Here is a 55,966-nt window from a genome sequence, read left to right on the forward strand (position 1 = left end):
GCCGCGGTCAGCGTGGTCTTGCCATGGTCAACGTGACCGATCGTGCCGACGTTCACGTGCGGCTTGGTCCGCTCAAACTTGCCTTTTGCCATTTTCGACTCCTAACGATTTGATGAGAATGTCCAGGCACGCGCCCGACCGTCTTGCTTGTATGTAGCGACTAATAAATATTGGTGCCCTTGACGTGGATTGAACACGTGGCCTCTCCCTTACCAAGGGAGTGCTCTACCACTGAGCTACAAGGGCAAAGGCCGTTCGCAACACCGCGTCCAGCCGGATAACTTTGGAGCGGGTGAAGGGAATCGAACCCTCGTCATAAGCTTGGAAGGCTTCAGCTCTACCATTGAGCTACACCCGCAAGGCAAATTCACTACCGCCAAAAACTACTCAAATTCTGGTGGAGGGGGCTGGATTCGAACCAGCGTACTCGTAAGAGGGCAGATTTACAGTCTGCTGCCATTAACCACTCGGCCACCCCTCCCGGGGAACCCCAAACTATAGTAAAGAGAGGCTTGAGTGTCAACCGGTTTTTCTGTTTGGCAGCCTTTTTTCGCTCCCGAAGCGCTTTCCTGAACAGAAATACAAGGAAATGTGGCTGGCGGTGACGGCTTTGAAGCGCATCGTCAGGACGTAGACGCTGCTTCCGGTCGATGGCGCTTGTGCAGGTTCTGGTAGAGCTGAATGAGGGGAACCAGACGCGGATTGGCGGCGTCGAGGCGGCGCACCGATTCAATATAGCCGCGCGCCTGCACGGCCATGCCGTCGTCCCAGCCAAGGTTGTCGAGATATTTGAGGGCGGCGAGCGCCGCGTTGAAGATGACCTGCGGGTTGTTCGGCAGTCGCTGTGCCGCGGCGGCCAGCAGGTCGACCGCGCCGCGGTAATCGCCTTGCTTGGCTTTTTCGGCACCATTGGCGACCAGATCGGCGACTTGGCGCCGGCTTTCCCGCGCCACCGATTCGCCGAGATCCTTGCGTCCCGCTTTTTCGAAGACCGCCAGCGCTTTCTCCATCGGCGCACCTTCCGGCGTGTTGTTCATCACGCTGAGCATGAGCTCCGTTGCGCTGCCTTCCAGATTGCTGGCAAGGCATGTTTTGGCCAGTTCCATCTTCAGCGTGTTGGAGATGTTCACCTCTGCGTTCGAGGCAGCGATGGCGGCGCCGACCTCCTCTTCCGCCTTCTGATGGTTTCCCAGGTGGGCGTGAAGAAACGCAGCGGATATCGCGCGGCAGGCCGGGCCCTTGGCGCGGTCGCCGAAGGATCGCTCCAGGTCGCGGATGATGGTCGCGGCCTGCTGCGAATCGCCGCGGCGGACCAGGGCTTGCACCAGGCGCGCATGGTCCTCCGGGTCGCGGAACTCCGAGTAGCGGGCGCGGGCGATCACCCGCTGGAAGGACCGTTCGGCCAAGTCGAGGTCGTCCATGTCGAAGGCCACCTCGGCCAGGCGGCGCAGGCGCTTCACCGCATGCGGCGAAATGCGCACCGCGTTCTCCAGCACGAGCTTGGCTTCCTCCAGCTTGCCGCGCGCCTCCTGAGTCGCCGCCAGCCAGTCATAGGCATCCATGTAGTGGCTGTTTTCCTCGACGAGATTGTTCAGGACTTGCTCGGCCTCCTCGAAGCGCTGCTGCATGAAATACGACTTCGACAAGCCAAGCTTGGCCCAGGGCACCGCCTTGGATTCGCTCAGCCGCAGATAGACCTGCTCGGCGGCGCGGGCTTCGCCGAGATTGATATAGAGTTCGGCGCGCAACCGCATGAAGTCGGTGGCATAGCGCGGATAGCGTTCCTCGTTCTGCATGCAGCGGGCGATCGCGGCATGCGGATTGCCCTTTTCGATCAGTGCGTAGACCGGCATGAACAGTTCGCGCTTTTCCACCGCGCGGAGAATGCGCTCCAGCAAGGCATCGGCGGTGAACGGCTTCAGCAGGTAGACGCTGGGCGCCAGTTCGGCGGCGCTCACCACTTTTTCATAGGAACGCTCCGCCGTCACCATCATGAAGATCGTGGAAAGCGGAATCAGGCGGTTATTGCGCAGGTCCTCCAGCAACTGCTGCCCATCCTGGCCGTCGCCCAGGTCGTACTCGCATAGAACGAGGTCGAACTCACGATTGCGGATGCTGCGGATGGCGGCGCCGGCGCTGACCGCATGTTCGATCCGCGTCACGCCGCACAGCGTCAGCATGTTGTGCAGGCTGGCACGCATGCCGGTGTGCGGCTCGATCAGGAGGGCGGTCAGGCTCGGCAGGGCTTTCATGGACGTGACTTGATGAAGGGCGAAGTCCCTTCCGCCGAAGCTGGCCGGGATGGCACAGAATTGAACGCAGGAAATTCGGCGGCAAGGGCTTCAACATACCAGTACTCGACCGAAAAGCAAACTCCCGCTTTACCGAAAGGGAGCCGGTTCAGCTTCCCGTTGGCCGCGCCCCCGTTCCTATCGGCTTCATGCGCCATGCCGCGACCACGGCGAGCAGGCACAGCGCCGCTACGAATAGAAATGTTTCATTAAAGGCATGCAGACGTTCGCCGCCCGCCGCGCCGGCACCGGCCGCCAAGCCGGTGTGATGCACCGCCAGGCGCCATTCGAGCACGATGCCGACCAGGCTGATGCCGATGGCGCCGCCGAGCTGGCGCAGGAAATTGATGGTGCTGGCGCCTTGGGCGATCAGGGTCTTGTCCAGGCCGCGCATCGAGCCGAGGCTGAGCGAAGGCAGCACGAAGCCGAGGCCGATGCGGCCGACCACCGACCAGATGGTCAGCATCAGGTAGCTGCTGGCCGACGGGCCGCTGGCCAGCATGGCGAAGGACAGCGCCAGCAGGATCAGCCCGGCGGAAACCAGCAGGCTGGGCGCCACCTTGTCCGCCAGCTTGCCGGCCAGGATGATGACCAGCCCCAGCACGATGCCTGCCGGCAGCAGGAGCAGGCCGGCTTCGGATGGCGCGTAGCCGAGCGCCATCTGCATGAACACCGGCAGCAGATAGGTGGAACCGAACAGGCCGGCGCCGTAGATGAAGGCCACCAGCGCGCCCATGGTGAACTGGCGGTAGCGGAACAGGGAAAGGTCGAGCAGGCCATGCTCGGCGCGCAGCTGATAGGCGATGAAGGCAATGAGGCCGGCCAGGCCCACCGCCAGCAGCAGTCCGCCCTGCAGCGGCGCCTGGCGCACTTCCACCAGGCCATTGAGCAGGCCGATGGTGCACAGGCTGGCCAGCACCAGCCCCTTCCAGTCCAGCGCCCGGGCCTCGCCCATCATCGAGGAGGCCAGCGGCAGCACGCGCCGCACCAGCACCAGCACCGCCAGGCAGAACGGGACGACCACGAAGAAGATCGAGCGCCAGCCGAACTGCTCCACCAGGAAGCCGCCGACGCTGGGGCCGATGGCCGGCGCCAGCACCACGCCGAAGCCGAAGATGCCCATCGCCTTGCCCTGCTCGTTCGGCTCGAAGGCGCGCATGATGACGATCGCCGGAATGGGCTGCAGGATGCCGGCGGCCAGACCTTCGGCCACCCGCATCGACAACAGCATCGGATAGTTCAAGCTGAACCCGCCGACCACGCCGCCGATCAGCAACAGCAGGATGGCGCCGGAATAAGTGCGGCGCAGGCCGAAGCGCAGTAGGAACCAGGGCGTGGTCAGCATCGACAGCGTCATCGCCAGCATGAAACCGGCCGACACCCATTGCGCCCGCTCCTGCCCGAGGGTGAAATGCCGGCTCAGGTCCGGCACCGCGACGTTGACGATGGTGGAAGATACGACCGACGCCATGGTACCGACCATCACCGTCAGCAGCACCAGCCACTTGTAGCGGGCGCCGAAGCGCTCCCGCAGCTGTTCAAGGGTCAGGGGCGTGGCGTTGGGCATGTCAGCGTTGTTCTTGTGATGTTGATAATTCTCGGCGAGCCAGGCGCCCGCTCGAGCCCGCTCATTCTAGCGAGCAAATCGACGGCTTACAGCGCCTCGCCGCAGACGCGCATCAAAGATGGACCAGTTCGGCGATCAGGAAGGCCAGCGCCGACCAGAGCAGGGTCGAACCGAAGGGCAGGCACAGAGTTACGCTGCGCAGGCGGAAGCGGACATCGCCCGGCAGGCGGCCGACGCCGAGCCGGCCGAGTTCCGGCAGCAGCGGATAGAAGACGGCGAGGCCGAGGAAGATGGCGGCGACCCAGCGGATCATGGTGGGGCGTTCAGCGCAGCAGGCGGGCGATGAGCACCACCAGCATCGACATCAGCACGGTGGAGGCGAACGGCAGGAACACCTTGCGGCCGAAAAGGGTGAAGCGGACATCGCCCGGCAGGCGGCCGATGCCGAGCTTCTCCAGCCATGGCAGCAGCGAGGAGAACACGACCAGGGCGATGAAGATGGTGAGGACCCAGCGGATCATGGAAGCCTTATCGAAGTGACATGTGGGCAGCCGCTCACAGGCGGTGGCTGCGGTCGCCGCGCGCCAAATGCTGCGGCAGCGCCAGGTTCCGGCCCAGCACCAGCACCTTGAACAATTCGCCCATCTCCGCCGGCGACACCAGCTTTTGCAGCGCGTTGGATTGCGGCAGGAAGCGCAGCGCATCCTCCGGCGGCGTGCGCAGGAGCAGCTCGCCGATGCCGGCGGCGATCAGGAAGGCGGCCTGACTGGTGTAGCACAGCACCTCCAGGCCGGCCTCGGCGCCGACCCGCGCCATGGCGCTGAAGTCGACGTGGGCGGTGATGTCCTGCAGGCCCGGCAGGTAGAACGGGTCGGCGTGCGAATGGTGCCGGTAGTGGCACATCAGCGTACCCTGGCGGCGCTGCGGCAGATAGTATTCATGCGCCGGAAAGCCGTAATCGATGAAGATGGCCGCTGCGCCGGCGTCCAGCATGGCGCCGAGCGAGGCGATGAAACCGCAGGCCACCGGATGCACTTCGGTCAGGTAGCCGGGCGGCAGACCGTCCGCCTCGGGGATCTGCGCCGCCAGCGCCGGTTCGCAGTCGCGGTCGGCGAAGGCGAAGCCATCGTGCGCCGCCACGACGCCGCGCCGAAGCCAGCCGGACTCGCCCTTCACCACCAGTTCCACCGGCATCGCGTCCAGCACCTCGTTGCCCAGGACCACGCCGGAAAACGCGGGCGGCAGCGCGTCCAGCCACGCAACCTGGGGAAAATCCGCCAGGGTGTCGCGCTGGCGTGCACGCAGCTCGCCGGACAGGTCGACGATCTCGTAGCGCTCCACCTCGACGCCGAGCTGGCGCAATTCGGTCAGCACGTCCTTGGCCAGCTTGCCGCTGCCGGCGCCGAATTCCAGGATGCGCGGCGCAGTCTGCCCAAGCAAATCCGCCGCGACCCGGGCCAGGGCCTGGCCGAAAAGCGGCGTAATCTCGGGAGCGGTTGTAAAATCCCCGTCTTTGCCGAGTTTCGCCGAGCCGCCGCTGTAATAGCCGAGGTCCGGCGCATACAGCGCCAGTTCCATGTAGCGCGAGAACGGGATCCAGCCGCCGGCCTGGCGAATGTCGTCGAGGATTGCCTGCCTGAGCCGTTGCGATGCCGACAAGGCGTCGGGCGAGGGTGCGGGAAGAGACGAATGCATCGCGCTATTGTATTGGGTATTGATGCCGGCCGGGCGGCGCCAGACCCGTCCGTCGCGACGCTGTGACGCCCAAGCGCTCCAACCAACCGCAGAACCGTGCCAACCATGACAGCAGATATCCGCAAGACCGCCCTCGTGACCGGCGCCGCCAGGCGTATCGGCCGCAGCATCGCGCTGGCGCTGGCACGCGACGGCTGGGATGTGGTGGTGCACTACCGCGGCTCGGCCGACGAAGCGCAGGCCACAGCGCAGGAAATCCGCAGCCTCGGCCGGCGCGCCGCCGCGGTGGCCTGCGACCTGGCGGACGCCGCGGCCGCGGCACGGCTGCCGGCGCAGGCGGCGCAGGCGATTGGAGCGGCGCGCCTGGATTGCATCGTCAATAACGCTTCGCTGTTCGAGCACGACGATCCGGCGCACTTCTCGCCCGGCCTGCTCGATGCCCACATGCGCGCCAACCTGGCGGCGCCGCTGGTGCTGGCGCAGCAGCTGCATGCCGCCACGCCGGACGGCGCGCAGGCGGTGGTGATCAACCTGCTGGACCAGAAGCTGTACAACCCGAACCCGGATTTCCTGTCTTATACCTTGTCCAAGGCGGCGCTGCAGTCGGCCACGGTGCTGCTGGCGCAGGCGCTGGCGCCGAAGCTGCGGGTGGTGGGCGTGGCGCCGGGCATCACGCTGGTCTCCGGCGACCAGACCGAGGACGGCTTCGTCAAGGCGCACGCGATGACGCCGCTCGGCCGCTCCAGCACGCCGCAGGACGTGGCCGAGACGGTCTGCTTCGCGGCGCGCAATCCGGCGCTGACCGGCACCACCATCCTGGTCGACGGCGGCCAGCATCTGATGCCGCTGCAGCGCGATGTCATGTTCATAGCCAAGTAGCGCCCCGTTTTCCCTTTTCACAGCACGCGCTGTCCATTTAGCAAACTGTCATCCTATGCCTTCTCCCCTCACCCATCCCCGCCTCGCCGATTGCCGCCGCCTGTTCCTGCGCAATTACGAAGTCATGATCAACATCGGCGTGCACGAATTCGAAAAGAAGGGGGAACAGCGCGTGCTGATCAACGTCGACCTCTTCATCCCGCTGGCGGAATCGACGCCGAAGGAAGACCATCTGCAGGAGGTGGTGGATTACGACTTCATGCGCGATACCATCGCCCGCCGCATGGCGCTCGGCCACATCCACCTGCAGGAAACCTTGTGCGACGACGTGGCGCGCGAGATGCTCGCCCATCCGAAGGTGCGGGCGGTGCGGGTCTCGACCGAAAAACCCGATGTCTATCCCGACTGCGACGCGGTCGGGGTGGAAGTGTTCCACATCAAGGGCTGACATGAACAGCAATACCGAATTGCAGGCCGATGCCGCCAGCCTGAAGAAGGCGGAAAAGATCGCTTACGAAAACAACAAGCTGCACAAGCGCCTGTGCCGCCTGGTGGGCCAGGCGATCGGCGACTTCAACATGATCGAGGACGGCGACAAGGTCATGGTGTGCCTGTCCGGCGGCAAGGACAGCTACGCCCTGCTCGACATCCTGCTGACGCTGCGCGAACGGGCGCCGATCCGCTTCGACATCGTCGCCGTCAACCTCGACCAGAAGCAGCCCAACTTCCCGGCCGACGTGCTGCCCGCCTACCTGGAAAAGATCGGCGTGCCGTACCACATCGAAAACCAGGATACCTACAGCATCGTCAAGCGCGTGGTCCCGGAAGGCAAGACCACCTGCGCCCTGTGCTCGCGCCTGCGCCGCGGCATCCTGTACCGGGTGGCGGGCGAGCTCGGCGCGACCAAGATCGCGCTCGGCCATCACCGCGACGACATCCTGGAAACCTTCTTCCTCAACATGTTTTTCGGCGCCAAGCTGAAGGGCATGCCGCCCAAGCTGCAATCGGACGATGGCAAGAACGTGGTGATCCGGCCGCTGGCTTACGTCAAGGAAGCCGACCTGGAACGCTACGCGCAGGTGAAGGGCTTCCCGATCATTCCCTGCGATCTGTGCGGCAGCCAGGAAAACCTGCAGCGCAAGCAGATCAAGGCCATGCTGCGCGAATGGGAGAAGCGCTTCCCGGGCCGGGTGGAGAACCTGTTCTCGGCGCTGTCGACCGTGGTGCCGTCGCATCTGATGGACCGCAGCATGTTCGACTTCGCCACGCTGAAGGCGGGCGGCGAGGCGCTGCCCGACGGCGACATTGCCTTCGACGAGGAGCCGTGCGCGCCGCCGGCCGGCAACGTGATCCGCTTCGAAGCGCTGGACGATTGAGCGATTGAGCCCGGCGATTGAGCCCGGCAACCGAGCCGGGCGGCCGGGCCAGTTAATGCGGCCTCAGTCGCGCGCCGCCAGGTTGTGGCAATCGTCGATCCACTGCTGCAGGCGCCGGGCGGCATGCGCCTTCTGCTCCGGGGTGGCAAGGTTGACAATGGCCGCCAGCATGCCGGCATTGGCCTTGGTGGCGGCATCGGAGAAAGTCTTGTGCCTGGTATCGCCGAAGTAGTTGAAACTGCGGTCGACATAGTCGCGGATCATGCGCATGGCCGCTTCCTTGGCGGGCTTTTCGTCATGGATGCGCCTGAGCATGGCGACCATCTCTTCCTGCCGCCGCACGCGTTCCTCCAGGCCCACCTCGTTATCGAGCGGCCGGGCGTCGGAAAGCGTCCGGATCTGTGACTCCTGTTCGCTGCTGAAACTGCCGAACCAGTACTCAGCCTGCTTCATGACTTTCTTGAACCGGTTGCGTTGACGCTGGTCAACGTCGCCACGGAGATACTCTTTACGATAGTTTTCATTATTGGAAGCAAACTTTCCTTCAAGATGCGCAATCTGCTGCGGCTGAAGTGAAAGCGCCAGCTCCGCAAGGTCCGGCAGGACGTGGTCCACCACGGTAAGCATGCGTTTTCTGAAGGCGTCGTAATACGCCAGCGCATCGGCTTCGGTGGCTGGGCGCTGAACCTGCTGCTGTGCCTTGCCCAGCAGTTGAGCGTAATCAGGGAGCTGGGTTTTTCGATGCCACGCGAAGAAATTGTCGATATGCTTCTTGACCCACGGCTGCTGGCTGGACTCGAAATCCACGTAGCCGTTGAGCCACCAGTAGCTGACCGTTTCGCCATTGCTGTATCCGAGCCGCAGTGCGCTGCAGCCGGCGAGCAGCACGGCCAGCAGCAACAGACCGCTTCTTGCGATCCAGGAGCGAAAAGCCTGCGTGATAGAATCTTGCGTCACTTCAACTAATCCTCTATGAACGTTGTCATTCTTGCCGCCGGCATGGGAAAGCGAATGCAATCGGCGCTGCCCAAGGTGCTTCACCCCCTCGCCGGAAAACCCCTGCTGTCGCATGTGATCGATACTGCCCGGACCCTGTCGCCGAGCAGGCTGTGCGTCATTTACGGCCATGGCGGCGAAGCCGTTCCGCAAGCCATGCAGGCCGCCGATCTCTCCTTCGCCAAGCAGGAACCGCAACTCGGCACCGGCCATGCGGTGATGCAGGCGCTGCCGCACCTCGACGACGATGCCCCTACCCTGGTGCTTTACGGCGACGTGCCGTTGACCAGCGCCGCATCGCTGCGGCAACTGTTGGACAGCGCCGGACAGGATAAGTTGGCCATACTCACCGTGTCCCTGGACGACCCGACCGGCTACGGCCGCATCGTGCGCAGCGGCGGCGGCATCAGCCGCATCGTCGAGCAGAAGGACGCCAGCGAGGAAGAACGCGCCATTCGCGAGGTCAACACCGGCATCATGGTGGCGCCGACGCGCCAGCTGCGGCGCTGGCTGCAGACGCTGTCCAACGACAATGCCCAAGGCGAGTATTACCTGACCGACATCGTCGCCCGCGCCGTGGCCGACGACGTGCCGGTCGTCTCCGCCCAGCCGGCCCATGTGTGGGAAACCCTGGGCGTCAACAGCAAGGTGCAGTTGGCCGAACTGGAGCGCATCCATCAGCGCAATATCGCCAATGCCTTGCTGGAGGCCGGCGTGACCCTGGCCGACCCGGCGCGCATCGACGTGCGCGGCAGCCTCAAGGCCGGCCGCGATGTCAGCATCGACGTCGGCTGCGTGTTCGAGGGCGAGGTCGAGCTGGCCGACGGCGTTGCCATCGGCGCTCACTGCGTGATCCGCAATGCCCGCATCGCCGCCGGCGCGGTGATCCGTCCTTTCTGCCATATCGAGGATGCGGTGGTCGGCCCGCAATCGCAGATCGGCCCCTATGCCCGCCTGCGTCCCGGCACCGAGCTGGGCGAGGATGTCCACATCGGCAACTTCGTCGAGGTCAAGAACAGCCAGGTGGCCGCGCACAGCAAGGCCAACCATCTGGCCTATGTCGGCGACGCCACCGTCGGTTCGCGCGTCAACATCGGCGCCGGCACCATCACCTGCAATTACGACGGCGCCAACAAGTTCCGCACCGTGATCGAGGACGACGTCTTCATCGGCAGCGACACCCAGCTGGTGGCGCCGGTGCGCGTCGGCCGCGGCGCCACGCTCGGCGCCGGCACCACCCTGACCAAGGACGCGCCGGAAGGCAAGCTGACGGTATCGCGTCCGAAGCAGCTCACCATCGAAGGCTGGCAACGGCCCGTCAAACTGAAGAAATAGGAAACCATCATGTGCGGCATCGTCGGCGCAGTAGCGCAACGCAATATCGTTCCCGTCCTGCTCGAAGGCTTGAAGCGCCTGGAGTACCGCGGCTATGACTCCTGCGGCGTGGCGGTCAATGACGGCACCCTGAAGCGCGCGCGCAGCGTCTCGCGCGTGGCCGAACTGGAGGCCCAGGTGCAGCAGTCCGGCCTGCAGGGCGGCGCCGGCATTTCCCATACCCGCTGGGCCACCCACGGCGCGCCGGCCACCAACAACGCCCATCCGCACTTCTCCGCCAATCCGAACGGCGAGCACTGCATCGGCCTGGTACACAACGGCATCATCGAGAACTACGAGGAAATCCGCGCCGACCTCATGGCCAAGGGCTACAAGTTCGAGTCCCAGACCGATACGGAAGCGGTGGCGCACCTGGTGAATTCCCTTTACGACGGCGATCTGTTCCGCACCGTGCAGAAGGCGGTCAAGCACCTGCACGGCGCCTTCGCCATCGCGGTGTTTTCCAAGGACGAGCCGAACCGCATCGTCGGCGCCCGCCTCGGCTGCCCGCTGACGATAGGCCTGGGCCAGGGCGAGAACTTCCTCGCCTCGGACGCCATGGCGCTGGCCGGCACCACCGACCAGATCATCTACCTGGAAGACGGCGACGTGGTGGACGTCACCCGCGAAGGCGTGACCATCACGGACAAGAACGACCAGCCGGTGGAGCGCAAGGTCAACACGGTGAACGCCTATTCCGGCGCCATCGACCTCGGCCCCTACCGCCACTACATGCAGAAGGAAATCTTCGAGCAGCCGCGCGCCATCTCCGACACCCTGGAAGGCGTGCAGGGCTTCGTGCCCGCCCTGTTCGGCGAAGGCGCCAGCGCCGTGCTGGAGCGCGTCAATGCGGTGCAGATCCTGGCCTGCGGCACCAGCTACTATTCCGGCATGACCGCCAAGTACTGGCTGGAGTCGATCGCCGGCCTGCCGACCCATGTCGAGATCGCCAGCGAATACCGCTACCGCAAGCCGGCGGTGAACCCCAACGCGCTGGTGGTGGTGATTTCCCAGTCGGGCGAAACCGCCGACACGCTGGCGGCGCTGAAGTACGCCAAGGAGCTCGGCCACAAGCATTCGCTGGCCATCTGCAACGTGCCGACCTCCGCCATGGTGCGCGAGACCGAGCTGGCCTACCTGACCCGCGCCGGCGCCGAAATCGGCGTGGCTTCCACCAAGGCCTTCACCACGCAGCTGACCGCGCTCTACCTGCTGACCATGACCCTGGCCAAGCTCAACGGCCGCCTGTCGGCCGACGAGGAGCAGAACCAGCTCAAGCAGCTGCGCCACCTGCCGACGGCGCTGCAGAGCGTGCTGGCGCTGGAGCCGCACATCATCGGCTGGTCCGAGACCTTCGCCCGCAAGGAGAATGCGCTGTTCCTGGGACGCGGCCTGCACTACCCGATCGCACTCGAAGGCGCGCTGAAGCTCAAGGAAATTTCGTACATCCACGCCGAAGCCTATCCGGCCGGCGAGCTGAAGCACGGCCCGCTGGCGCTGGTGACGGAGGAAATGCCGGTGGTCACCGTTGCCCCCAACGATGCGCTGCTGGAGAAGCTCAAGTCGAACATGCAGGAAGTGCGCGCCCGCGGCGGCGAACTGTTCGTCTTCGCCGACGGCGACTCGCAGATCGCCTCCAGCCAGGGCGTGCATGTGATCCGCCTGCCGGAGCACTACGGCGAACTGTCGCCCATCCTGCACGTGGTGCCGCTGCAGCTGCTGGCCTACCATACCGCGCTGGCGCGCGGCACCGACGTCGACAAGCCGCGCAACCTGGCGAAGTCGGTCACGGTCGAGTAAGCGAGCCTGACTGTCGCACCCAGCCGCACCCGCCGCCGCAATGCACGCGGCGGCGGTTCGAAGCCGGGCCGGGATCAGCTATCATCAGGTAACTGAACCGGCCCAACGCTTATTTCTACATGTCGCATCTTCCGCGCTCCCTGCTGCCGCTGCTGTTCGCCGGCGCCCTGCTCTTCCTGCTCAACAATTTCCTGCCTTCCCTGGCCTGGGCGGGCCTGCTGGCCACCGTCACCTGGCCGCTGCACCAGCGCCTGGTGAAACGCGGCTTCGGTACGCGCGCCAGCGCCGCCATCCTGGTAGTGGCCCTGATCGCCTGCTTCGCCATCCCCTCGGCCCTGCTGCTCAACACCCTGCGCACCGAGATCGTGACCGTGGTCCAGGTGTTCCAGACCTACAACCAGACCGGCCTGCCGCCGCCCGACTGGCTGGCCCGGCTGCCGGTCATCGCCGACGCGGCGCAGACCTGGTGGCACAAGACGCTGGCGGTGCCGGGCGGCCTGAACGCGCTGCTCAAGTCCACCGTCGGCGACCTGGCGCCGCAGATCACCAGCCGCGCCGGCGCCTTCGGCTCCACCTTCCTCGCCAACCTGCTGTACCTGTTCCTGGCGATGCTGACACTGTTCATCCTCTACCTCGAGGCCGACACCGTGGTGCGCTACGTGGATGGCGCCGGCCTGCGCCTGGCGCCGCAGCAGTATCCGATGCTGCGCCAGATCTTCCCGCTGTCGGTGCGCGGCACGGCGCTCGGCCTGTGCTCGGTGGCAGTGCTGGAAGGCGTGGTGCTGGGCGTGGCCTACAAGATTGCCGGCGCGCCGGCGCCGGCCCTGCTCGGCGTGATCACCGGCTACATGGCGCTGATCCCGGGCGGCGCGCCGCTGTCCTTTACCCTGGTGTCGCTCCTGCTGCTCGGCCAGGGCAATTCCGGCGCCGCCCTCGGCCTGTTTTCCTGGGGCGCCTTCGAACTGTTCCTGGTAGACAAGTTTTTGCGGCCGCAGCTCATCGGCAGCCGCGTCGACCTGCCTTTCCTGGCAGTGCTGTTCGGCCTGCTCGGCGGCGTTTCCACGCTCGGCATCATCGGCCTGTTCGTCGGCCCCTTCCTGATGGCGGTGCTGTTCGCCTGGCTGCGCGACGGCCAGGCGGTGCTGGAACCGGCAGCGCCGTCCGCCGAGGTGGCCAAGCTGGCCGAGGTGCGCCGGGTCGAGTAGGCAGCGTTCGCGCCTGGCATGGCGCGATGCCGCGGGATAGCGCGCCGCCTTGCTCGCCCGCTCGGAAACCCTCTTCCTTCCGTCCTTTCATCAGCCGCCCAGGCTTCCGGATCCGGGCGCCGCACCCGCGGGCGCCAAAAGGTCTTTCCGGCCTGCCATCCGGCAATCTCTCGTCGCCCTTTCGCCGGCATCGCGCCGACCGACTTCCGCCCGATCAAGCCGCCGCCCGCGCCTTGACGTTAACGTTAACGTAAGCTACCGTACGCACGAACCTACCCGCCGCCTCGCTTCAACAGGAAACGCCATGACCGATCTCTCCGTTGCCAAGCAGCTCACCGACTACAAGCCCGTCAACAAGGTGCGATTCGTCACCGCCGCCTCCCTGTTCGACGGTCATGACGCCTCCATCAACATCATGCGGCGCATCCTGATGGCCAATGGCGCCGAGGTGATCCACCTCGGCCACAACCGCTCGGTGGAGGAGATCGTCACCGCCGCCCTGCAGGAGGACGCGCAGGGCATCGCCGTCTCCAGCTACCAGGGCGGGCATGTGGAGTACTTCAAGTACATGGTCGACCTGCTCAGGCAGCGCGGCGGCGCCCACATCAAGGTGTTCGGCGGCGGCGGCGGCGTCATCGTGCCGGCCGAGATCGCCGAGCTGCATGCCTACGGCGTGGCGCGCATCTTCAGCCCGGAGGACGGGCAGCGCATGGGCCTGAACGGCATGATCCTGTCCATGATCCAGGCTTGCGACGCCGACTTGTCGCTGCACGCGCCGCGCGACCTGGCGCCGCTGCGCGAGGGCGACATGCCGACGCGTCAGCGCCCTCTGGCCAGTCTCATCACCGCCCTGGAGAACGGCAGCGCCGATGCCGGCCTGAAGGCGGAGCTGCACAAGCTGGCCGACGGCATCGCCGCGCCGGTGCTCGGCATCACCGGCACCGGCGGCGCCGGCAAGTCCTCGCTGACCGACGAGCTGATCCGCCGCATCCGCCTCGACCAGGACGACGCCCTGCACATCGCCGTCATTTCCATCGACCCGTCGCGGCGCAAGTCGGGCGGCGCCCTGCTCGGCGACCGCATCCGCATGAATGCGATCGCGCCCTGGAACGGCCAGGCGCGGGTGTTCATGCGCTCGCTCGCCACGCGCGAAGCCGGCTCCGAAATCTCGCAGGCATTGCCGGACGTGATTGCCGCGTGCAAGGTGGCCGGCTTCGACCTGGTGATCGTCGAGACCTCCGGCATCGGCCAGGGCGACGCGGCCATCGTGCCGCATGTCGATGTTTCGATGTACGTGATGACGCCCGAGTTCGGCGCCGCCTCGCAGCTGGAAAAGATCGATATGCTCGACTTCGCCGACTTCGTGGCGATCAACAAGTTCGACCGCAAGGGCGCCCAGGATGCGCTGCGCGACGTCGCCAAGCAATACCAGCGCAACCGCGAGCTGTGGAGCAGGCGGCCGGAGGAGATGCCGGTGTTCGGCACCCAGGCGTCGCGCTTCAACGATGATGGGGTGACGGCGCTGTACCAGGGACTGCTGCCACGGCTGGCGGAGCTCGGGCTGAAGGCTGGGCCGGGCAGGCTGGAAAAAGCAGATGTGCGCTTCTCTTCCGGCAAGAATGCCATCGTGCCGCCGGCGCGGGCGCGCTATCTGGCGGAGATCGCGGATACGGTGCGGGGGTATCACGGCAAGGTGCGGCAGCAGGTGCGGCTGGCAAGGGAAAGGCAGCAGCTGGTGGAAGCGAGGCGGATGCTTCAGGAAGCCCTCCCTTTCAAGGGGAGGGATGGGGCGGGGATGGGGTTCGGTGGCGCAGCACCGGTAGCGCATTTCAACGCTTCTTTTGGTGCCTCACCCGAAACCCTTCCCCATCCTAACCTTCCCCTTGAAGAGGAAGGGACTGACAAAGCGCTTGGCAGGCTCATCGAGGATCGCGAGAGCCAACTCGATCCGTCCGCAAAACACCTCCTCTCAAGTTGGCCCGCCCTCCAATCCACCTATGCCGGCGACGAGCACATCGTCAAGATCCGCGACAAGGAAATCCGTACCCGCCTTACCTACCAGACCCTGTCCGGCAATACCATCCGCAAGGTGTCGCTGCCGAAGTTCGAAGACCACGGCGAGATCCTGCGCTGGCTGATGCGGGAAAACGTCCCCGGAGCCTTCCCCTATACCGCCGGCGTGTTCCCCTTCAAGCGCGAGAACGAGGACCCGACCCGCATGTTCGCCGGCGAGGGCGATCCCTTCCGCACCAACCGCCGCTTCAAGCTGGTGTCGGAAGGCATGCCGGCCAAGCGCCTGTCGACCGCCTTCGACTCGGTCACCCTGTACGGCGCCGACCCGGCGCTGCGGCCGGACATCTACGGCAAGATCGGCAACTCCGGCGTTTCCATCGCCACGCTGGACGACATGAAGGTGCTGTACGACGGCTTCGACCTGTGCGATCCGGCCACTTCGGTGTCGATGACCATCAACGGCCCGGCGCCGACCATCCTGGCGATGTTCATGAACACCGCCATCGACCAGCGCCTGGCGCGCTTCCGCGCCGACAACGGCCGCGAACCCAACGCGCAGGAGGCGGCACAGATCCGCGCCTGGGTGCTGCAGAACGTGCGCGGCACGGTGCAGGCCGACATCCTGAAGGAAGACCAGGGCCAGAACACCTGCATCTTCTCCACCGAGTTCTCGCTCAAGGTGATGGGCGACATCCAGGCCTATTTCGTCGAGCACGGCGTGCGCAATTTCTATTCGGTGTCGATCTCCGGCTATCACATCGCCGAGGCCGGCGCGAATCCGATCTCGCAGCTCGCCTTCACTCTGTCCAATGGCTTCACCTTCGTCGAAGCCTATCTGGCGCGCGGCATGCACATCGACGATTTCGCGCCCAACCTGTCGTTCTTCTTCTCCAACGGCATGGACCCGGAGTACACCGTGCTCGGCCGGGTGGCGCGCCGCATCTGGGCGGTGGCCATGCGCGACAAGTACGGCGCCAACGAGCGCAGCCAGAAACTGAAGTACCACATCCAGACGTCCGGCCGCTCGCTGCATGCGCAGGAAATCGACTTCAACGACATCCGCACCACGCTGCAGGCGCTGATCGCCATCTACGACAATTGCAATTCCCTGCACACCAATGCCTACGACGAGGCGATCACCACGCCGACCGACGAATCGGTGCGGCGCGCGCTCGCCATCCAGCTCATCATCAACCGCGAGTGGGGCCTGGCGAAGAACGAGAACCCGAACCAGGGTTCCTTCATCATCGAGGAGCTGACCGACCTGGTGGAGGAAGCGGTGCTGCAGGAATTCGAGCGCATCGCCGAGCGCGGCGGCGTGCTGGGCGCGATGGAGACCGGCTACCAGCGCGGCAAGATCCAGGAAGAGTCGATGCATTACGAGCACTTGAAGCACGACGGCACGCTGCCCATCATCGGCGTCAACACCTTCCGCAATCCCAAGGGCGACCCGGTGCCGCAGGCGCTGGAGCTGGCGCGATCGACCGAGGAAGAGAAGCAGTCGCAGCTGCGGCGCCTGGCCGACTTCCAGGCGCGCCACACGGCCGAGGCGCCGGCCATGCTCGCCAAGCTGCAGCAGGCGGTGATCCGCGACGAGAATGTGTTCGCCACGCTGATGGACGCGGTGCGGGTCTGCTCGCTGGGGCAGATCACCGATGCGCTGTTCGAGGTGGGCGGGCAGTACCGGCGGAACATGTAGGCACGGCGCCGTTCTTGCGCCTGGCTTGCGGCGCGGCATCGCCGTATCCGCGCCGTATCCGGATTGCTGGGATAATAGGCGGCTTCATCGCCGCGCCAGCCTCTTGTCCACCCCATGCAACTAGGAATGCTCTACGCCGCCCTCGCCTATGTCATCTGGGGCGCCTTTCCGGTCTACTTCAAATCCCTGCAAGCCATTCCCTCGATCGAGCTGGTGCCGCACCGCATGCTGTGGTCGCTGGCCTTCCTCTTCATCGTGCTGGCGGCGCGGCGGCAATGGACCTGGCTCGGCCAGGCGCTGCGCCGGCCGAAGCTGGTGGCGGGCTTCCTCGCCAGTTCGCTGCTGCTGTCGTCCAACTGGTTCGTCTATGTCTGGGCGGTGAACAACGGCCGCGTGGTGGATGCCAGCCTCGGCTACTTCATCAATCCGCTGGTGAACGTCCTGCTCGGCTATGTGGTGCTGGGCGAGCGCATGCGGCCGGTGCAATGGCTGGCGATCGCGCTGGCCGCCGCCGGCGTGCTGTGGCTGACCTGGATCGGCGGCCAGTTGCCATGGATCGCACTGTCGCTGGCGGCGACCTTCGGACTCTATGGCCTGCTGCGCAAGACCGCGGTGCTCGGTCCGCTCGAAGGCCTGGCGCTGGAAACCCTGCTGGTGGCGCCGCTGGCGCTGGCGATGCTGCTCTGGCTGAGCTGGCAAGGCCAGACGCATTTCGCGCAGGCGCCGCTGGCGACCCAGCTGCTGATGGCGGCGGCCGGCCCGATCACCGCGATCCCGCTGCTGCTGTTCGCCGCCGGCGCGCGCCGCATTCCGCTGTCGGTGCTCGGCCTGCTGCAGTACATCGGCCCGACCCTGCAATTGCTGCTCGGCGTCTGGCTCTATCATGAACCGTTCGGCGGGGCGCGCCTCGCCGGCTTCGCGCTGATCTGGTGCGCGCTGGCGGTGTACTCGGCGGAAGGCGTGTGGCAGCGCCAGGCGACGCGTCTGCGCCAGGCGTCGTAAGCAAAAAGGCGGTCGTCCGAACACCCCTGCCCATGCAGGCCCGGCAGGCCGAGCCCCTGCAGTCATCCGCGCAATCCATTCGGGAGCGGCAGCCGACCCTGATCGGCAGCGGGTCCGCATTGCCCTTGCCGATAACGGCGCGGGTGATGCCGGGATCGCGTCGCCGCGGAGCCGTGCTTTCTTCACGTCGACGCCCAGCGGTCAGGTGCGGTCCCGTTTGCAGTCGATGCCGGCCAGCGCTGCCTTCCGGTTCCGCAGGCCGTCACCATCGCATGCGTGATCGGTTATGCTTGCATTCCTGTCTTCACCCCGTCTTCACGACTTTCTATGGCTCAATACGTCTACACCATGAACCGCGTGGGCAAAATCGTCCCGCCCAAGCGCCAGATCCTCAAGGACATTTCCCTCTCCTTCTTCCCCGGCGCCAAGATCGGCGTGCTCGGCCTGAACGGCTCCGGCAAGTCGACCCTGCTCAAGATCATGGCCGGCATCGACAAGGACATCGAGGGCGAAGCCGTCCCCATGCCGAACCTGAACATCGGCTACCTGCCGCAGGAGCCGCAGCTGGATGCCGAGCAGACCGTGCGCCAGGCGGTGGAATCGGCGCTGGGCGAAGTCTTCGAGGCGCGCGCCAAGCTCGATGCGGTGTACGCCGCCTATGCCGAGCCGGACGCCGACTTCGACGCCCTAGCCAACGAGCAGGCGCGGCTGGAAGCCATCATCGCCGCCAGCGACGGCAACAACGTCGAGCAGCAGCTGGAGCAGGCCGCCGACGCGCTGCGCCTGCCGCCCTGGGATGCCAAGATCGGCCACCTGTCCGGCGGCGAGAAGCGCCGCGTGGCGCTGTGCCGCCTGCTGCTGTCCAAGCCCGACATGCTGCTGCTGGACGAGCCGACCAACCACCTGGATGCCGAATCGGTGGACTGGCTGGAGCAGTTCCTGCAGCGCTTCCCCGGCACCGTGGTCGGCATCACCCACGACCGCTACTTCCTCGACAATGCCGCCGAATGGATCCTGGAGCTGGACCGCGGCCATGGCATCCCCTGGAAAGGCAACTACAGTTCCTGGCTGGAGCAGAAGGAAAATCGCCTGAAGCAGGAAGAGTCGAGCGAGTCGGCGCGGCAGAAGGCGCTGAAGAAGGAACTGGAGTGGGTGCGGCAGAACCCCAAGGGACGGCAGGCCAAGAGCAAGGCGCGCCTGGCCCGCTTCAACGAGCTGTCCGAATTCGAGTACCAGAAGCGCAACGAGACCCAGGAAATCTTCATCCCGGTGGCGGAGCGCCTGGGCAATGAGGTGATCGAGTTCAAGAACGTCTCCAAGGGCTACGGCGACCGCCTGCTGATCGACAACCTCAGCTTCAAGGTGCCGGCCGGCGCCATCGTCGGCATCATCGGCCCCAACGGCGCCGGCAAATCGACCCTGTTCCGCATGATCGCCGGCAAGGAACAGCCGGACAGCGGCGAGGTGGTGATCGGACCGACGGTGCGCCTGTCGCTGGTGGACCAGTCGCGCAACGAACTCGACAACAAGAAGACGGTGTTCGAGGACGTATCCAACGGCGCCGACCTGCTCACCGTGGGCCGCTTTGAGATGCCGTCGCGAGCCTACCTCGGCCGCTTCAACTTCAAGGGCAGCGACCAGCAGAAGGTCGTCGGCAACCTGTCCGGCGGCGAGCGCGGCCGCCTGCACCTGGCCAAGACCCTGCTCATGGGCGGCAACGTGCTGCTGCTGGACGAGCCGTCGAACGACCTCGACGTCGAAACCCTGCGCGCGCTGGAAGACGCGCTGCTGGAGTTCGCCGGCAGCGTGATGGTGATCAGCCACGACCGCTGGTTCCTGGACCGCATCGCCACCCACATCCTGGCTTTCGAAGGCGAATCGCAGGTGGTCTTCTTCGACGGCAATTACCAGGAATATGAAGCCGACAAGAAGAAGCGTCTCGGCGAAGAAGGCGCCAAGCCCAAGCGCATCCGCTACAAGCCGATCAGCCGCTGATGGCACTCCGTCATGCCGCCCCGGCGGCATGGCACGAATGACATTGCCAGCCTGTCACGCGCCCGCATTCCTTCCCGGAGGATGCGGGCGCAACCGTTCAAAGCGGGTAAAATCGGCGTCTTTACAGCATTGCCGGAATCCCGCCATGAAATGGGCCGTCGTCTCGATCTACCTCTTCTCCGTCGCCTACGTGCATCTGCGCGGCCGGGCGCGCCTGCCTTTCTTCCGCCAGATGTTCGATCACTCCACCTTCATGGTGCCGATCAACTTCTTCATGCACCTGTTCTCCCGGGTGTCGTCGCGTCGCCCCTACCTGCCGACCTCGGAGTTTCCCGAGCTCAAGCCGCTGCAGGAAAACTGGGAGATGATCCGCAACGAGGCGCTGGCCCTGATCGCGATGCAAAAGATCCGCGCCGCCGAGAAAAATGACGATGCCGGCTTCAATTCTTTCTTCAAGACCGGCTGGAAGCGCTTCTACCTGAAGTGGTACGACGCCAGCCATCCGTCGGCGGAACGCTTCTGCCCGAAGACGGTGGCGCTGCTGAAGCAGATCCCGAACGTGAAGGCGGCGATGTTCGCCGAGCTGCCGCCGGGCGCCAAGCTCAACCCGCACCGCGATCCGTATGCCGGCTCGCTGCGCTACCACCTCGGCCTGTCGACGCCGAACGACGACCGCTGCTTCATCGAGGTCGACGGCCAGCGTTACAGCTGGCGCGACGGCGAAGGCGTGATCTTCGACGAAACCTTCATCCACTGGGCGCAGAACACCAGCGAGGGCGACCGCGTCATCCTGTTCTGCGACGTCGAGCGGCCGATGCGCTTCCGCTGGGCGCAGGGCATCAACAAGTTCCTCGGCCGCACCATGATGACCGCCGCCAGCTCGCCCAACGAGACCGGCGACCAGACCGGCGGCATCAACCGCATCTTCCGCTTCTTCTGGTCCGCCGGACAGTATCGCCGCCGCTTCAAGAAGTGGAACAAGACGGTGTACCAGATCACCAAGCTGGCGCTGATCGCGGGCGTGATCGCGGCGATCGTCTACGCCTGATTCCTGCCGTACCGGCGGCCGGCTTCGCCCGCGCCGCCTGCAAAGTTCTTATGCCCCCTCAGGCAGCCACGTCCCGCGCCGCTTTTCCTTCCGAACCGCTGTCCGCCAGGCAGGCGGACAGCGCGGCAGCCGCCATCAGCCCTCCCCTTCTCGACATCCATGAGCGTCTTGCCCCCGCCGAACTTGCCGTTCGGCTGGAGACGTTCGCCGCCGCCCTGGGCATGATGCCGCCGGAAGCGGCGCCGCAAGCGATGGCATTGGCGGAACAGGCGATGGCACAGGCGGCCCATGTCGCGCCGCAGTTGCACGATGCCGGTATGCCCCTCGGTGCGGCGCTGCGGCGCATCGGCGAACTGCATCTGCATGCCTGCCTCGCCGCCAAGCCGCCACCCGCGGCGCTGGCGGAGCGCCTGTTCCGCCTGACTCTCGCTCTGCCCCTGGCCGACTGGCATCTCGATCCGGCGGCCTACCGCAGGGCGCTCGGCAAAGCCGGCCTGCGACCTTATGTGGCCATGGTGGAAGCGGAGTGGGAGCGGCTGGCCATTACCGGCGCCAGTCACCCCGGCCCGCGCCGGCAGCGCCTCGACGCCCTGCTGCGGCAATTGGCGCAGGCGGGTGCCGACGTCGAGCGCCTGATCGCGCTCGCCAGCCGCGACCTGTCCGCCTCCTACCGCTATCTCGAACTGGCGCAACTCTGCCAAGCCGCCGGCCGCCGGGAGGAAGCCCTGACGTGGGCCGAGCGCGGCCTGGACGCCTTCGCCGACCATCCGGACAGCCGCCTGGCGGACTTCCTAATCGACGCCTATCTCGCCAGCCGCGATCGCGGCCGGGCGCTAGCACTGGCCTGGCGCATGTTCGAAACCTATCCGACGCTGCAGCGCTACGGCGAGCTGAAGCGGGTGGCGACGGTGCTGCGGTCCTGGAGGAAGACGCGGCAGCGCGCGCTTGAGTGGATCGAGACACTCGCCCTGGACCTGGCGCGCAGAACCAGCCGGCGGCGCCAGCGCTATGTGTCGCCGAACCAATCGCTGCGGCTGGAAATCGCCTTGTGGGAAGCGGACCTGGAGGGCGCCTGGTCGGCAGCCATGGCCGGCGATTGCCGACGCGCGCTGCTGGTGGCGCTGGCCGGGCGACTTTCGCCCGCCATGCCGGAGCGGGCGCTGGAACTGTACACCCGGATCATCGCCGACCTGGCCGAGGAAGGGGGCGAAGCGGCCTACGCCGAAGCACTGCTGCTGTTGCGCCGCCTTGAAGCGCTGATGGCGGCACGGGACCGGGAAGAAGAGTTCGAGGGCTACGTCACCAGCCTGCGCATCGAATACAAGCGGCGCCGTAATTTCGTTCGTCTTCTCGACACGCTGCCCTCGCCGCCAAACCGGGAACGCCCAAGCGCATGATGGGTATTCAGGCGGCAAGCGAAATCAGGCAAAAGCGGATGCCCTGCAGCGGCGGCGCAGGCGCTTCAAGCGTCATGCCGTTCGCCCGCGCGGCAGTGCCGCCTCGCTCATCTCGACATTCCGCCGGCTGATGATCGGCGCAAGCCGGCGCCCATACCTTGTGCCCGCGCATCAGCGCAGCAAAGCCGCCGAACTGTTTGCCCGCGCACGTGTCCGTCCGGATATTGGCAAGAAAGGCTCGCTGACCATGGGGCATGGCTTATCCGCTTTCCATCCGATCTTCGCGCTGGGGATATCGCTGCTGGCCATACTGGCCGCTGCCGTACTGGCGCGTTTTCTTGAAGCACCCGGGCAGGCGCCGGGGCGCTTCGCCTCCCTCGACGGGCTGCGCGGCCTGCTGGTTCTCGGCGTGTTCCTGCACCATGCCTCGATGTGGTACCTCTACCGCCAGAGCGGCAAATGGGATGAGCCTCCCTCGCACCTGTACAACCACCTTGGCGAATCCAGCGTGGCGCTGTTCTTCATGATCACCGGGTTCCTGTTCTTCTCCAAGCTGCTCGCCGGCCGCCACAAGCCCATCGACTGGCTGCACCTGTATGTGTCGCGCGTCCTGCGGCTGTTTCCGCTGTATCTGTTTTCGATGCTGCTGCTGTTTGCGGCAGTGGCGGCGCAAACCGGCTTCCGGCTGAATGAACCCTGGCCGAGGCTATTGAATGAAGTTTTGCGCTGGCTGAGCTTCGGGGTCGCCGGAAACCCGGACCTGAACGGGATGAAGCTCACCTTCGTCATCGATGCCGGGGTGGTCTGGTCGCTGGCTTACGAGTGGCTGTTCTATGCGGCGCTGCCGCTCATCGGCCTGGTCATCGGCGTGACGCCGCCACGGCGCGTGGTGCTCGCCAGCCTGCTGGCCTGCGCCGTGATCGTGATGCTCATGCGCGGCAGCGACTTCAGCTACCTGGCGGTTTTCGGCGGCGGCATCCTGGCCGCGCTTTGCGCGCAATCGCCGCGCTTTTGCGCCTTGGCGCGCGGCACGGCCGCCAGCCTGCTGGCGCTCGCCTGCCTCGGGCTGGCGGTGCACCTGTCGCCAGGCGCCTTCAACACCACCACGACGGCATTGCTGACCGTCGCATTCACCCTCATCGCCTGCGGCAATACGCTGTTCGGCGTCCTGACGTGGCAGCCGATACAACTGATCGGCGACATGGGATACAGCATCTATCTGCTGCACGGCTTCCTGCTGTACATCGGCTTGCGGGCGGCGCCTTTGCCAGGCCTCGGCGCGCCGGCTTACGCAATCGGCCACTGGCGCGCCGTGACGGCCATGGCCGTGCCGCTGGTGGTGCTGTGCTACGCCACCTTCCGCCTGATCGAGCGCCCGGCGATGCAGGCGACGCCCAGGGTCGTGGGCGCCCTCCTGCGCCGCAGGAAACGACTGGCCGCGAATTCGACGGCTAAGGCTTCAGCACCACCTTGATGCACTCATCCTGCTTGTGCTTGAAGGTTTCGTAGGCCTGCGGGGCGTCGTGCAGCGGCAGGCGGTGGGTGATGATGAAGGCCGGGTCGAACTCGCCGCGCTGGATGCGCTCCAGCAGGGGCCGCATGTAGCGCTGCACATGGGTTTGGCCGGTGCGAATGGTGAGCGAGCGGTTCATGATGGAGCCGAGCGGCACCTTGTCGGCGAAGCCGCCGTAGACGCCGGGAATCGACACCACGCCGCCGTTGCGCACCGCCATGATGGCTTCGCGCAGCGCCGTCGGACGTTCGGTTTCCATCATCATCGCCGCCTTCACCTTGTCGTACATCGCCGCCAGGCCGAGGCCGTGCGCTTCCATGCCGACGGCGTCGATGCAGGCGTCCGGGCCGCGCCCGCCGGTCATGTGCTTGAGCGCCTCAAGCACGTTCACTTCCTCGTAGTTCAGCGTCTCGGCCTTGGAGTGCTCGCGCGCCAGGCGCAGCCGCTCCGGAATGCGGTCGATGGCGATGACGCGTTCGGCGCCGAGCAGAAAGGCGCTCTGAATGGCGAACTGGCCGACCGGGCCGCAGCCCCATACCGCTACCACGTGGCCGGGGCGGATGTCGCACTGCTCCGCCGCCATCCAGCCGGTGGGCAGGATGTCGGACAGGAACAGCACCTGCTCGTCGGTCATGCCGTCCGGCACCTTGATCGGGCCGACGTCGGCATACGGCACCCGCGCATATTCGGCCTGTCCGCCGGCATAGCCGCCGGTGAGGTGGGAGTAGCCGAAGATGCCGGCGGTGGAATGACCCCACATCTTTTCCGCCATCCAGGCGTTCGGGTTCGAGTTCTCGCACACCGAGTACAGCTTTTCGTCGCAGAAGTAGCAGTGGCCGCAGGCGATCGGAAACGGCACCACCACCCGGTCGCCCACCTTCAGGTTGTTCACCTCGCTGCCGAGCTCGACGATCTCGCCCATGAATTCATGGCCGAGGATGTCGCCCTTTTCCATGGTCGGAATGAAGCCGTCGTAGAGATGCAGGTCGGAGCCGCAGATCGCGGTCGAGGTGATCTTCACGATGGCATCGCGCGGGTTCAGGATCTGCGGGTCGGGAACGTTCACGACCTGCACATCGTTCTTGCCCATCCAGCAGTTGGCTTTCATCCTGGTGCTCCTTTCCTGGCGATCAGGCGCGTCATCGGGCTGCGCGGTCCGGCCGGCTGGCCGACGGTGGTGGGGATTTCTCCGGTTTCGATCAGCTGCTTGAAGCGGCGCAGGTCTTCGTCGATCTGCATCGCCGGCTCTTCGCCGAACAGTTTGGCGACCATGGCGCCGGCCTTGCCGCCCGGCGGATGGTATTGCAGCTCGACGCGGACGATGGTGCCGCGTCCGCCGGGCGCGCGCTCGAAGCTGATGGTGCCGGCATTGTCCACGGTGGAGCCTTCCAGCGAGCGCCAGGCCAGCATGTCGCCCGGCTGGTCGACGGTGATTTCCGCCTCCCATTCGACGCTGGTGCCGGCCGGCGCCTTGGCGCGCCAGCGCGAGCGGTTGCCGCCGACGTCCTGCACCGATTCCAGGTGCTGCATGAAGCGCGGGAAGTTTTCGAAATTGCGCCAGAAGCGGTAGCACTCGTCCGGCGACTTGTTGACGGTGATGACCTTCTCCAGATGGATGGCGCCGGTGGCGGTGTAGTTCTCGCTGGTGCCGGGCAGCTGGGTCTGCTGCAGGCTGGAGAGCATGTCCAGCACCGCCACGCCGGCCACTGCCGCCGTCGCCAGGCCGACCCGGGAGCGCTCGGAGCCGACCGCGCGCCTGGCCGCAGCCGCCAGCAGCGCCAGGTCCATGGCATCGCCCAACACCCGCGACCAGAGGAAGCCGGTGGGCCGGCGCTGGGACAGGATGCCGACGCCGCTGGCAATTTCACGCGCGCCGAGGGCGCGCATCAGGTTCGGCTTCTGCGGCGCGCCGATGGCCTGCGACAGGCGGTGCGGCGCCAGCAGCTGGGCCAGGCCGATGCCGATGCTGAACCAACCGAGGGCCGTCGCCATCTGGGCGCTGCGCTCGGCGCCGGAAGGCTGGTGCCGGTGCACCGGCTGCACGTGGAAGGATGGGGAGGCGTCGCCCGGAACGGGGTGCGACGCGCGGGCAGCCATCGCTGGCTGGCTCGGACTGCTGGCTTGACCTTGCATGTTTCTCCTCCGTCATGCCGGCCATCGCCCGATGCAGGCTGGGGCCGGCGGATCATTGAAACCACACAGCCGGTCGCTGACCAGCTCAGATCATGGGGTAACGTTTAGTCAATGATTTTCTGACAGGGTTCCGCGCCCGGGGGAGGCAGGCACGGTTCCGGCGCGCGCCGGAACGGGAGATGCGGGAGGGAGAAAATTACTTTTGCGCGTCGTCGGCCGGGCCGCCTTCCGGCTTGGCCGGCTGGACGGTCGCCGTGGCCTGCTCGAAGTGTTCCCACGAAAGCTCGGTCGCTTCCATCTTGGGAATGTATTTGTAGTGCTCCAGCCCTTCGTTGATGTAGTCGTCGCCGTTGGGCTCCTTGCCCTCGGCTTCGCTTGCATGCGTGGCCTGCGTGGCTTCCTTGATCGGGAAGCGCCAGTAGACCTTGTCCAGTTCCAGGCCGCAGGTCTTGCGCACATGGTCGCGCAGCGTCATCTCGATGATGTGCGACAGGCGGAAGCGCTTCATCGGCTCCGATTCGATCACCGCCGTCAGCCGGCTGCTGCCGGGCAGGCGCATGCAGGCGGCGGCCACGGTGACGCCGCTGCGCCGGAAATACTCGATGATGGCATCCCTGACGGCATCGTTGCCGGCCTGCTCGCGGACGGCGCGGCGGCGCGCCTGCAGGCCCGGCACGGCGGCGGCCACGCCGGCCACCAGCACCAGCGCCAGCAGTATCAGATGCAGGAGATCGAAATGGTCGGGCATCATAGGACGTCGGAATTAAGTCGCCTGTGCGCCCCGGCTCAGCTGGATTTCGCCAGCAGGGTGAAATGCTCCACCGCCGGCGGCGCGAGGAAGTACGGGCCGACGATGGCGCGCCACTCCTGGAAGGCGGGCGAGCCGCGGAAGTCCACGGTATGGTTCTCCAGGGTTTCCCAGAAAATCATCAGCAGGTAGCGGCCGGGAGACTCGATGCCCTTGTTGATCTTGTAACCGCAGAAGCCCTTGGCCTTGGCAATCACCTGCTCCACGCCGCGCTGGATGGCGGCGTCGAATTCTTCCTGCTTTTCGGGCTGTACGCGGATGTCGGCGAGTTCGAGGATCATGCGGCGCTTTCAGGTTGGAATAATGCAATACCCGATTATGACACCTTAGCCCGCTTCTTATCCAGTGGCTCAGGCACGCGCCGCCGATGCCGTGCGCGCGGCCCGGCCGCTTGGCGCCTTGCGTTTCGCCGATGGGCGTTTCGCCGGCGCCGGGCTGGCCGATTGCAGGCGCTGCTGCAGCAGTCCGACCACCGCTGCCTCTTCCGGCTTCAGCGCATGCAGGTCTTCCTGCAGTTCTTCCCGCGCCCGCTCGCGCAGCGCTTCCAGCATGGTGCCGTCCAGGTAGGATTCGATCACGCCCGGATGCACATAGCACTTGCGGCATACGGACGGCGTGTTGCCCAGGCGCTCGGCCACGCTCTCAATGGCGCGCACCACGTTCTTCTTGGCCTGGGCATCGGAATCGAACTTCTCGTACTCCTGCAGCGCCAGCGCCGCCAGCATGGTGCCGGACCAGGTGCGGAAATCCTTGGCGGTGAAATCCTCGCCGGTGATCTCGCGCAGGTAGTCGTTGACGTCGGATGAATCGACGCTGCGGCGCTCGCCGTCGTCGTCGACATACTGAAACAGTTCCTGCCCCGGCAAGTCGCGGCAGCGGCGCACGATCTTCGCCAGGCGCGGATCGTCGATGTGGATCTCGTGGCGCACCCCGCTCTTGCCGCGGAAGCGGAACTCCACCTGGCTGCCTTCCACCTTCACATGGCGGTTGCGCAGCGTGGTCAGGCCGAAGGATTTATTGCTGCGCGCATATTCCTCGTTGCCTATCCTCATCATCGTCGCCTGCAGCAGGTGCACTACCGTCGCCAACACCTTTTCCCGCGGCAGGCCGGGCAGCTTCAGCGCCGCATCCACGCGCTGGCGGATGGCCGGCAATGCCTGGCCAAACTGGATCATGCGGCCGTACTTGGCGTCGTCGCGCACGCTGCGCCAGCGCGAATGGTAGCGATACTGCTTGCGGCCCTTGGCGTCCCGGCCGGTGGCCTGCAGATGGCCGTTGTCGCGGGCGCAGATCCAGACATCGGTCCAGGCCGGCGGGATCGCCAGCGCGCGGATGCGGGCCAGGGTGTCTTCGTCGCGAATGACGGCGCCATCGGCATCGAGATAGCGGAAGCCGTCGCCGGCGCGCTGGCGGGAAATGCCGGGCTGGCTGTCGGTGACGTAGCGCAGGCCGACCAGGCGGGCGGCCTGGACCGGCTCTTCGGCAAGGGCGGCAGGGGCGGCGGAGTCGGCGGCGGATCGATCGGTCATGAAGCGTATCCCGGTAAGCCCCGGGAATCGGAGCCATGTCCGGTTTGAGATGCTCTTCCGAAAAAAGATTCCGTTGCGTTCCGGCAGGGCCGGCGGTTCGGTCGCGCCGGCTTACTGATTCACCGCCGGCCGCAGCCGCAGCCCTTCGCCGTGCCGCTGGTCGATCAGCGGCTCGGTCGCCGCCGGCTGCAGCGGAATGCCGAGCTGGACGCGGGTGCCGTGGCCGGGACTGCTGTCGATCTGCAAATGGCCGCCGAGGATGGCCATGCGCTCCTCCATGCCGAGCAGGCCGAAGCGATGCGCCTTGCGCCGGTCATTCGGATACATGCCGACGCCATTGTCGGTGACATCCAGCTGCAGCGATGCCGGCGTGATGCGCAGCGCAATGTCCACATGGCTGGCCTGGGCATGGCGCCGGATGTTGGTGAGCGATTCCTGCAGCACGCGGAAGATGGCGGTGGCCTGTTCGTCGCTCAGGAGGCCCTCCGCGTCCCGGGTGCCGCTCTGGTCGTCGACCGCCAGCTCGCATTCGATGCCGCTGGCGCGCCGAAACTCGTGCACCTGCCATTCGATGGCGGCCTTCAGGCCAAGATCCAGCACGGCCGGTCTCAAGTTGTTCATGATGTTGCGAATGGACTTTATCGTCGTATCGATGCAGTCGAGCACCACGCCGACCTTCTGATGCAGCCGCCGGTGGCTGCGGGCGGTGCGGGCATGCAGGCTGGCGACGTCGAGCCGCAGCGCCAGCAGGTTCTGGCCGAGGTCATCGTGGATCTCGCGCGCAATGCGCTTGCGCTCGTCCTCGCGGATGCGGTCACGGTAGTCGGCCAGTTCGCGCAGCATCGCCTGCGAGCGGCGCAGCGCCTCCTCTGCTTGCTTGCGGTCGCGAACCTCGACTTCCAGCCGCTGCACCGCCTCGCGCAGTTGGGCGTTGCTCGGCCAGCCGAGGGCGCGCGGCAGGATCAGCCAGAGCGACGCGGCGGCGGCCAGTGCCGCCAGCGCCTCCACCGCGCGAGCGCCGATCTGCAGCCAGGGCACCGGATGCCACAGCGTCCAGAGCGAGACCAGCTGGCTGACGCCGACAGCCAGGATGAAGAACGAGAACAGGCTGAGGAAACGGCCGAACTGCAGGTCGTGGCGGCGGCGCAGGAACAGCATCAGCGCCAGCAGGATGGAAAAGCAGGCCAGCGCGATCAGGCCATCCGATGTGGCCTGGGCCCACAGCAGTTCCGGATGCGATGCATGCGGCATGAGCCCGTCGCGCTCAAAGGACGGGGGCAGGATGAAGGCCATGTATGCTCCTTTCTGTGCTGCGGGCGCTGCGGCGGCAAGGCTTCGCGGCGCCAACATCGTGCGGCGATGAAGGCGCGCTTTGCCACCGCGCGAACCACACATGCACAGCATAATCCACGTCGATGAAGCCTGCATGGCGGGCGGGCGCATTCATTTCCGCCGGTTTACTTTGTGTGGCATGAGAACCAAGAACTTGATCGAAGGAAGCAGAATGGCCTGTGATCGCATCGACGACGGCCTCCCGGCGGACCTGCCGCAGGAGCTTTTCACGACGCTGGCCGCCGGCGGCCGCACCCGCATCGAGCGTATCGTCTCGCGCGGCCATGCCTCGCCGCCCGGCTTCTGGTACGACCAGGAGGAGCATGAGTGGGTGATGCTGCTGGAAGGCGAGGCGCTGCTGCGCTTCGAGGACCGCCCGGAGCCGCTGCGCCTGACGCCGGGCTGCCACGTGAGCATCGCCGCGCGCCGGCGGCACCGGGTGGAGTGGACAAAGCCGGAGGTGAATACTGTCTGGCTTGCCGTGTTCTATGAGACCGGTTAAAGAAAAGAAACTAAGCCGGCAACGACATGCATCGGCGAATGGCTGCATGCATAGGTAGAAATTTCGATCGTGATGGCGGCATTTGCAGTGAGGGCTAAGTAGACGACCAGCCAGCGGCTACACCGTTCATCCCAATCAGCACATATCCGTGGAAGTCTCGACCAGCTATCCGGATTTGGCCCTTGCCAATATGCTGCTGCACGTATGGAATCACTTCATTCCTTGGCTTGAGGTCCCCGAACTTCCGGTTTACTTCAACGAGAATGTCAGTTGTGTGAATGAACTCGTCAATCAGCCCGCCGAGGACTTCCCTTCGGACTATACCGTCAGCCTCAAGCACGTTCACCCAATTCAAGGTGACTAATTCGACACGCGGAAAATGCGCGGTCATCAGTTCGTGGACCCGACGTGGATTCATCGTTTTCGTCTTACGGAGCCTTAATGACTGAAGCCAGAAAAGGACCGGCTGTTCAAGACGCCTCGTAGCGGCGCAGTTCCTCGATGGTGTTGATATTGCGGAAGGCGTCTTCGTCCTCGAAGCGCACCTCGGCCACCTTCAGCGAGCAGTACCACGCATCGATCTTGCGTCCGCCTTCCTGCAGGAACAGGGTGAGGTACGGCAGCAGCGAGGACTTCAGCAGGCAGAACACCGGATGCGGCTGGCGCGACTCGCCTTCGCCGGTGACGGCCACCGCCAGGTCGGCCTGTTCGCTCACCAGGCCATCGGCCAGGCGCTGCACCAGGTCTTCCGGCAGGAACGGCGAATCGCAGGGCGCCGTCACCAGGTACTCGGTTTCGCAGTGCGCGAGGCCGGTCTGCAGGCCGGCCAGCGGTCCCTCGAATCCGCCCATCTGATCCGGCCACACCGGAAAGCCGAAGCTTTCATAGGGAGCGAGGTTGCGGTTGGCGTTGATCATCAGGAGGCCGACCTGCGGCGACAGGCGCATGATGACGTGCAGCACCATGGGTGCGCCGCGGAACTGCTGCAGGCCCTTCTCCACCCCGCCCATGCGCGAGCCGCGCCCGCCGGCGAGGATGACGCCGCTGATCTGTTCGATGTCGATGCTCATTGGTTTCCGCCCTGAATCCTTGGGGTTGTTGTTCTCGGTGATGCGATCGGCGTTCGCCGCGGCGCTCAGCCACCGATGTAGGACATCTCCACCTTGCGCAGCGGCCGCTGCAGGTCGGCGGTCTGGCTGGTGCGCAGGGCCGAATAGCGGTCGTCGCGGGCGCGCCAGATGTGCGCCAGCACGGTGGCGATCTCCTCGTCGCTGCGGCCGCCGCGCAGCAGGGCGCGCAGGTCGTGGCCGCCGGTGGCGAACAGGCAGGTGTACAGCTTGCCCTCGGTGGAGAGCCGGGCGCGGTTGCAGTCGCCGCAGAAGGCCTGGGTGACGCTGGAGATGACGCCGACCTCGCCGCTGCCGTCGCGGTAGCGCCAGCGCTCGGCGGTTTCGCCGACGGCGGTCGGCGCCGCCTTCTCCAGCGGCATCTCGGCGCCGATGCGGCGGATCACCTCGGCGGAGGGAATCACCTCGTCCATGCGCCAGCCGTTGGAGGAGCCGACATCCATGTACTCGATGAAGCGCAGCACGAAGGGCGTGTTCCTGAAGTAGCGCGCCATCGGCAGGATCTGGTCATCGTTCCAGCCGCGCTTGACCACCATGTTGACCTTGATCGGGCCGAGGCCGGCCTCGTGCGCCGCTTCGATGCCGTCCAGCACCTGCTCCACCGAGAAATCGACGTCGTTCATGCGCTTGAAGACCGCGTCGTCGAGGGCGTCGAGCGAGACGGTGACGCGGCGCAGGCCGGCGTCGCGCAAGGCCTGGGCCTTCTTGCGCAGCAGCGAGCCGTTGGTGGTCAGGGTCAGGTCGAGCGGCTTGCCCTGGGGCGTGCGCAGCGCGCTCAGGGACGCGATCAGCGTTTCGACGTGCTTGCGCAGCAGCGGCTCGCCGCCGGTCAGGCGGATCTTTTCCACGCCGTGCGACACCGCGATGGCGGCGATGCGGGTGATCTCCTCGAACGACAGCAGCGAACTCTGCGGCAGGAAGGTATAGCTGCTGTCGAACACTTCCTTCGGCATGCAGTAGACGCAGCGGAAATTGCAGCGGTCGGTGACCGAGATGCGCAGGTCCCGCAGCGGACGCGCGAAGGCGTCGGCCAGGCGGCCGGTCGGCGCCTCCAGGCGCTCGGGAATGACCGGCACCTGGTTGGCATAGCGATGGTCGGCGAGCGGTATTACTTTTTCAGTCATGGCGGGTCAGGGAGCGGTGCGGCGGACAAGCCGGCGCATTACTTCGAACAATGCATTGTATGCCGCGCGCCGCTTGCGTGTCCAAGGATGGCGCATTGCCAAACGGCCGGCCGCTGCCTATATAACAAGTGTGACGGCCTTTTGGCGCCATCGCGAATTGTCCTTCCGACAAGAGCTGTATGCGGCAGCCAACCATGACCCGCTATTGGCGCAGCCTGTCAGCAGAACCGGATGGACTTGGTTTAGACTTAGCGCCAATCAATATGAGGAGAAGCAATGAGCATCACCGTTGAAGCCGTCAAGGCGGCGCTGTCCGAAGTCCTCGACCCGAATACCGGCAAGGATTTCGTTACGTCGAAGTCGGCCAGGAACATCAAGGTCGACGGCGCCGACGTCATGCTCGACATCGAACTGGGTTACCCGGCGAAAAGCCAGATAGATGCCATCCGCAAATCCGTGATCGCCGCTGTGCGCAGGATCGACGGCGCCGGCAACGTCAGCGCCAACGTCTACAGCAAGATCATTGCCCATACCGTGCAGCGCGGCGTGAAGCTGCTGCCGACGGTGAAGAACATCATCGCCGTTGCCTCCGGCAAGGGCGGCGTCGGCAAGTCCACCACCGCCGCCAACCTGGCGCTGGCGCTGGCCGCCGAGGGCGCCCAGGTCGGCATCCTCGACGCCGACATCTACGGCCCGTCGCAGCCGACCATGATGGGCATCTCCGGCCGGCCGGAGACCCTGGACGGCAAGACCATGGAACCGCTGGAGAACCATGGCCTGCAGGTATCGTCGATCGGCTTCATGATCGATCCGGACGAGCCGATGGTGTGGCGCGGCCCGATCGTGACCCAGGCCCTGCAGCAGCTGCTGGAGCAGACCAACTGGCGCGACCTCGACTACCTCATCGTCGACATGCCGCCCGGCACCGGCGACGTTCAGCTCACGCTGTCGCAAAAGGTGCCGGTGACCGGCGCGGTGATCGTCACCACGCCGCAGGACATCGCCCTGCTGGATGCGCGCAAGGGCCTGAAGATGTTCGAGAAGGTGGGCATTCCCATCCTCGGCGTGGTAGAGAACATGAGCATCCACGTCTGCTCCAACTGCGGCCATGCGGAGCATATCTTCGGCCAGGGCGGCGGCGAAAAGATGTGCAGCGACTTCGGCGTGGACTTCCTCGGCTCCCTGCCGCTGACCATGTCGATCCGCGAGCAGGCCGATTCCGGCCGCCCGACGGTGGTCGCCGATCCGGACGGCAAGGTCGCCGACATCTACAAAGCCATCGCCCGCCGCATCGCCGTCAAGGTGGCGGAGAAGGCGAAGGACATGACCAGCAAGTTTCCCAGCATCGTCATCAAGAACGACTGACCACCGCAATGCCGCCCGCGCCCGTCGCCATGCCGGACGCGGGCAACCAGCACCACGAAAGCATCACATCTATGAGCAGCAACGCGCCTTCGGGCAGGGAGCCGGAAGCCACCCGGGTGGCGGTCGTCATGCAGCGCACGCCGCTGAACAGCCGCTGGCAGCCTTACGCCTGGAAACCGATCGATGTCATCCCCGACCCGTTCGGCGACGGCAGCATGCGCTGCCTGCGCCAGGACGAGGCCGACAGCCGCTGGCTGTTCCCGGGTTTCGAAGTGCGCCTGTTCAGCGACGAGGCGGAAGGCTATTTCCTCAACATCGACTCGCCGCAGCCGGGCTGGTTCGTCATGTGGCGCATGGAAGAGGTCGACGGCGGCGAAATCGCGGTGCCCAAGCACGTCACCCTGTCCTATCATGAAGCATCGCGCCTGATGGATGGCGGCGAGCGGGTCGACAGCCTGCCGGCGCCGGCGGAAATCGTCGAGCAGCTGGCCGCCTTCGTGCGCGACTTCTACAAGCCCGAACCGAAGCGCAAGCGGCGCAAGCCTTCCTTCGAGGGCGGCGAGCAGGTGGCGCAGATGGCGAGCGACGAAAAGGACATCCATGGCCGCTGAAAGCTTTTTCCAGAAGTGGTCGCGCCGCAAGGCGGAAGCGCGCGAAGCCGAGCAGGCAAGCCCGGCGGAGACGCAAGCCGCGCCGCCGGCGCCGACAGAGCCGCTGCCGGCGCCGACCCTGGACGACGTGGCGGCGCTGACGCCGGAATCCGACTTCTCCCGCTTCGTCGCCCGCGACGTCGACGAGGGCGTGCGGCGCTCGGCCATGAAGAAGCTGTTCACCGATCCGCACTTCAACGTGATGGACGGGCTGGACATCTATATCGACGATTACACCAAGTCCGACCCGATCCCGGCGGCGATGCTGGCCGGCCTGCTCCATGCCAAGAGCGTGCTGAATCCGCTCGACCAGTTCGGCAAGCCGCTGCTGAGCCTGCTGAATGCGCCGGAAGCGGAGAAGTCCGACGTGCCGGGCAGCATCGCGGCGAAGTCCGCCGACGGCGAGGCGGAAGACGCCACGGAGCCCGCCGAAGCCATGCCGGAGGCCGCGCAGGCCGATGCAGAATCGGCCGCTGCCGAACAGCCTGGCGGCGACAGCCAGGACGAGCAACCCATTCAGGCGGCCGCCTCCGGACAGCCGCCCGCTTCCGACCAAGACACCGACCGCCCTGCCGAAGCCGGGCAGGCGCCGAACCAAACGACTCCCACCAGGCCTTCCGATGAGCACGAAATTTAAAGTCTGCAACTGCAACCACACCATGCCGCTGGACGCGGCCGCCGGCGCCAAGCTGGGCGCGGCACTGGGCGGCGAGGCACTGCCGGTCGCCAACCAGCTGTGCCGGCGCGAGGTGGGCGCCTATCTCAACGCCCTGGACGGCGTGGACGACGTGGTGGTCGCCTGCACCCAGGAACAGGCGCTCTTTTCGGAACTCGCCGAGCAGAAAGGCACGGTGGCGCCGATTCGCTTCGTCAACATCCGCGAGACCGGCGGCTGGAGCGCCCAGGCGCGCGATTCACTGCCGAAGATGGCGGCGCTGCTGGCGGCGCAGACCCTGCCGGAGCCGGAGCCGGTGCCGATGGTGGAGTATGCGTCGGCCGGCCGGGTGCTGATCATCGGCCCGGCGGAACGGGCGCTGCGCTGGGCGGCGCGCCTGGAGCAGCAGCTGGAAGTGAGCGTGCTGCTGACCTCGGGACGCGGTTCGTCCGGCATGCAGTCGCGCGCCTTCCCGGTGTTCTCCGGCGAGCGCATCCACGTGAAGGGCTGGCTCGGCGCCTTCGAGGTCAGCTGGCAGCAGGCCAACCCGATCGACCTGGAAACCTGCATCCGCTGCAACGCCTGCATCAGCGCCTGCCCGGAAGGCGCGATCGACCTGACCTATCAGATCGACCTCGACAAGTGCCGTGACCACCGCGACTGCGTCAAGGCCTGCGGCCCGATCGGCGCCATCGATTTCCAGCGCAGCGCCACCGAGCGCAGCGGCAGCTTCGACCTGGTGTTCGACCTCTCCGAGCAGCCGCTCATTACCCTGCACCAGCCGCCGCAGGGCTATTTCGCGCCGGGCGCCTCGGAAGTCAGGCAGACCGAAGCGTCGCTGCAGCTGACGCAGATGGTGGGCGAGTTCACCAAGCCGAAATACTTCATCTACAAAGAAAAGCTGTGCGCCCACAGCCGCAACCAGCAGACCGGCTGCAACGCCTGCATCGACGTCTGCTCCACCGCCGCCATCGCCGGCAACGGCAATCTGGTGAAGGTCACGCCCAACCTGTGCATGGGCTGCGGCGCCTGCACCACCGTCTGCCCGTCCGGCGCGCTGACCTACGCCTACCCGCGCGCTGCCGACATGGGCCAGCGCATCCGCACCATGCTCGCCGCCTATGCCAAGGCCGGCGGCCGCCAGCCGGCGCTGCTGTTGCACAGCCATGAAGGCGGTGCCGAGCTGATCGGCGAGCTCGGCCGCACCGCCCAGGCCACCCGCAAGCTCAAGGGCATGCCGGCGCGCGTGATGCCGCTGGCGCTGCACCACACCGCGTCCGCCGGCATCGATTTGTGGCTGGCGGCCATCGCCTATGGCGCCACCAATGTCGCCATCCTCACCACCGATGAGGAAGCGCCGCAGTACCTGCAGGCGCTGGGCGAGCAGATCGACGTGGCGCAGGCCATCCTCAACGGCCTCGGCTACCAGGGCACGCACCTGCAGCTGGTGCGCGCCGGCACGCCGGAAGGCCTGGACGTGGCGCTGCACGAGCTGCGCCCGGCCGAGGTGGCGCCGCAGCCGGCGGTGTTCCGGGTGGCGGCGGACAAGCGCAACACGCTGGAATTCGCCATCGAGCACCTGCTCAAGCATGCGCCGGTGAAGCCGGAGGAAATTCCGCTGCCGGCCGCCTCGCCCTTCGGCCGCGTGAACGTCAACCGCGACGCCTGCACGCTCTGCATGTCCTGCGTCGGCGCCTGCCCGGAGTCGGCGCTGGCCGACAATCCCAATCTGCCGCAGCTGCGCTTCATCGAGAAGAACTGCGTGCAGTGCGGGCTGTGCGAGAAGACCTGCCCGGAGAACGCCATCAGCCTGACGCCGCGCCTGCTGCTGACCGATGCCGTCAAGCAGCCGCAGGTGCTGAACGAAGCCCAGCCCTTCCACTGCATCCGCTGCAGCAAGCCTTTCGGCACCCTGCAGATGATCGAGAACATGGTGGCCAAGCTGTCCCTGCATGGCGCCTTCGCCGGCAACATCGACCGCCTGAAGATGTGCGGCGACTGCCGCGTGGTCGACATGATGGAGAACAAGCGCGAAGCCAGCGTCCTCGACCTGAAGCGCCCGCATTGAAGCGCCTGCGCTGATACCGGCAACGATAACCACACTGACCTTCCAGCATCCGATGACCACTTCCCAGCCCCTGAAATTCGAAGCGCCGGACGCCGGCGAGGAAACCGCCCGCGCCGACCTGTACGGCCTGCTCGCCACCCTGCTCTACGCCCCGCCGTCGCAGCAATTGCTCGACACCATCGGCTCCGCCGGCCGGGAGGGCGACGGCTTGCTGGAGAAGGCTTGGGCGGAGCTATCCGCCGCCTGCAAGGACAGCCGGGCGGAAGCCGTGCGCGACGAGTATGAAAGCGTGTTCATCGGCGTCGGGAAACCGGACGTGATGCTGTACGGGTCCTATTATTTGTCCGGTTTCCTGATGGAGAAACCGCTGGCGGCGTTGCGCGCCGACCTGGCGCGCCTCGGTCTGGCGCGCGACGACACCATGCCCGAGACGGAAGACCATGTGGCCTATCTGTGCGAAGTCATGCGATACCTGATCGCTTCCGATGACGCCCTGCATGCCAACCTCACTACCCAGAAAGCGTTTTTCGCCGATCACCTGCAGCCTTGGGTGCTGCAGATGTGCGACGCCATCCTGGACCATCCCAAGACCCCCTTCTATTCATCGGTTGCCAAGCTGGCGCGGGCCTTCTTCGAAGTCGAAATGCAAGCCTTCGACATGGCGTGACCCGGCTGCCGGTAACGGAACCGGCTGGGCGCGGGTTGCGCTATCACAACAAAACCGCCAATAATGGTCTTAAATAGTGCAGAGATGCACTATTTTTGTATCGCTATGTTGCGCATGACATATGCTCGGCTCTGCATGAGTGCGCAGCTTGTGTTACTTTGTAGCATTGTCCTTTTGAAATTCAGTGCTGTCGCGTTGAAACCAAGGAGGGGGAGATATGACAGAAGCCAAGAAAACCACTCGGCGCAGCTTTTTCGCCGGACTCGGACTGGCCGCAGCCGGCGTGGCCGCCGTGAAATTCGCACCGAAAGCGGTCGTTCCGGAAGCCGCCGCCGCGGCGCCGGCCGAGCCGGAAGGCGACGGTTACCGCCTGACCGAGCACATCAAGAAGTATTACCGCACCACCACCATTTAATCCCGAGGGGACTTCCATGCAGCTGACTCGCAAGGGCCACTCAGGCCAGCGCACGCCTAGCCGTTTCTCATCCAGCCTCAGCGACACTCTGTCGCGCGCCCTGCCCACGATGGACCGCCGCACCTTCCTGAAGCGTTCGGGCATCGGTGTCGGCGCCGGCATCGCCGCTTCCCAGCTCAGCCTGATCAAGCGCGCCAACGCCAGCGCCGCCGCCGGTGACGGCAAGGGCAAGATCGAGGTCAAGCGCACCGTCTGCACCCACTGCTCGGTAGGCTGCGCGGTCGACGCGGTGGTGGAGAACGGCGTCTGGGTGCGCCAGGAACCGGTGTTCGATTCGCCGATCAACCTCGGCGCCCATTGCGCCAAGGGCGCCGCCCTGCGCGAGCACGGCCATGGCGAATACCGCCTGAAATATCCGATGAAGCTGGTCAACGGCAAGTACCAGCGCATTTCCTGGGACGTGGCGCTCAAGGAAGTCTCGGAAAAGCTGCTGGCGCTGCGCAAGGAAAGCGGCCCGGATTCCGTCTTCTTCGTCGGCTCTTCCAAGCACAACAACGAGCAGTCGCAGATGCTGCGCAAGTTCGTCTCCTTCTTCGGCACCAACAACTGCGACCACCAGGCGCGCATCTGCCACTCCACCACGGTGGCCGGCGTGGCCAACACCTGGGGCTACGGCGCGATGACCAACAGCTACAACGACATGCAGAACGCGAAAGCGGCGCTGTATATCGGTTCGAACGCTGCCGAGGCGCATCCGGTCTCCATGCTGCACATGCTGCACGCCAAGGAGAACGGCACCAAGATGATCGTCTGCGATCCGCGCTTCACCCGCACCGCGGCCAAGGCGGACCAGTACATCCGCTTCCGCTCCGGCTCCGACGTCGCCCTGCTGTTCGGCATCGCGTACCACATCTTCAAGAACGGCTGGGAAGACAAGAAGTACATCAATGACCGCGTCTACGGCATGGACAAGGTCAGGGAAGAGGTCATGAAGTGGACCCCGGAGAAGGTCGAGGAAGTCTCCGGCGTGCCCGAGGCAGAGGTGTTCAAGGCCGCCGAGACCATGGCCAAGAACCGCCCGTCCACCATCGTCTGGTGCATGGGCCAGACGCAGCACACCATCGGCAACGCCATGGTGCGCGCTTCCTGCATCGTTCAGCTCATCCTCGGCAACGTCGGCGTCTCCGGCGGCGGCACCAACATCTTCCGCGGCCACGACAACGTGCAGGGCGCGACCGACGTCGGCCCGAACCCGGATTCCCTGCCCGGCTACTACGGCCTGGCCACCGGCGCCTGGAAGCACTGGTCCACCGTCTGGGGCGTGGACTACGAGTGGGTGAAGAAGCAGTTCGCTTCCCAGGCGATGATGGAAAAGTCCGGCACCACCGTCTCGCGCTGGGTCGACGCCGTGCTGGAAAAGAACGAGTACATCGACCAGGACAGCAACGTCAAGGGCGTGGTGTTCTGGGGCCATGCGCCGAACTCGCAGACGCGCGGCCTGGACATGAAGAAGGCGCTCGACAAGCTCGACCTGCTGGTGGTGATCGACCCCTATCCTTCCGCCACCGCGGCGATGGCGGCGATGCAGGTCGACGGCCAGGAACTGAACCCGAACCGCGCGGTGTACCTGCTGCCGGCGGCGACCCAGTTCGAGACCTCCGGCTCGGTCACCGCGTCGAACCGCTCCCTCCAGTGGCGCGAGAAGGTCATCGAACCGCTGTTCGAATCCCGCACCGACCACATGATCATGTACCAGCTGGCTGAGAAGCTCGGCTTCGGCAAGGAACTGGTCGCCAAGATCAAGCTGGTGCCCGGCAAGGGCGGCATGATGGAGCCGGAGCCGGAATCCATGCTGGAAGAGATCAACCGCGGCACCTGGACCATCGGCTACACCGGCCAGTCCCCGGCGCGCCTGAAGGCGCACATGCGCAACATGCACATGTTCGACGTCAAGACCCTCAAGTGCAAGGGCGGCAAGGACCCGGTCACCGGCTATGACATGACCGGCGACTACTTCGGCCTGCCCTGGCCCTGCTACGGCACCGCCGCGATCAAGCATCCGGGTTCGCCCAACCTGTACGACACGTCCAAGCATGTCATGGACGGCGGCGGCAACTTCCGCGCCAACTTCGGCGTGGAAAAGGATGGCGTCAACCTGCTGGCGGAAGACGGCTCCCATTCGCTCGGCGCGGAAATCACCACCGGCTATCCGGAATTCGATCACATCCTGCTGAAGAAGCTGGGCTGGTGGGATGACCTGACCGAGGCCGAGAAGAAGGCGGCCGAGGGCAAGAACTGGAAGACCGACCTCTCCGGCGGCATCCAGCGCGTGGCGATGAAGCATGGCTGCCACCCCTTCGGCAACGCCAAGGCGCGCGCCGTGGTGTGGAACTTCCCCGACCCGGTCCCGCTGCACCGCGAGCCGCTGTACGGCACTCGGCCGGACTTGGTTGCAAAGTATCCGACCCACGACGACAAGAAAGCCTTCTGGCGCCTGCCGACGCTGTACAAGTCGGTGCAGCAGAAGAACGTCGAGAACAAGCTGTACGAGAAATTCCCGATCATACTCACCTCCGGCCGCCTGGTGGAGTACGAGGGCGGCGGCGAGGAAACCCGTTCCAATCCGTGGCTGGCCGAACTGCAGCAGGAGAACTTCGTCGAGATCAATCCGAAAGCGGCGTCCGACCGCGGCATCCGCAACGGCGAATACGTGATCGTGTCGACCCCGACCGGCGCCCGCCTCAAGGTGCGCGCCCTGGTCACCCCGCGCGTCGGCCCGGATACCGCCTTCATTCCGTTCCACTTCTCCGGCTGGTGGCAGGGCAAGGACATGAAGGATGCCTATCCGGAAGGCGCGATGCCGGTGGTCCGCGGCGAGGCGGTCAACACCGCCACCACCTACGGCTACGACTCGGTGACGATGATGCAGGAAACGAAGACCACGATCTGCAACATCGAACGCTTCGCGGCTTGATCGATACAGCGCTTAGGAGAGACACATGGCAAGAATGAAATTTATCTGCGACACGGAGCGTTGTATCGAGTGCAACAGCTGCGCAACCGCCTGCAAGAACGAGCATGAAGTGCCCTGGGGCGTGAACCGCCGCCGGGTGGTCACCGTCAACGACGGCGTCATCGGCCAGGAAAAGACCATCTCGGTCGCCTGCATGCACTGCTCCGACGCGCCCTGCATGGCGGTGTGCCCGGTGGATTGCTTCTACCGCACCGACGAAGGCGTGGTCCTGCACAACAAGGACACCTGCATCGGCTGCGGCTACTGCTCCTACGCCTGCCCGTTCGGCGCGCCGCAGTTCCCGTCCAACGGCACCTTCGGCCTGCGCGGCAAGATGGACAAGTGCACCTTCTGCGCCGGCGGCCCAGAGGAAAACGGCTCCAAGGCCGAGTTCGAGAAGTATGGCCGCAACCGCCTGGCCGAAGGCAAGCTGCCGCTGTGCGCCGAGATGTGCTCGACCAAGGCCCTGCTGGGCGGCGACGGCGACGCCATCGCCGACATCTTCCGCAGCCGTGTCATGCGCCGCGGCAAGGGCAGCGAAGTCTGGGGCTGGGGCACCGCCTACGGCAAGTCGCCGAATCCGAACGCCACCGCACCGGCGGCCGCCACCGCAGCACCGGCCTCCTTCACCGAGGGGAAGAAATGATGAAGACGCTTATGGTGATCGCCCTGTCCGCCGGCCTGCTGGCCGCCTGCGGTGAAATCGACCAGACCAAGTCGGCCCAGTCCGCCAACCGCGACGATGCGGCGCCCTGGCAGGGCGCCAAGAACGCCTTCGTCGCCAGCAGTTGGGCGCCGGGCGACAAGACTTCCTGGGAGAACCAGCTGCGTGCCCGTTCAATGGGTCAGAACGAGTACAACAAGATCAACTGAGCCACGGCCAGGAGAGACATCATGAAAACCTGTTTAGCCAGCCTCGCCCTCGGCGCGGCGCTGCTGACGGCCTCCGTCGGCGGCGCCTTCGCCCAGGAAGCGGCCAAGCCGGCGGCGCAGCCCATCCCGGCTGCCGCCCCGGCTCCTGCCGTGGAGTCGGTCGACATCATGAAGCAGAACCAGGCGGAGCGCAGCCGTGACCAGCCCGGCAACAATGCGCCGGTCTGGCGCGCGGTCAAGGAGGGGCAGCAGCACTACTCCAGCCTGCCGGCGCCGGAAGCCGGCGTGCTGATCCAGGCCAAGGAGCAGTTCCCCGGCCAGGCGCGCGCCACCTCCGCCGGCGAAGCCTGGCGCCAGTACCGCAACGGCCCGCTCACCTCCTACGGCGGCTGGCTGCTGATCCTGGCGGTGCTCGGCATTGCGGCGGTGTACCTGCTGCGCGGTCAGATCAAGCTGAACGCGCCGCGCACCGGCCGCCTGATCGAGCGTTTCACCTCGCTCGAGCGGGTGACCCACTGGACCATGGCGCTGAGCTTTCTGGCGCTGGCCCTCACCGGCCTCACCATGCTGTTCGGCAAGCATGTCCTGATGCCGCTCTTTGGCCATACCCTGTTCGGCTGGCTGGCCTACGCCTGCAAGAACGTGCACAATTTCGTCGGACCGCTGTTCACCGCCTCGGTGATCGTGTTCTTCGTCATGTTCGTGCGCGACAACCTGCCGGGCAAGGGCGACCTCGACTGGCTGAAGAAGCTGGGCGGGGCGCGCGGCCATGCCAGTGCCGGCCGCTTCAACGCCGGCGAGAAGATCTGGTTCTGGGGCGGCGTCACCGTGCTCGGCCTGATCGTCAGCGGCTCCGGCTTCGTGCTCGACAAGATCGTGCCGAACCTGGAATACACCCGGGCGCTGATGCAGTACGCCAACGTGATCCACCTGGTCGCCGCGGTGCTGGTGTTCGCCATGTCGCTCGCCCACATCTACATTGGCACCATCGGCATGGAAGGCGCCTACGATGCGATGCGCACCGGCTACGTCGACGATGCCTGGGCCAAGGAGCACCACGACCTGTGGTACGAGCAGATCGAGAAAGGCGAGATCCCGCGCGTGCGCACGGCGGAAGGCGCCAAGGTCATACAGCCGGCGAAGGCAGTCTAAGGAGAATCCACATGCAGAAAACCACCATCGCACTGATCGCCATGGCGCTGGCCGGCCTGTCCGGCTCGGCCCTGGCCAAGCTGCCGGCGCCGTCGGAGGAGGCCAAGGCCGCCGCCGCCCTCGCCAAGGAAAAAGCCGCCTGGGGCGACAAGGTCAGCGCCTACCAGCTGTGCAAGTCGCAGGACAAGGTCGCCGCCCAGTACCTGAAGGGCAAGAAGGACGTGAAGCCGGCCGAGACCCCGGCCTGCGCCGATCCGGGCCCCTTCGTCGCTTCCGCGCCGGCACCGGCCGCAGCTCCTGCAGCGGCGCCGGCCGCTGCGCAGCCCGCCGCCCCGGCAGCCGCTGCGCAAACCAGCGCCAAGAAGTAAACTACCCGCCATCCCGGTCCGCCGTCCGCGGCGGACCGCCTGTTTTTCCGCTCCCCTTTCATCCGGTTTCCGCCTCCATGTCGCGCCGCCCTCTCCTCTCCAGCGCCAGCATTGCCCTGACCGAAGCGGTGGAGGTGCTGGACGAGCGCGGCCGCCGCTCCACCATTTCCATCCCGGCCGAACGCCCGCTCACGGTCTACGTCGACAAGCGCGAGCTGGTGACGCTGATGACGCTCGGCGCCGCGCCGGAAATGCTGACCCTGGGCTACCTGCGCAACCAGCGCCTGGTGCGCTCGATCGACGACATCGCCTCCATCCAGGTGGACTGGCAGGTTGGCGCGGTGGCGGTCACCACCCGCGAGGGCATAGACAACATCGAGGCCCGCACCGCCAAGCGGGTGGTCACCACCGGCTGCGGCCAGGGCTCGGTGTTCGGCGAGCTGATGGATGAAGTCGACGACATCGCCCTGCCGGAAGCGGCGCGCCTGACGCAGTCGACGCTGTACCGCGTGGTGGACGCCATCCGCACCCATCCCTCGATCTACAAGCAGGCCGGCTCGGTGCACGGCTGCGGCCTGTTCTCCGCCGAGGGCGAGCTGCTGACGTTCATCGAGGACGTCGGCCGCCACAACGCGGTGGATTCCATCGCCGGGCGCATGTGGCTGGACGGCATCGCGGGCGGTGACAAGGTGTTCTACACCACCGGCCGCCTGACCTCGGAAATGGTGATCAAGGGCGCGCAGATGGGCATTCCCTTCCTGCTGTCGCGCTCGGGCACCACCCAGATGGGCCACACGGTGGCGCAGCGCGTCGGCATGACGCTGCTGGCGCGCTGCACCGGCAAGCATTTCCTGCTGCTGTCGGGGAAGGAGCGCTTCGTGTTCGAACCGGAGTGGTTCGATGCCTTGCCGGGGCTGGCGGCGCGATAGGTCTTCGACCCGATCCTCGTAAAGCGATTGGCGCCGTCTCTCGCGCTGGGTCAAGCCCCCTCACCGCATGATGTTCACATCCTCGAGGCGACGGGGAAATCCATTGAGTTCGTTGATAGCCGAGCGCAGCGTTCTTCCGGGGGTTTCCATTGGCGAAAGCCCCCAATAGAAGATCTTCATGACAAGGCCCGGGGGCAATTCAGACAATCCAGTAAGCTCTTTCACTCGTTTTACTATTTGCAACGCAACGCTACGACGTTGGACTGCTGACTCTTTGAGGGTTGTTGGGTAGGCTGCCTGCTTCTCGGCCCCACCGCTGAGGTCTGTGATCGTCAAGCCGGTTCTCGATGCGATCGACCTGAGATTACTCTTGGCGATGAACGGGCCGTTATCTTCGGGCAGGAGAACAACAGTTCCGCCTGGGACGACAACGCCAGATGCATAAAGCATTCCGATCAAGGCTTCGGTGGACTTCACGGGATCTCGCCCCCGTAATTCGGCGGGTAGAAGGCTGTTATAGGAGTCGACATCCACGAACACGGTCTGGTAAGGCATTCCTCGCTCTTTGACATTGGCCATCAACGCTTCCCAGTCGGCAGCAGTCCTCATCGAGTCGCCCGTCATATTCCACGTTCCCTTAGCCTCTGGGACCTGATCTTGCGCCCTTTGAGGCGGTGCTTCGTTGGTCTTCGTTTCACCAAGCTTGGGACCTTCAGAATTTTGTGCCACGAGCATTCGATTGGCTTGCCCTGATCCAGATGCCCCCACAGTTTCGTCAGCCATATGTTTTCTCCCAATTTGAGGCCTGATATTAGCCATTTCCAGTCGAGCAAAATTCGTACCGAAATCACTCTGGATAGTGGCTGTGGGCGTGACGTGTTGTTGTGCGCAACAGCGCAACAGGATGAGTCCTCAACGGCCGCCCCCCGACACAAGAGCGCAGTTAGGCGTTACTGGACGTGGAAACAGCCGACGGTCAGCAGGAAGCACAACCCGCACCCTGGCAGGCGGTCCAAAACATGCGCCATCGCAAGCTATCCTTTATGATGGCAGCTTGACCGGCCCTCTCGCACTCTTCTCGCGATGGCACGTTACCCTTTAGCCATGTCCCCTCTCCTCACCCTGCACCACCTGCGCAAATCCTTCGGCGAGCGCCAGCTGTTCGACATCGACCTGCTGAACATCGCCGCCGGCACCGCCTATGTGCTCACCGGCCTGAACGGCGCCGGCAAGAGCACGCTGCTGCGGGTGCTGGGCGGGCTGGAGAGCGCCGAGGCGGAGGCTGCGGCCTTCGCCGGCGAAGCGGTGCGCTTCTCGCCCTATCCGCAGGCGATGCGCGAGTCGGTGATCTATGTGCACCAGCATCCGGTGATGTTTTCCACCAGCGTCGCGGCGAATATCGCTTATGGCCTGGTGGCGCGCGGCGTGCCGCGCCAGCGTATCGATGCGCTGGTCGACGATGCCATGGCATGGGCCGGGGTGGCACATTTGCGCGACAGCCGGACGCAGACGCTGTCCGGCGGCGAAAAGCAGCGCATCGCGCTGGCGCGGGCCAAGGTGCTGCAGCCGCGCCTGCTGCTGCTGGACGAACCCACCTCCAACCTCGACGGCGCCGCCCGCGAACAGGTGCTGGCGTTGATCCCCAGCCTCACCGCCAGCGGCGCCAGCGTCATCATGGCCTGCCATGACCGCGACCTGATTGCCCTGCGCGGCGTGCACCGCCTCAAGCTCAGCGGCGGCCGCATCCAGGTGCGCGCGCAGCGCAGCCGGGTGGCCTGAACCCCTTATTTCGCCGACGTCGTGTCCGGCGTCGAGTGGTTGTTGACCTGTCCGGTGTGCGGCAGGCTGGACTGCTCCTGCTCCTTGGTGAGCGGCGTGGGATTGGCCTGGGTCGGGGTGGCTGCATTGCCGCTGCCCGTCGCCGGAGCGGTCGGCTTCATGGTGGCATCGGAGGGCGGCACCGCGCCCGGCGCCAGCGCGACCGAGCCGCTGTCGGTGTTGCCAGTGGACGAGGTGGTCGGCTTGGGCGGGGTGCCGGCCTTGTCACAGGCCGCCAAGGTGAAAGCCAGGCCCAGCGCGAGAGCGAATTCGACGATTTTCATAGTCATCCTTTCATTGCAGACTGCAATCTTTCTTTTCAGACCATGATGACGCGGCAAGGTTCTGGGTTGGGGTTCAATCCTTGATGCTTATTAATTAAGCAGGCGGGCATGATTGCCTGTGCGGCTCCGGCCACGCCTAGGTCAAGCAGAGTGGCACGCCGGCCGGCCTGGCGCCGGGGTGGGCGCTCGCCCTCGGACCTCATGGAAAGGTCCATCGATGAGAGCGTGGGCTCAGGCGTGAAATCGCCGCAGGCCCGCCACGTCCAGGATCTGGATGCCGCCGTAATCCACCTTCAGCAGGCCGGCCTTCTCCAGCACCTGCAGCGCCTGGTTGGCGCGCTGGCGCGAAGCGCCGCAGATGTAGCCGATCTCTTCCTGCGAGATCTGCAGCAGGGTATGGGTGCCGGGATAGAGGTGCTCGTTGAACAGGCTGGCGAGGCAGCGCGCCACCCGGGTATCCACGTCGAGCAGCCGATCCGATTCCACCATGCCGATGAACTGGCCAAGCCGCTCGTTGAGCTGCATCAACAGAAATCGGGTGAAGGGCAGGCTGGTGTCGAGCAGCCACATGAAGGTCTTGCTGGGCATGCGGGCGATGCGGCTGTCGCGCAGCGCCACCGCGTCGTACTTGCGGACCTCCTGCTTGAGCAGGGTGCCCTCTCCGAACCAGGCGCCGGCGGCGAGGCCTGTGAAGGTGACGGATTTGCCTTCGGGCGACAGGTTGGTGATCTTCACCAGCCCTTCCACCACGCCGATCCAGCTGTCCACCATCTCGCCCTTGCGGCAGACGAAGCCGCCCTTGGGCACGAACTGCTCCACCGTCTCGACCTCGACGCGGGCCATCTGCTCCGGCGTGAGCTGTCGGGCCCAGATCGTGTCGCGCAGCCGTTCCCGGAAGGAAGGCGCGGGGGAAAGCGTGGAGCCAGTCATGAGCCAGGTTGCTATCGGGTCGGTTTATCAGTAGATTGTCAGCAGGATGACAGCGTGCCTCGATGCCGCTGCCCTAGTATCGACAAAAACACAAACAGGAGACATTGTAAGCGCAGACGATGCCGCGCTCCACGCCGGCACCTCGCGCTTGCGGTTCCAGTCTCCACCGATTCTCTGCAGTCCGAACACGGAAAGAGTGAAGATGGTGGATGAGACGACCGGCATGACCTTCCCCCGGATCCTGCTGCGCCATGCGCAGGTCCGGCCGGAACGGCCCGCCTACCGCGAAAAGGATCTGGGCATCTGGCAGACGGTCAGCTGGGCCCGGACCGCCGAGGAAGTGCGTGCGCTGGCTTGCGGCCTCGCCGCGATGGGCTTCAGGCGCGGCATGAACCTGGCAATCATCGGCGACAACCGGCCGCGCCTGTACTGGGCGATGATCGCGGCGCAATGCCTGGGCGGCGTCGCCGTGCCGCTGTACCAGGATGCGCCAGCAGCCGACATGGCCTACGTGCTGGACGATGCCGAGATCGATTTCGCCGTGGCGGAAAACCAGGAGCAGGTCGACAAGCTGCTGGAGATCAAGCAGAGCGTTTCCCGCCTTTCCCACATCATCTACGAAGACCCGCGCGGCATGCGCAATTACACCCAGCCGGAACTGCATGCCTACGACCGGGTGCAGGAAATGGGGCGCGAGTTCGAGCGCGAGCATCCCGACTTCTTCCTGCGCGAGGTGGAGGCCGGCGGTCCGCAGGACGTGGCCGTCATGCTCTACACCTCCGGCACCACCGGCAAGCCCAAGGGCGTGTGCCAGACCCATGCCTCCTTCATCGCCGCCGCCACCGGCGGCGCCGGCTTCGACAAACTCAGCGAGAAGGACGACATCCTGTCCTACCTGCCGATGGCCTGGGTCGGCGACCACCTGTTTTCCTATGCCCAGGCGCTGGCGGCCGGCTTCACCGTCAACTGCCCGGAGTCGGCCGACACCGTGATGAACGACATGCGCGAGATCGGCCCCACCTATTACTTCGCGCCGCCGCGCATCTTCGAGAACATGCTGACCACCGTCATGATCCGCATGGAGGATGCCGGCTGGATCAAGCGCACCCTGTTCCACCACTACATGGAGGTGGCGCGCCGGGTCGGCGCCGACATCCTGGACGGCAAGCCGGTCGGCGCGCTCGACCGCCTGCGCTACCAGCTCGGCAAGCTTTTCGTCTACGGCCCGCTGAAGAACGTGCTCGGCCTGTCTCGGGTGCGGGTGGCTTACACCGCCGGCGCCGCCATCGGCCCCGACCTGTTCCGCTTCTACCGCTCCATTGGCGTGAACCTGAAGCAGCTGTACGGCTCCACCGAGACCTGCGCCTATGTCTGCCTGCAGCCGGACGGCAAGATCAAGTTCGACAGCGTCGGCCTGCCGGCGCCGGGCGTGGAAGTGAAGCTGGCCGACAATGGCGAAGTGCTGGTGCGCTCCGCCTCGGTCATGAGCGAATACTACAAGCGGCCCGACGCCACCGCCGAGGTAATGGACGCCGAGGGCTATTTCCATACCGGCGATGCCGGCTTTTTCGATTCCGACGGCAGCCTGAAGATCATCGACCGTGCCGCCGACGTCGGCCGCATGGCGAGCGGCCAGATGTTCGCGCCGAACTTCATCGAAAACAAGCTGAAGTTCTTTCCCTTCATCAAGGAAGCGGTCGCCTTCGGCCACGGCCGCGACATGGTGTGCGCCTTCATCAACATCGACATGGATGCGGTGGGCAACTGGGCGGAGCGGCGCGGCATCCCCTACTCCGGCTACACCGACCTGGCCGGCAAGCCCGAGACCTACGACCTGATCGCCGAATGCGTGGAAAAGGTGAACGCCGACCTGGCGGGCGAAGCGCTGATGAGCGGCACCCAGATCCACCGCTTCCTGGTGCTGCACAAGGAACTCGATCCGGACGACGACGAGCTGACCCGCACCCGAAAGGTGAGGCGCAAGTTCATTTCGGAGAAATACCGGGTGCTGATCGACGCGCTTTATACCTGCAAGGCGTCGCAGTACATCGAGACCCAGGTGAAGTTCGAGGATGGCCGGCAGGGCATGATCAGCGCCGACCTGAAGATCCGCGACGTGAAAACCCATGCGCCGATGAAGCAGGCCGCGTGAACCGAGGCGAGGACAATCCATGAGCACGGCACAGACCAGGCGGATCGGGGACGTGATCCTGAGCCTGAACAACATCTCGCTGGCCTTCGGCGGCGTGAAGGCGCTCACCGACATCTCCTTCGACGTGCGCCAGCACGAGATCCGCGCCATCATCGGCCCCAACGGCGCCGGCAAGAGCTCGATGCTCAACGTCATCAATGGCGTCTACCACCCGCAGCAGGGCGAGATCATCTTCCGGGGCAAACCGCGGCGCGGCATGAACACCTACGAGGCGGCCCGCAGCGGCATTGCCCGCACCTTCCAGAACATCGCCCTGTTCAAGGGCATGACGGTGCTCGACAACATCATGGCCGGCCGCACCCTGCGCATGAAGAGCAATTTCCTGATGCAGGCGCTGCGCTTCGGCCCGGCGGAACGGGAAGAGATCGCGCACCGGATGAAGGTGGAGGAGATCATCGACTTCCTCGAGATCCAGCACATCCGCAAGACCCCGGTCGGCCAGCTGCCCTACGGCCTGCAGAAGCGGGTCGACCTCGCCCGGGCGCTGGCGATGGAGCCGGAAATCCTGCTGCTGGACGAACCGATGGCCGGCATGAACGTGGAAGAGAAGCAGGACATGTGCCGCTTCATCCTCGACGTGAACGACCAGTTCGGCACGACGGTGGTGCTGATCGAGCACGACATGGGCGTGGTAATGGACATCAGCGACCGGGTGGTGGTGCTGGACTATGGGAAGAAGATCGGGGATGGCACGCCGGATGAGGTGAGGGGGAATGAGGAGGTGATTCGGGCGTACCTTGGTGGAGAGAAGGTGGCGGCGTAGCGCGCTCTAAGCCGGTTTTGCTTGCAAGCGCCATGTAAGGAAGGCCCTAACAACCGACTGCTTGATTCCCTCCCCTTCAAGGGGAGGGCTAGGGGCGTAGCAGGGGTTTCGCGGAGTATTGCTCCGCGCCTGCGCAGCCAGCAGCGCTTGCAAGCGCTGCTGTGGGTGGGAATGGGTTTCTGTCGCAAGTAAAGAATGTTCTTCAAGCGCGAAAGAAACCCATCCCCCTCCTAACCTCCCCCTTGAAGGGGGAGGAACGTTCTATATAGGGTGGGACGTCTTTTAGCAGTGAAACAAAAAGTCGTAGAGAACCGTAGCAAAACCTAAGACGAAAAAGCAAAGTACCAACGGAGACAACCCGCATGGCATTCTTCCTCGAAACCCTGATCGGCGGCCTGATGGCCGGCATGCTGTATGCGCTGGTGGCGCTCGGCTTCGTGCTGATCTTCAAGGCGTCCGGCGTGTTCAACTTCGCCCAGGGTGCGATGGTGCTGTTCGCGGCGCTGGCGATGGCGCGCTTCTCCGAATGGCTGCCGCGCTGGTTCGGCGTGGGCCCGGTGCTGGCCAATATCGGCGCCTTCATCATCGCCGGCGCCATCATGTTCGCCGCCGCCTGGCTGATCGAGCGGCTGGTGCTGCGCCACCTCGTCAACCAGGAAGGCGCCACCCTGCTGATGGCCACGCTCGGCATCACCTACTTTCTCGAAGGCGTTGGCCAGATCCTGTTCGGCAACGACATCTACAAGATCAACATCGGCATGCCGAAGGACCCGGTGTTCGCGTTCGAATCCACCTTCCAGGGCGGCATCCTGATCAACAAGGAAGACATCATCGCGGCCGCCATTGCCGCCGCGCTGGTGGCCGGCCTGAGCCTGTTCTTCCAGAAGACCGCCACCGGCCGCGCGCTGCGGGCGGTGGCGGACGACCATCAGGCGGCGCAGTCGATCGGCATTCCGCTCAACCGCATCTGGGTCATCGTCTGGTGCGTGGCCGGGGTGGTGGCGCTGGTGGCCGGCATGATCTGGGGCAGCAAGCTCGGCGTGCAATTCTCGCTGGCGACAGTGGCGCTGCGGGCGCTGCCGGTGGTGATCCTCGGCGGCCTGACCTCCGTGCCCGGCGCCATCCTCGGCGGCCTGATCATCGGCGTCGGCGAGAAGCTGTCCGAAGTCTATCTCGGCCCCTTCGTCGGCGGCGGCATCGAGATCTGGTTCGCCTATGTGCTGGCGCTGGTGTTCCTGCTGTTCCGGCCGCAGGGATTGTTCGGCGAGAAGATCATCGATCGAGTGTAAAGGAAACCCATGCTCTACCGCGAAAACGGCCAGTTCAAGGTCACCTACCGCGCCGACCAGCAGATCTTCCCGATCGCGCAGGACCGCGTCGCCATCGGCCTGCTGATCCTGGCAGCCTTCGTCGTGGTGCCGCTGACGGCGAGCGACTACCTGTTCCGCGCCATCCTCATCCCCTTCCTCATCTTCGCGCTGGCGGCGGTGGGCGTGAACCTGCTGGTGGGCTACTGCGGCCAGATCTCGCTCGGGTCCGGCGCCTTCATGGCGGTCGGCGCGTATGGCGCCTACAATTTTTTCGTGCGCATCCCGGACATGCCGCTGATCCCGGCGCTGATCCTCGGCGGCCTCTGCGCCACCGCTTTCGGCATCCTGTTCGGTCTGCCCAGCCTGCGGGTGCGCGGCCTCTACCTCGCGGTGGCGACGCTGGCGGCGCAGTTCTTCAGCGACTGGATGTTCCTGCGCGTGAAATGGTTCACCAACGATTCGCCGTCGGGCTCGGTATCGGTGTCGAACCTGCAGGTGTTCGGCCTGCCGCTCGACAGCGCCGTCAGCAAGTACCTGTTCTGCCTGTGCGTGCTGGCGGTCATCGGCCTGTTGGCCAAGAACCTGGTGCGCGGCGCCATCGGCCGGCAATGGATGGCGATCCGCGACATGGACGTGGCGGCGGCGGTGATCGGCATCCGGCCGATGTCCGCCAAGCTCTCGGCCTTCGCCATCAGCTCCTTCATCATCGGCGTGGCCGGCGCGCTGTGGGGCTTCGTCTACCTCGGCTCGTGGGAGCCGGCTGCCTTCTCGGTGGACCAGTCCTTCCGCCTGCTGTTCATGGTGATCATCGGCGGCATGGGCTCCATTCTCGGCAGCTTTCTGGGCGCGGCCTTCATCGTGGTGCTGCCGATCCTGCTGAGCCAGATGCTGCCGCTGCTGGCCGGGACGGTGGGGCTGAGCATCTCCACCGCCACCATCTCGCATATCGAACTGATGATCTTCGGCGGTCTGATCGTGTGGTTCCTGGTCGTGGAGCCTCACGGCCTGGCCAAGCTGTGGTCGGTCGGCAAGCAGAAGCTGCGGGTCTGGCCATTTCCGTACTAGCGCTGTTTTACAAGAAGAAGCTGCGGTCCGCCGCAGTCCATTGAGAGTTGGCGCCCGGGAGGCCGGGCTTGATTCGAGGAGAGACACATGAAGATGCGACACCTGGTTCTGGCATCCGCTACGCTGGCCGCGGCGGCCACGACGGTATTCACCAATGCCTACGCGCAGGCGAAGGAGCAGTACGTGCCGGTCCTGTCCTACCGCACCGGTCCCTACGCGCCCAACGGCGTGCCCTGGGCCAACGGCTTCGTCGACTACCTGAAGCTGGTGAATGCGCGCGGCGGCATCAACGGCGTCAAGATCGCCTTCGAGGAGTGCGAGACCGCCTACGACACCGCCCGCAGCGTGGAATGCTATGAGCGCCTGAAGGGCAAGGGCGCATCCTTCGTGCAGCCCCTGTCCACCGGCGCCACCTTCGCCCTGACCGAGAAGGCGCCGCAGGACAAGGTGCCGGTGGTGACCGTCGGCTACGGCCGCAGCGAGAGCGCCGACGGCACCGTGTTCAAGTGGAACTTCCCGGTGGCCGGCACCTACTGGGTCGCCGCCGACGCCATCCTGCAAGCCATCGCCAAGAAGGAAGGCGGCGGCATGGACAAGCTCAAGGGCAAGAAGATCGCCCTGGTCTACCACGACAGCCCGTTCGGCAAGGAACCGATCCCGCTGATGCAGGAACGCGCCCGCCTCAACGGCTTCGACCTGCAGCTGCTGCCGGTCACCGCGCCGGGCGTGGAGCAGAAGGCAACCTGGCTGCAGGTGCGGCAGGCGCGCCCGGACTACGTGGTGCTGTGGGGCTGGGGCGTGATGAACTCCACCGCCATCAAGGAAGCCCAGGCCACCGGCTATCCGCGCGAGAAGATGTACGGCGTCTGGTGGGCCGGCGCCGAGCCGGACGTGAAGGACGTGGCCGACGGCGCCAAGGGCTACAACGCGGTGACCATGCAGCACGGCGCCGAGCCGCAGTCCAAGGTGGTGAAGGACGTCCTGGCGATGGTGCACGACAAGGGCCAGGGCACCGGCCCGCGCGAGGAAGTCGGTCAGGTGCTGTACATGCGCGGCGCGATGAGCGCCATGATCGGCGTGGAAGGCGTGCGCGCCGCCCAGGAACGCTATGGCCGTGGCAAGGTAATGACCGGCGAGCAGGTGCGCTGGGGCCTGGAAAACCTCGACCTGACGCAGGCCAAGCTGGACGCCCTCGGCTTCGCCGGCGTCATGCGCCCGGTGAGCACCTCCTGCACCGACCACATGGGTTCCGCCTGGGCGCGCATCCATACCTGGGACGGCAAGCAGTGGAAGTTTACCTCCGACTGGATCCAGGCCGACGAGCAGATCATCAAGCCGCTGGTGAAGAACACCGCCGCGAAATACGCGCAGGAGAAGAAGCTGACGCCAAGGACGCCGGCGGAGTGTCAGAGCTGAGGAGGTTCCTTCCCCATAAAGGACACTCCTCCATAAAGGACGCCCCTCCCCCTTCAAGGGGGGAGGTTGGGAGGGGGATGGGTTTCTTTTGCAGCCAAAGGACTTTTTTTAAGCGCATCAGAAACCCATCCCCACCCACGAATGCGCTTGCAAGTGCATTCGGCTGCGCAGGCGCGGAGCAGTGCTCCGCGAAACCCCTGCTACGCTCCCAACCCTCTCCCTGAGGGAGAGGGAGTTTCTTTAGAAGAGGAAGGCGTCTCCAGTCGGGCAAGGCAGGTCAACCAACTACCCACCACACCATGCAACCCACCACCGCCATCCTCAACGTCAACGGCATCGAAGTCATCTACAACCACGTCATCCTGGTCCTGAAGGGCGTATCGCTGAAGGTGCCGGAAGGCAGCATCGTCGCCATCCTCGGCGGCAATGGCGCCGGCAAGACCACCACCCTGCGCGCCGTCAGCAACCTGCTGCGCGGCGAGCGCGGCGAAGTGACCAAGGGCAGCATCGAGCTGCGCGGGGAACGGATCGAGAACCTGTCGCCGGCCGACCTGGTGCAGCGCGGCGTGGTGCAGGTGATGGAGGGCCGCCACTGCTTCGCCCACCTCACCATCGAGGAAAACCTGCTGACCGGCGCCTACACCCGGCGCGACAAGGGCGAGGTCGCCGCCAACCTCGACAAGGTCTATACCTACTTCCCGCGCCTGAAGACGCGCCGCACCTCGCAGGCCGCCTACACCTCCGGCGGCGAGCAGCAGATGTGCGCCATCGGCCGGGCGTTGATGGCCAGTCCGCGCATGGTGCTGCTGGACGAACCGTCGATGGGCCTGGCGCCGCAGATCGTGGAGGAAGTGTTCACCATCGTGAAGGACCTGAACCAGAAGGAAAAAGTGACCTTCCTGCTGGCCGAGCAGAACACCGGCATCGCCCTGCGCTATGCCGAGTTCGGCTACATCCTGGAAAACGGCCGGGTGGTGATGGAAGGCCGCGCCGCCGACCTCGGCGCCAACGAAGACGTCAAGGAGTTCTACCTCGGCATGTCGGGCGCCGGCCGCAAGAGCTTTCGCGACATGAAGTTCTACCGCCGCCGCAAGCGCTGGCTGGCCTGATCCCTCTTCTTCTCATGCACGCAAACGCCATGTCCGATCCCACCGATCCGCTCGATCCGCTCGAAACCCGCGACCCGCAGCAGCGCGAGGAAGCTTTGATGCGCGCCCTGCCCGCCTTGGTGGCGCGGGCGCAGGCTGCACCCGGCTGGGCGCGCATCCTGCGCGACATCGACGCCGCCGCCGTCACCGGCCGCGCCGCGCTCGCCAGGCTGCCGGTGACGCGCAAGTCCGACCTGCATGCGCTGCAGCAGGCGGAGCCGCCCTTCGGCGGCCTCACCACCACGCCGGCGCGGCGGTTGCGCCACCTGTTCATGTCGCCCGGCCCGATCTTCGATCCGGAGGGAAGCGCCCAGGACTGGTGGCGCTTCGCCCGGCCGATGCGCGCCATCGGCCTGCGCGCCGGCCATGTCGTGCAGAACTGCTTTTCCTATCACTTCACGCCCGCCGCCTTCATGGCCGAGGGCGGCGCGGCCAGCCTGGGCTGCCCGGTGATCCCGGC

At 65.5% G+C, this 55,966-nt stretch carries 53 protein-coding genes and 3 tRNA genes (1 of these 56 cut by a window edge); 34 read left to right on the top strand and 22 right to left on the bottom strand.

Features of this window, described 5'->3' with window-relative positions; all coding sequences use genetic code 11:
* From CHB88_RS00005 to CHB88_RS00045, 9 genes are all read right to left on the bottom strand, one after another.
* Nucleotides 1-92: GTP-binding protein (locus CHB88_RS00005; RefSeq protein WP_005434227.1), on the bottom strand; the 92-nt coding region annotated here is incomplete at its 3' end.
* 79 nt (nt 93-171) lie between these two features.
* Nucleotides 172-246 (bottom strand) — tRNA-Thr (locus CHB88_RS00010).
* A 38-nt stretch (nt 247-284) separates the two neighbouring features.
* Nucleotides 285-358 (bottom strand) — tRNA-Gly (locus CHB88_RS00015).
* A gap of 37 nt (nt 359-395) precedes the next feature.
* Nucleotides 396-481, bottom strand: a tRNA-Tyr gene (locus CHB88_RS00020).
* Between the two features lie 142 nt (nt 482-623).
* Nucleotides 624-2,252 (bottom strand): tetratricopeptide repeat-containing response regulator, encoded by a 1,629-nt coding sequence (locus CHB88_RS00025; RefSeq protein ID WP_089397252.1) that lies wholly within the window; start codon nt 2,250-2,252, stop codon nt 624-626.
* 148 nt (nt 2,253-2,400) lie between these two features.
* On the bottom strand, nt 2,401-3,858 hold the full coding sequence (locus tag CHB88_RS00030) for a DHA2 family efflux MFS transporter permease subunit (RefSeq protein ID WP_089397253.1): 1,458 nt from the start codon (nt 3,856-3,858) through the stop codon (nt 2,401-2,403).
* Between the two features lie 112 nt (nt 3,859-3,970).
* Nucleotides 3,971-4,171: a DUF2905 domain-containing protein gene (locus CHB88_RS00035; RefSeq protein ID WP_089397254.1), complete on the bottom strand. Its 201-nt coding sequence runs from the start codon at nt 4,169-4,171 to the stop codon at nt 3,971-3,973.
* Between the two features lie 10 nt (nt 4,172-4,181).
* Entirely contained in the window at nt 4,182-4,379 is a 198-nt protein-coding gene (locus CHB88_RS00040) for a DUF2905 domain-containing protein (RefSeq protein ID WP_089397255.1), read from the bottom strand.
* A 34-nt stretch (nt 4,380-4,413) separates the two neighbouring features.
* Entirely contained in the window at nt 4,414-5,553 is a 1,140-nt protein-coding gene (locus CHB88_RS00045; protein WP_089397256.1) for a class I SAM-dependent methyltransferase, read from the bottom strand.
* A gap of 105 nt (nt 5,554-5,658) precedes the next feature.
* Between CHB88_RS00045 and CHB88_RS00050 the strand changes: the two genes are divergently transcribed.
* Genes CHB88_RS00050 through ttcA form a run of 3 tightly spaced genes read left to right on the top strand, consistent with a single transcriptional unit; the run spans nt 5,659 to nt 7,808 of the window.
* Entirely contained in the window at nt 5,659-6,432 is a 774-nt protein-coding gene (locus CHB88_RS00050) for an SDR family oxidoreductase (protein WP_089397257.1), read from the top strand.
* Nucleotides 6,433-6,487: 55 nt separating this feature from the next.
* Nucleotides 6,488-6,880, top strand: a complete 393-nt coding sequence (locus CHB88_RS00055; protein WP_089397258.1) for a dihydroneopterin aldolase — start codon at nt 6,488-6,490, stop codon at nt 6,878-6,880.
* Between the two features lies 1 nt (nt 6,881).
* Entirely contained in the window at nt 6,882-7,808 is a 927-nt protein-coding gene (gene ttcA, locus CHB88_RS00060) for a tRNA 2-thiocytidine(32) synthetase TtcA (RefSeq protein WP_176442268.1), read from the top strand.
* A gap of 63 nt (nt 7,809-7,871) precedes the next feature.
* Here ttcA and CHB88_RS00065 read toward each other — a convergent pair whose 3' ends face one another.
* Nucleotides 7,872-8,825 carry a DUF6279 family lipoprotein gene (locus CHB88_RS00065; protein WP_245844601.1) on the bottom strand — a complete coding sequence of 318 codons (954 nt, stop codon included), beginning with the start codon at nt 8,823-8,825 and terminating at the stop codon, nt 7,872-7,874.
* Here CHB88_RS00065 and glmU point away from each other — a divergent pair.
* From glmU to CHB88_RS00110, 8 genes are all read left to right on the top strand, one after another.
* On the top strand, nt 8,781-10,139 hold the full coding sequence (gene glmU / locus CHB88_RS00070) for a bifunctional UDP-N-acetylglucosamine diphosphorylase/glucosamine-1-phosphate N-acetyltransferase GlmU (protein ID WP_089397260.1): 1,359 nt from the start codon (nt 8,781-8,783) through the stop codon (nt 10,137-10,139). The two genes, CHB88_RS00065 and glmU, sit on opposite strands and share 45 nt — an antisense overlap.
* Nucleotides 10,140-10,148: 9 nt before the next feature.
* Nucleotides 10,149-11,978, top strand: coding sequence for a glutamine--fructose-6-phosphate transaminase (isomerizing) (gene glmS, locus CHB88_RS00075; protein ID WP_089397261.1), 1,830 nt, complete (start codon nt 10,149-10,151; stop codon nt 11,976-11,978).
* 119 nt (nt 11,979-12,097) lie between these two features.
* On the top strand, nt 12,098-13,183 hold the full coding sequence (locus CHB88_RS00080; RefSeq protein ID WP_245844604.1) for an AI-2E family transporter: 1,086 nt from the start codon (nt 12,098-12,100) through the stop codon (nt 13,181-13,183).
* A gap of 304 nt (nt 13,184-13,487) precedes the next feature.
* Nucleotides 13,488-16,895 carry a methylmalonyl-CoA mutase family protein gene (locus CHB88_RS25435; protein WP_245844606.1) on the top strand — a complete coding sequence of 1,136 codons (3,408 nt, stop codon included), beginning with the start codon at nt 13,488-13,490 and terminating at the stop codon, nt 16,893-16,895.
* A 114-nt stretch (nt 16,896-17,009) separates the two neighbouring features.
* Complete coding sequence (rarD, locus tag CHB88_RS00095; protein ID WP_089397262.1) at nt 17,010-17,897, top strand: EamA family transporter RarD; 888 nt, start codon at nt 17,010-17,012, stop codon at nt 17,895-17,897.
* Nucleotides 17,898-18,224: 327 nt separating this feature from the next.
* Complete coding sequence (ettA, locus tag CHB88_RS00100; protein WP_089397263.1) at nt 18,225-19,892, top strand: energy-dependent translational throttle protein EttA; 1,668 nt, start codon at nt 18,225-18,227, stop codon at nt 19,890-19,892.
* A 145-nt stretch (nt 19,893-20,037) separates the two neighbouring features.
* Entirely contained in the window at nt 20,038-20,940 is a 903-nt protein-coding gene (lpxO, locus tag CHB88_RS00105; RefSeq protein ID WP_089397264.1) for a lipid A hydroxylase LpxO, read from the top strand.
* Between the two features lie 50 nt (nt 20,941-20,990).
* Nucleotides 20,991-22,337, top strand: a complete 1,347-nt coding sequence (locus tag CHB88_RS00110) for a hypothetical protein (RefSeq protein ID WP_089397265.1) — start codon at nt 20,991-20,993, stop codon at nt 22,335-22,337.
* Nucleotides 22,338-22,344: 7 nt separating this feature from the next.
* On the opposite strand, the gene CHB88_RS24980 is transcribed toward CHB88_RS00110, so the two are convergent.
* Nucleotides 22,345-22,593, bottom strand: a complete 249-nt coding sequence (locus tag CHB88_RS24980; RefSeq protein WP_176442269.1) for a hypothetical protein — start codon at nt 22,591-22,593, stop codon at nt 22,345-22,347.
* On the opposite strand from CHB88_RS24980, the gene CHB88_RS00115 reads away from it, so the two are divergent.
* Nucleotides 22,585-23,811 (top strand): acyltransferase family protein, encoded by a 1,227-nt coding sequence (locus CHB88_RS00115; protein ID WP_176442270.1) that lies wholly within the window; start codon nt 22,585-22,587, stop codon nt 23,809-23,811. The genes CHB88_RS24980 and CHB88_RS00115 overlap by 9 nt on opposite strands.
* Here CHB88_RS00115 and CHB88_RS00120 read toward each other — a convergent pair.
* The 6 genes from CHB88_RS00120 to CHB88_RS00145 form a co-directional block, all read right to left on the bottom strand.
* The gene (locus CHB88_RS00120; protein ID WP_089397267.1) at nt 23,789-24,958 is read right to left on the bottom strand and encodes a zinc-dependent alcohol dehydrogenase; all 1,170 of its coding nucleotides are present in this window, start codon (nt 24,956-24,958) and stop codon (nt 23,789-23,791) included. The genes CHB88_RS00115 and CHB88_RS00120 overlap by 23 nt on opposite strands.
* Complete coding sequence (locus CHB88_RS00125) at nt 24,955-25,983, bottom strand: SRPBCC family protein (protein ID WP_089397268.1); 1,029 nt, start codon at nt 25,981-25,983, stop codon at nt 24,955-24,957. The genes CHB88_RS00120 and CHB88_RS00125 overlap by 4 nt, the downstream gene beginning before the upstream one ends.
* Before the next feature lie 196 nt (nt 25,984-26,179).
* Nucleotides 26,180-26,734 (bottom strand): hypothetical protein, encoded by a 555-nt coding sequence (locus CHB88_RS00130; protein WP_089397269.1) that lies wholly within the window; start codon nt 26,732-26,734, stop codon nt 26,180-26,182.
* Between the two features lie 35 nt (nt 26,735-26,769).
* Complete coding sequence (locus CHB88_RS00135) at nt 26,770-27,072, bottom strand: antibiotic biosynthesis monooxygenase family protein (protein ID WP_089397270.1); 303 nt, start codon at nt 27,070-27,072, stop codon at nt 26,770-26,772.
* A 69-nt stretch (nt 27,073-27,141) separates the two neighbouring features.
* The gene (locus CHB88_RS00140) at nt 27,142-28,320 is read right to left on the bottom strand and encodes a DNA topoisomerase IB (RefSeq protein WP_089397271.1); all 1,179 of its coding nucleotides are present in this window, start codon (nt 28,318-28,320) and stop codon (nt 27,142-27,144) included.
* 111 nt (nt 28,321-28,431) lie between these two features.
* The gene (locus CHB88_RS00145) at nt 28,432-29,613 is read right to left on the bottom strand and encodes a sensor histidine kinase (RefSeq protein ID WP_245844608.1); all 1,182 of its coding nucleotides are present in this window, start codon (nt 29,611-29,613) and stop codon (nt 28,432-28,434) included.
* Nucleotides 29,614-29,824: 211 nt separating this feature from the next.
* Here CHB88_RS00145 and CHB88_RS00150 point away from each other — a divergent pair, with 211 nt between their 5' ends.
* Both CHB88_RS00150 and CHB88_RS24095 read left to right on the top strand, forming a co-directional pair.
* Entirely contained in the window at nt 29,825-30,154 is a 330-nt protein-coding gene (locus tag CHB88_RS00150; protein WP_089397273.1) for a cupin domain-containing protein, read from the top strand.
* Nucleotides 30,155-30,302: 148 nt separating this feature from the next.
* The gene (locus tag CHB88_RS24095) at nt 30,303-30,518 is read left to right on the top strand and encodes a hypothetical protein (RefSeq protein WP_143131085.1); all 216 of its coding nucleotides are present in this window, start codon (nt 30,303-30,305) and stop codon (nt 30,516-30,518) included.
* A gap of 106 nt (nt 30,519-30,624) precedes the next feature.
* Here CHB88_RS24095 and mobA read toward each other — a convergent pair whose 3' ends face one another.
* Both mobA and moaA read right to left on the bottom strand, forming a co-directional pair.
* Complete coding sequence (gene mobA, locus CHB88_RS00160; protein ID WP_176442271.1) at nt 30,625-31,224, bottom strand: molybdenum cofactor guanylyltransferase MobA; 600 nt, start codon at nt 31,222-31,224, stop codon at nt 30,625-30,627.
* Between the two features lie 65 nt (nt 31,225-31,289).
* The gene (moaA, locus tag CHB88_RS00165; RefSeq protein ID WP_089397275.1) at nt 31,290-32,405 is read right to left on the bottom strand and encodes a GTP 3',8-cyclase MoaA; all 1,116 of its coding nucleotides are present in this window, start codon (nt 32,403-32,405) and stop codon (nt 31,290-31,292) included.
* 276 nt (nt 32,406-32,681) lie between these two features.
* On the opposite strand from moaA, the gene apbC reads away from it, so the two are divergent.
* The 12 genes from apbC to CHB88_RS00225 all read left to right on the top strand — a co-directional run bounded on the left by apbC (nt 32,682) and on the right by CHB88_RS00225 (nt 44,560).
* Nucleotides 32,682-33,770: an iron-sulfur cluster carrier protein ApbC gene (gene apbC, locus CHB88_RS00170; RefSeq protein ID WP_089397276.1), complete on the top strand. Its 1,089-nt coding sequence runs from the start codon at nt 32,682-32,684 to the stop codon at nt 33,768-33,770.
* Between the two features lie 71 nt (nt 33,771-33,841).
* Nucleotides 33,842-34,381 carry a DUF3305 domain-containing protein gene (locus tag CHB88_RS25440; RefSeq protein WP_245844610.1) on the top strand — a complete coding sequence of 180 codons (540 nt, stop codon included), beginning with the start codon at nt 33,842-33,844 and terminating at the stop codon, nt 34,379-34,381.
* A complete protein-coding gene (locus CHB88_RS00180; protein WP_245844612.1) occupies nt 34,371-35,057 on the top strand; it encodes a DUF3306 domain-containing protein in 687 nt (228 codons plus the stop codon). The genes CHB88_RS25440 and CHB88_RS00180 overlap by 11 nt, the downstream gene beginning before the upstream one ends.
* On the top strand, nt 35,041-37,143 hold the full coding sequence (locus CHB88_RS00185) for a 4Fe-4S binding protein (RefSeq protein WP_089397279.1): 2,103 nt from the start codon (nt 35,041-35,043) through the stop codon (nt 37,141-37,143). Before CHB88_RS00180 ends, CHB88_RS00185 begins: the two co-directional genes overlap by 17 nt.
* Nucleotides 37,144-37,195: 52 nt before the next feature.
* Complete coding sequence (locus CHB88_RS00190; RefSeq protein ID WP_089397280.1) at nt 37,196-37,810, top strand: TorD/DmsD family molecular chaperone; 615 nt, start codon at nt 37,196-37,198, stop codon at nt 37,808-37,810.
* Between the two features lie 217 nt (nt 37,811-38,027).
* A complete protein-coding gene (locus tag CHB88_RS00195; RefSeq protein WP_089397281.1) occupies nt 38,028-38,225 on the top strand; it encodes a hypothetical protein in 198 nt (65 codons plus the stop codon).
* A gap of 16 nt (nt 38,226-38,241) precedes the next feature.
* Nucleotides 38,242-41,199: a formate dehydrogenase subunit alpha gene (locus tag CHB88_RS00200; protein ID WP_089397282.1), complete on the top strand. Its 2,958-nt coding sequence runs from the start codon at nt 38,242-38,244 to the stop codon at nt 41,197-41,199.
* A gap of 25 nt (nt 41,200-41,224) precedes the next feature.
* Nucleotides 41,225-41,884, top strand: coding sequence for a formate dehydrogenase FDH3 subunit beta (gene fdh3B, locus CHB88_RS00205; protein ID WP_089397283.1), 660 nt, complete (start codon nt 41,225-41,227; stop codon nt 41,882-41,884).
* Nucleotides 41,884-42,111 (top strand): hypothetical protein, encoded by a 228-nt coding sequence (locus CHB88_RS00210; RefSeq protein WP_425436050.1) that lies wholly within the window; start codon nt 41,884-41,886, stop codon nt 42,109-42,111. The genes fdh3B and CHB88_RS00210 overlap by 1 nt, the downstream gene beginning before the upstream one ends.
* 21 nt (nt 42,112-42,132) lie before the next feature.
* Entirely contained in the window at nt 42,133-43,263 is a 1,131-nt protein-coding gene (locus CHB88_RS00215; RefSeq protein WP_089397285.1) for a formate dehydrogenase subunit gamma, read from the top strand.
* Between the two features lie 11 nt (nt 43,264-43,274).
* The gene (locus tag CHB88_RS00220; RefSeq protein ID WP_089397286.1) at nt 43,275-43,631 is read left to right on the top strand and encodes a hypothetical protein; all 357 of its coding nucleotides are present in this window, start codon (nt 43,275-43,277) and stop codon (nt 43,629-43,631) included.
* Between the two features lie 77 nt (nt 43,632-43,708).
* Complete coding sequence (locus CHB88_RS00225; RefSeq protein WP_089397287.1) at nt 43,709-44,560, top strand: formate dehydrogenase accessory sulfurtransferase FdhD; 852 nt, start codon at nt 43,709-43,711, stop codon at nt 44,558-44,560.
* Nucleotides 44,561-44,620: 60 nt separating this feature from the next.
* Here the strand turns inward: CHB88_RS00225 and CHB88_RS00230 are convergent, their stop codons facing one another.
* A complete protein-coding gene (locus CHB88_RS00230) occupies nt 44,621-45,343 on the bottom strand; it encodes a hypothetical protein (protein ID WP_143131086.1) in 723 nt (240 codons plus the stop codon).
* A 321-nt stretch (nt 45,344-45,664) separates the two neighbouring features.
* Here CHB88_RS00230 and CHB88_RS00235 point away from each other — a divergent pair, with 321 nt between their 5' ends.
* Nucleotides 45,665-46,339 carry an energy-coupling factor ABC transporter ATP-binding protein gene (locus tag CHB88_RS00235; protein ID WP_089397289.1) on the top strand — a complete coding sequence of 225 codons (675 nt, stop codon included), beginning with the start codon at nt 45,665-45,667 and terminating at the stop codon, nt 46,337-46,339.
* Nucleotides 46,340-46,344: 5 nt separating this feature from the next.
* Here CHB88_RS00235 and CHB88_RS00240 read toward each other — a convergent pair whose 3' ends face one another.
* A complete protein-coding gene (locus CHB88_RS00240) occupies nt 46,345-46,662 on the bottom strand; it encodes a RodZ family helix-turn-helix domain-containing protein (protein ID WP_089397290.1) in 318 nt (105 codons plus the stop codon).
* 231 nt (nt 46,663-46,893) lie between these two features.
* Nucleotides 46,894-47,592, bottom strand: coding sequence for a Crp/Fnr family transcriptional regulator (locus tag CHB88_RS00245; RefSeq protein ID WP_089397291.1), 699 nt, complete (start codon nt 47,590-47,592; stop codon nt 46,894-46,896).
* A gap of 223 nt (nt 47,593-47,815) precedes the next feature.
* Between CHB88_RS00245 and CHB88_RS00250 the strand changes: the two genes are divergently transcribed.
* From CHB88_RS00250 to CHB88_RS00280, 7 genes are all read left to right on the top strand, one after another.
* Nucleotides 47,816-49,744 (top strand): AMP-dependent synthetase/ligase, encoded by a 1,929-nt coding sequence (locus CHB88_RS00250; RefSeq protein WP_245844614.1) that lies wholly within the window; start codon nt 47,816-47,818, stop codon nt 49,742-49,744.
* A 19-nt stretch (nt 49,745-49,763) separates the two neighbouring features.
* Nucleotides 49,764-50,567: an ABC transporter ATP-binding protein gene (locus CHB88_RS00255; protein ID WP_089397293.1), complete on the top strand. Its 804-nt coding sequence runs from the start codon at nt 49,764-49,766 to the stop codon at nt 50,565-50,567.
* A gap of 362 nt (nt 50,568-50,929) precedes the next feature.
* The gene (locus tag CHB88_RS00260; RefSeq protein ID WP_089397294.1) at nt 50,930-51,856 is read left to right on the top strand and encodes a branched-chain amino acid ABC transporter permease; all 927 of its coding nucleotides are present in this window, start codon (nt 50,930-50,932) and stop codon (nt 51,854-51,856) included.
* Between the two features lie 9 nt (nt 51,857-51,865).
* Nucleotides 51,866-52,942: a branched-chain amino acid ABC transporter permease gene (locus tag CHB88_RS00265; RefSeq protein ID WP_089397295.1), complete on the top strand. Its 1,077-nt coding sequence runs from the start codon at nt 51,866-51,868 to the stop codon at nt 52,940-52,942.
* Nucleotides 52,943-53,029: 87 nt separating this feature from the next.
* Nucleotides 53,030-54,358: an ABC transporter substrate-binding protein gene (locus tag CHB88_RS00270; protein ID WP_089397296.1), complete on the top strand. Its 1,329-nt coding sequence runs from the start codon at nt 53,030-53,032 to the stop codon at nt 54,356-54,358.
* A gap of 299 nt (nt 54,359-54,657) precedes the next feature.
* The gene (locus tag CHB88_RS00275; RefSeq protein WP_089397297.1) at nt 54,658-55,467 is read left to right on the top strand and encodes an ABC transporter ATP-binding protein; all 810 of its coding nucleotides are present in this window, start codon (nt 54,658-54,660) and stop codon (nt 55,465-55,467) included.
* 29 nt (nt 55,468-55,496) lie between these two features.
* A protein-coding gene (locus CHB88_RS00280) for a phenylacetate--CoA ligase family protein (RefSeq protein ID WP_089397298.1) crosses the window boundary here: on the top strand, nt 55,497-55,966 show its beginning. Its footprint extends 793 nt past the window's final position; only the first 470 of its 1,263 coding nucleotides appear in the window; the start codon lies at nt 55,497-55,499; its stop codon lies beyond the right edge, outside the window.

This window comes from Noviherbaspirillum humi (assembly GCF_900188095.1).
Classification (GTDB): domain Bacteria; phylum Pseudomonadota; class Gammaproteobacteria; order Burkholderiales; family Burkholderiaceae_D; genus Noviherbaspirillum; species Noviherbaspirillum humi.

Excerpts from the sequence above, each read along its gene's own strand:
- CHB88_RS00230 (WP_143131086.1), bottom strand. The coding sequence starts at position 45,343 with ATGGCTGACGAAACTGTGGGGGCATCTGGATCAGGGCAAGCCAATCGA.
- CHB88_RS00215 (WP_089397285.1), top strand. The coding sequence starts at position 42,133 with ATGAAAACCTGTTTAGCCAGCCTCGCCCTCGGCGCGGCGCTGCTGACG.
- ettA (WP_089397263.1), top strand. The coding sequence starts at position 18,225 with ATGGCTCAATACGTCTACACCATGAACCGCGTGGGCAAAATCGTCCCG.
- moaA (WP_089397275.1), bottom strand. The coding sequence starts at position 32,405 with ATGACTGAAAAAGTAATACCGCTCGCCGACCATCGCTATGCCAACCAG.
- glmU (WP_089397260.1), top strand. The coding sequence starts at position 8,781 with ATGAACGTTGTCATTCTTGCCGCCGGCATGGGAAAGCGAATGCAATCG.
- CHB88_RS00150 (WP_089397273.1), top strand. The coding sequence starts at position 29,825 with ATGGCCTGTGATCGCATCGACGACGGCCTCCCGGCGGACCTGCCGCAG.
- CHB88_RS00050 (WP_089397257.1), top strand. The coding sequence starts at position 5,659 with ATGACAGCAGATATCCGCAAGACCGCCCTCGTGACCGGCGCCGCCAGG.
- CHB88_RS00200 (WP_089397282.1), top strand. The coding sequence starts at position 38,242 with ATGCAGCTGACTCGCAAGGGCCACTCAGGCCAGCGCACGCCTAGCCGT.
- CHB88_RS00255 (WP_089397293.1), top strand. The coding sequence starts at position 49,764 with ATGAGCACGGCACAGACCAGGCGGATCGGGGACGTGATCCTGAGCCTG.
- CHB88_RS00235 (WP_089397289.1), top strand. The coding sequence starts at position 45,665 with ATGTCCCCTCTCCTCACCCTGCACCACCTGCGCAAATCCTTCGGCGAG.
- CHB88_RS00180 (WP_245844612.1), top strand. The coding sequence starts at position 34,371 with ATGGCCGCTGAAAGCTTTTTCCAGAAGTGGTCGCGCCGCAAGGCGGAA.
- CHB88_RS00240 (WP_089397290.1), bottom strand. The coding sequence starts at position 46,662 with ATGAAAATCGTCGAATTCGCTCTCGCGCTGGGCCTGGCTTTCACCTTG.
- CHB88_RS00045 (WP_089397256.1), bottom strand. The coding sequence starts at position 5,553 with ATGCATTCGTCTCTTCCCGCACCCTCGCCCGACGCCTTGTCGGCATCG.
- CHB88_RS00135 (WP_089397270.1), bottom strand. The coding sequence starts at position 27,072 with ATGATCCTCGAACTCGCCGACATCCGCGTACAGCCCGAAAAGCAGGAA.
- CHB88_RS00265 (WP_089397295.1), top strand. The coding sequence starts at position 51,866 with ATGCTCTACCGCGAAAACGGCCAGTTCAAGGTCACCTACCGCGCCGAC.
- CHB88_RS00250 (WP_245844614.1), top strand. The coding sequence starts at position 47,816 with ATGACCTTCCCCCGGATCCTGCTGCGCCATGCGCAGGTCCGGCCGGAA.
- CHB88_RS00260 (WP_089397294.1), top strand. The coding sequence starts at position 50,930 with ATGGCATTCTTCCTCGAAACCCTGATCGGCGGCCTGATGGCCGGCATG.
- CHB88_RS00035 (WP_089397254.1), bottom strand. The coding sequence starts at position 4,171 with ATGATCCGCTGGGTCGCCGCCATCTTCCTCGGCCTCGCCGTCTTCTAT.
- CHB88_RS00025 (WP_089397252.1), bottom strand. The coding sequence starts at position 2,252 with ATGAAAGCCCTGCCGAGCCTGACCGCCCTCCTGATCGAGCCGCACACC.
- lpxO (WP_089397264.1), top strand. The coding sequence starts at position 20,038 with ATGAAATGGGCCGTCGTCTCGATCTACCTCTTCTCCGTCGCCTACGTG.
- CHB88_RS00110 (WP_089397265.1), top strand. The coding sequence starts at position 20,991 with ATGCCCCCTCAGGCAGCCACGTCCCGCGCCGCTTTTCCTTCCGAACCG.
- CHB88_RS00275 (WP_089397297.1), top strand. The coding sequence starts at position 54,658 with ATGCAACCCACCACCGCCATCCTCAACGTCAACGGCATCGAAGTCATC.
- CHB88_RS00125 (WP_089397268.1), bottom strand. The coding sequence starts at position 25,983 with ATGCAAGGTCAAGCCAGCAGTCCGAGCCAGCCAGCGATGGCTGCCCGC.
- mobA (WP_176442271.1), bottom strand. The coding sequence starts at position 31,224 with ATGAGCATCGACATCGAACAGATCAGCGGCGTCATCCTCGCCGGCGGG.
- rarD (WP_089397262.1), top strand. The coding sequence starts at position 17,010 with ATGCAACTAGGAATGCTCTACGCCGCCCTCGCCTATGTCATCTGGGGC.
- fdh3B (WP_089397283.1), top strand. The coding sequence starts at position 41,225 with ATGGCAAGAATGAAATTTATCTGCGACACGGAGCGTTGTATCGAGTGC.
- CHB88_RS00225 (WP_089397287.1), top strand. The coding sequence starts at position 43,709 with ATGTCGCGCCGCCCTCTCCTCTCCAGCGCCAGCATTGCCCTGACCGAA.
- CHB88_RS00130 (WP_089397269.1), bottom strand. The coding sequence starts at position 26,734 with ATGATGCCCGACCATTTCGATCTCCTGCATCTGATACTGCTGGCGCTG.
- CHB88_RS00145 (WP_245844608.1), bottom strand. The coding sequence starts at position 29,613 with ATGGCCTTCATCCTGCCCCCGTCCTTTGAGCGCGACGGGCTCATGCCG.
- ttcA (WP_176442268.1), top strand. The coding sequence starts at position 6,882 with ATGAACAGCAATACCGAATTGCAGGCCGATGCCGCCAGCCTGAAGAAG.
- CHB88_RS24980 (WP_176442269.1), bottom strand. The coding sequence starts at position 22,593 with ATGCCCCATGGTCAGCGAGCCTTTCTTGCCAATATCCGGACGGACACG.
- CHB88_RS00140 (WP_089397271.1), bottom strand. The coding sequence starts at position 28,320 with ATGACCGATCGATCCGCCGCCGACTCCGCCGCCCCTGCCGCCCTTGCC.
- CHB88_RS00120 (WP_089397267.1), bottom strand. The coding sequence starts at position 24,958 with ATGAAAGCCAACTGCTGGATGGGCAAGAACGATGTGCAGGTCGTGAAC.
- CHB88_RS00080 (WP_245844604.1), top strand. The coding sequence starts at position 12,098 with ATGTCGCATCTTCCGCGCTCCCTGCTGCCGCTGCTGTTCGCCGGCGCC.
- CHB88_RS00195 (WP_089397281.1), top strand. The coding sequence starts at position 38,028 with ATGACAGAAGCCAAGAAAACCACTCGGCGCAGCTTTTTCGCCGGACTC.
- CHB88_RS00245 (WP_089397291.1), bottom strand. The coding sequence starts at position 47,592 with ATGACTGGCTCCACGCTTTCCCCCGCGCCTTCCTTCCGGGAACGGCTG.
- CHB88_RS25440 (WP_245844610.1), top strand. The coding sequence starts at position 33,842 with ATGAGCAGCAACGCGCCTTCGGGCAGGGAGCCGGAAGCCACCCGGGTG.
- CHB88_RS00220 (WP_089397286.1), top strand. The coding sequence starts at position 43,275 with ATGCAGAAAACCACCATCGCACTGATCGCCATGGCGCTGGCCGGCCTG.
- CHB88_RS00115 (WP_176442270.1), top strand. The coding sequence starts at position 22,585 with ATGGGGCATGGCTTATCCGCTTTCCATCCGATCTTCGCGCTGGGGATA.
- CHB88_RS25435 (WP_245844606.1), top strand. The coding sequence starts at position 13,488 with ATGACCGATCTCTCCGTTGCCAAGCAGCTCACCGACTACAAGCCCGTC.
- CHB88_RS00190 (WP_089397280.1), top strand. The coding sequence starts at position 37,196 with ATGACCACTTCCCAGCCCCTGAAATTCGAAGCGCCGGACGCCGGCGAG.
- glmS (WP_089397261.1), top strand. The coding sequence starts at position 10,149 with ATGTGCGGCATCGTCGGCGCAGTAGCGCAACGCAATATCGTTCCCGTC.
- CHB88_RS00055 (WP_089397258.1), top strand. The coding sequence starts at position 6,488 with ATGCCTTCTCCCCTCACCCATCCCCGCCTCGCCGATTGCCGCCGCCTG.
- CHB88_RS00270 (WP_089397296.1), top strand. The coding sequence starts at position 53,030 with ATGAAGATGCGACACCTGGTTCTGGCATCCGCTACGCTGGCCGCGGCG.
- CHB88_RS00030 (WP_089397253.1), bottom strand. The coding sequence starts at position 3,858 with ATGCCCAACGCCACGCCCCTGACCCTTGAACAGCTGCGGGAGCGCTTC.
- CHB88_RS00185 (WP_089397279.1), top strand. The coding sequence starts at position 35,041 with ATGAGCACGAAATTTAAAGTCTGCAACTGCAACCACACCATGCCGCTG.
- CHB88_RS00040 (WP_089397255.1), bottom strand. The coding sequence starts at position 4,379 with ATGATCCGCTGGGTCCTCACCATCTTCATCGCCCTGGTCGTGTTCTCC.
- apbC (WP_089397276.1), top strand. The coding sequence starts at position 32,682 with ATGAGCATCACCGTTGAAGCCGTCAAGGCGGCGCTGTCCGAAGTCCTC.
- CHB88_RS00210 (WP_425436050.1), top strand. The coding sequence starts at position 41,884 with ATGAAGACGCTTATGGTGATCGCCCTGTCCGCCGGCCTGCTGGCCGCC.